Annotated in this window: 44 protein-coding genes (1 of these 44 running past the window's edge); 40 read left to right on the top strand and 4 right to left on the bottom strand. The window is 52.0% G+C overall.

What is annotated here, in order from left to right; translation table 11 throughout:
• The 9 genes from aldA to J0A68_RS20625 form a co-directional block, all read left to right on the top strand.
• Window positions 1-1,050: the 3' portion of an aldehyde dehydrogenase gene (aldA, locus tag J0A68_RS20665; RefSeq protein ID WP_206580152.1), read on the top strand. Its footprint begins 408 nt before the window's first position; 1,050 of the gene's 1,458 nt are visible here — the last part of the coding sequence; the start codon falls outside the window, past its left edge; it ends in the stop codon at window positions 1,048-1,050.
• A complete protein-coding gene (locus tag J0A68_RS20660; RefSeq protein ID WP_206580151.1) occupies window positions 1,047-2,144 on the top strand; it encodes a mandelate racemase/muconate lactonizing enzyme family protein in 1,098 nt (365 codons plus the stop codon). The genes aldA and J0A68_RS20660 overlap by 4 nt, the downstream gene beginning before the upstream one ends.
• 3 nt (window positions 2,145-2,147) lie before the next feature.
• The gene (locus J0A68_RS20655; protein WP_206580150.1) at window positions 2,148-3,191 is read left to right on the top strand and encodes an aldose epimerase family protein; all 1,044 of its coding nucleotides are present in this window, start codon (window positions 2,148-2,150) and stop codon (window positions 3,189-3,191) included.
• Between the two features lie 33 nt (window positions 3,192-3,224).
• Complete coding sequence (locus tag J0A68_RS20650; protein ID WP_206580149.1) at window positions 3,225-4,235, top strand: L-rhamnose/proton symporter RhaT; 1,011 nt, start codon at window positions 3,225-3,227, stop codon at window positions 4,233-4,235.
• Complete coding sequence (locus J0A68_RS20645; RefSeq protein ID WP_236025696.1) at window positions 4,232-5,647, top strand: sulfatase; 1,416 nt, start codon at window positions 4,232-4,234, stop codon at window positions 5,645-5,647. The genes J0A68_RS20650 and J0A68_RS20645 overlap by 4 nt, the downstream gene beginning before the upstream one ends.
• 10 nt (window positions 5,648-5,657) lie before the next feature.
• The gene (locus tag J0A68_RS20640; RefSeq protein WP_206580148.1) at window positions 5,658-6,695 is read left to right on the top strand and encodes a family 16 glycosylhydrolase; all 1,038 of its coding nucleotides are present in this window, start codon (window positions 5,658-5,660) and stop codon (window positions 6,693-6,695) included.
• A 38-nt stretch (window positions 6,696-6,733) separates the two neighbouring features.
• Entirely contained in the window at window positions 6,734-8,683 is a 1,950-nt protein-coding gene (locus J0A68_RS20635; protein WP_206580147.1) for an FAD-dependent oxidoreductase, read from the top strand.
• Window positions 8,684-8,696: 13 nt separating this feature from the next.
• A complete protein-coding gene (locus J0A68_RS20630) occupies window positions 8,697-9,758 on the top strand; it encodes a hypothetical protein (RefSeq protein ID WP_206580146.1) in 1,062 nt (353 codons plus the stop codon).
• 258 nt (window positions 9,759-10,016) lie between these two features.
• Window positions 10,017-11,597 (top strand): sulfatase family protein, encoded by a 1,581-nt coding sequence (locus J0A68_RS20625; RefSeq protein ID WP_236025695.1) that lies wholly within the window; start codon window positions 10,017-10,019, stop codon window positions 11,595-11,597.
• Window positions 11,598-11,620: 23 nt separating this feature from the next.
• Here the strand turns inward: J0A68_RS20625 and J0A68_RS20620 are convergent, their stop codons facing one another.
• Window positions 11,621-13,249 carry a tetratricopeptide repeat protein gene (locus J0A68_RS20620; RefSeq protein ID WP_206580144.1) on the bottom strand — a complete coding sequence of 543 codons (1,629 nt, stop codon included), beginning with the start codon at window positions 13,247-13,249 and terminating at the stop codon, window positions 11,621-11,623.
• A gap of 193 nt (window positions 13,250-13,442) precedes the next feature.
• On the opposite strand from J0A68_RS20620, the gene J0A68_RS20615 reads away from it, so the two are divergent.
• The 5 genes from J0A68_RS20615 to J0A68_RS20595 all read left to right on the top strand — a co-directional run bounded on the left by J0A68_RS20615 (window position 13,443) and on the right by J0A68_RS20595 (window position 21,576).
• Complete coding sequence (locus J0A68_RS20615; protein ID WP_206580143.1) at window positions 13,443-16,682, top strand: DUF1553 domain-containing protein; 3,240 nt, start codon at window positions 13,443-13,445, stop codon at window positions 16,680-16,682.
• Between the two features lie 4 nt (window positions 16,683-16,686).
• Window positions 16,687-18,168 carry a DUF1501 domain-containing protein gene (locus J0A68_RS20610; protein WP_206580142.1) on the top strand — a complete coding sequence of 494 codons (1,482 nt, stop codon included), beginning with the start codon at window positions 16,687-16,689 and terminating at the stop codon, window positions 18,166-18,168.
• 10 nt (window positions 18,169-18,178) lie between these two features.
• Complete coding sequence (locus tag J0A68_RS20605; protein WP_206580141.1) at window positions 18,179-19,288, top strand: twin-arginine translocation signal domain-containing protein; 1,110 nt, start codon at window positions 18,179-18,181, stop codon at window positions 19,286-19,288.
• A 1-nt stretch (window position 19,289) separates the two neighbouring features.
• Window positions 19,290-20,618, top strand: a complete 1,329-nt coding sequence (locus J0A68_RS20600; protein ID WP_206580140.1) for a c-type cytochrome domain-containing protein — start codon at window positions 19,290-19,292, stop codon at window positions 20,616-20,618.
• A 115-nt stretch (window positions 20,619-20,733) separates the two neighbouring features.
• Window positions 20,734-21,576, top strand: a complete 843-nt coding sequence (locus J0A68_RS20595; RefSeq protein WP_206580139.1) for a hypothetical protein — start codon at window positions 20,734-20,736, stop codon at window positions 21,574-21,576.
• A 5-nt stretch (window positions 21,577-21,581) separates the two neighbouring features.
• Here the strand turns inward: J0A68_RS20595 and J0A68_RS20590 are convergent, their stop codons facing one another.
• A complete protein-coding gene (locus tag J0A68_RS20590; protein ID WP_206580138.1) occupies window positions 21,582-22,424 on the bottom strand; it encodes an AraC family transcriptional regulator in 843 nt (280 codons plus the stop codon).
• A gap of 166 nt (window positions 22,425-22,590) precedes the next feature.
• On the opposite strand from J0A68_RS20590, the gene J0A68_RS20585 reads away from it, so the two are divergent.
• The 8 genes from J0A68_RS20585 (at window position 22,591) to J0A68_RS20550 (ending at window position 29,253) form a co-directional block, all read left to right on the top strand.
• Window positions 22,591-23,751 (top strand): cytochrome P450, encoded by a 1,161-nt coding sequence (locus J0A68_RS20585; protein WP_206580137.1) that lies wholly within the window; start codon window positions 22,591-22,593, stop codon window positions 23,749-23,751.
• A gap of 6 nt (window positions 23,752-23,757) precedes the next feature.
• Complete coding sequence (locus tag J0A68_RS20580; RefSeq protein WP_206580136.1) at window positions 23,758-24,066, top strand: 2Fe-2S iron-sulfur cluster-binding protein; 309 nt, start codon at window positions 23,758-23,760, stop codon at window positions 24,064-24,066.
• 11 nt (window positions 24,067-24,077) lie between these two features.
• Entirely contained in the window at window positions 24,078-25,346 is a 1,269-nt protein-coding gene (locus J0A68_RS20575; protein WP_206580135.1) for an NAD(P)/FAD-dependent oxidoreductase, read from the top strand.
• Window positions 25,347-25,350: 4 nt separating this feature from the next.
• On the top strand, window positions 25,351-26,469 hold the full coding sequence (locus J0A68_RS20570; protein ID WP_206580134.1) for a Zn-dependent alcohol dehydrogenase: 1,119 nt from the start codon (window positions 25,351-25,353) through the stop codon (window positions 26,467-26,469).
• Between the two features lie 7 nt (window positions 26,470-26,476).
• Window positions 26,477-27,277 carry an alpha/beta hydrolase gene (locus tag J0A68_RS20565; RefSeq protein WP_206580133.1) on the top strand — a complete coding sequence of 267 codons (801 nt, stop codon included), beginning with the start codon at window positions 26,477-26,479 and terminating at the stop codon, window positions 27,275-27,277.
• A 75-nt stretch (window positions 27,278-27,352) separates the two neighbouring features.
• A complete protein-coding gene (locus J0A68_RS20560; protein WP_206580132.1) occupies window positions 27,353-28,177 on the top strand; it encodes a helix-turn-helix domain-containing protein in 825 nt (274 codons plus the stop codon).
• 65 nt (window positions 28,178-28,242) lie between these two features.
• Window positions 28,243-28,821 carry a carboxymuconolactone decarboxylase family protein gene (locus J0A68_RS20555; protein ID WP_317195137.1) on the top strand — a complete coding sequence of 193 codons (579 nt, stop codon included), beginning with the start codon at window positions 28,243-28,245 and terminating at the stop codon, window positions 28,819-28,821.
• Window positions 28,822-28,824: 3 nt separating this feature from the next.
• A complete protein-coding gene (locus tag J0A68_RS20550) occupies window positions 28,825-29,253 on the top strand; it encodes a DoxX family protein (protein ID WP_206580131.1) in 429 nt (142 codons plus the stop codon).
• Window positions 29,254-29,386: 133 nt separating this feature from the next.
• On the opposite strand, the gene J0A68_RS20545 is transcribed toward J0A68_RS20550, so the two are convergent.
• Complete coding sequence (locus tag J0A68_RS20545) at window positions 29,387-29,734, bottom strand: winged helix-turn-helix transcriptional regulator (protein WP_206580130.1); 348 nt, start codon at window positions 29,732-29,734, stop codon at window positions 29,387-29,389.
• Between the two features lie 79 nt (window positions 29,735-29,813).
• Here J0A68_RS20545 and nfsB point away from each other — a divergent pair, with 79 nt between their 5' ends.
• The 18 genes from nfsB to J0A68_RS20455 all read left to right on the top strand — a co-directional run bounded on the left by nfsB (window position 29,814) and on the right by J0A68_RS20455 (window position 55,892).
• A complete protein-coding gene (gene nfsB, locus J0A68_RS20540) occupies window positions 29,814-30,479 on the top strand; it encodes an oxygen-insensitive NAD(P)H nitroreductase (RefSeq protein ID WP_206580129.1) in 666 nt (221 codons plus the stop codon).
• Window positions 30,480-30,524: 45 nt separating this feature from the next.
• Entirely contained in the window at window positions 30,525-31,385 is an 861-nt protein-coding gene (locus J0A68_RS20535) for a DUF4437 domain-containing protein (protein WP_206580128.1), read from the top strand.
• Between the two features lie 282 nt (window positions 31,386-31,667).
• Entirely contained in the window at window positions 31,668-32,528 is an 861-nt protein-coding gene (locus J0A68_RS20530) for an AraC family transcriptional regulator (RefSeq protein ID WP_206580127.1), read from the top strand.
• Between the two features lie 109 nt (window positions 32,529-32,637).
• The gene (locus J0A68_RS20525) at window positions 32,638-33,972 is read left to right on the top strand and encodes a GntP family permease (protein ID WP_206580126.1); all 1,335 of its coding nucleotides are present in this window, start codon (window positions 32,638-32,640) and stop codon (window positions 33,970-33,972) included.
• Window positions 33,973-34,269: 297 nt separating this feature from the next.
• Window positions 34,270-35,280, top strand: coding sequence for an L-rhamnose/proton symporter RhaT (locus J0A68_RS20520; RefSeq protein ID WP_206580125.1), 1,011 nt, complete (start codon window positions 34,270-34,272; stop codon window positions 35,278-35,280).
• A 59-nt stretch (window positions 35,281-35,339) separates the two neighbouring features.
• The gene (locus J0A68_RS20515; RefSeq protein ID WP_206580124.1) at window positions 35,340-36,509 is read left to right on the top strand and encodes a mandelate racemase/muconate lactonizing enzyme family protein; all 1,170 of its coding nucleotides are present in this window, start codon (window positions 35,340-35,342) and stop codon (window positions 36,507-36,509) included.
• Complete coding sequence (locus J0A68_RS20510) at window positions 36,484-37,929, top strand: aldehyde dehydrogenase family protein (protein WP_206580123.1); 1,446 nt, start codon at window positions 36,484-36,486, stop codon at window positions 37,927-37,929. Before J0A68_RS20515 ends, J0A68_RS20510 begins: the two co-directional genes overlap by 26 nt.
• A gap of 5 nt (window positions 37,930-37,934) precedes the next feature.
• On the top strand, window positions 37,935-38,906 hold the full coding sequence (locus J0A68_RS20505; protein WP_206580122.1) for a 2-dehydro-3-deoxygalactonokinase: 972 nt from the start codon (window positions 37,935-37,937) through the stop codon (window positions 38,904-38,906).
• Window positions 38,875-39,525 carry a bifunctional 4-hydroxy-2-oxoglutarate aldolase/2-dehydro-3-deoxy-phosphogluconate aldolase gene (locus J0A68_RS20500; RefSeq protein WP_206580121.1) on the top strand — a complete coding sequence of 217 codons (651 nt, stop codon included), beginning with the start codon at window positions 38,875-38,877 and terminating at the stop codon, window positions 39,523-39,525. The genes J0A68_RS20505 and J0A68_RS20500 overlap by 32 nt, the downstream gene beginning before the upstream one ends.
• A 207-nt stretch (window positions 39,526-39,732) precedes the next feature.
• Window positions 39,733-41,427 carry a sulfatase gene (locus tag J0A68_RS20495; RefSeq protein WP_206580120.1) on the top strand — a complete coding sequence of 565 codons (1,695 nt, stop codon included), beginning with the start codon at window positions 39,733-39,735 and terminating at the stop codon, window positions 41,425-41,427.
• Between the two features lie 40 nt (window positions 41,428-41,467).
• Window positions 41,468-43,033, top strand: a complete 1,566-nt coding sequence (locus J0A68_RS20490) for an MFS transporter (protein WP_206580119.1) — start codon at window positions 41,468-41,470, stop codon at window positions 43,031-43,033.
• Between the two features lie 6 nt (window positions 43,034-43,039).
• On the top strand, window positions 43,040-45,034 hold the full coding sequence (locus J0A68_RS20485) for a glycoside hydrolase family 127 protein (RefSeq protein ID WP_206580118.1): 1,995 nt from the start codon (window positions 43,040-43,042) through the stop codon (window positions 45,032-45,034).
• Window positions 45,035-45,046: 12 nt separating this feature from the next.
• Entirely contained in the window at window positions 45,047-46,486 is a 1,440-nt protein-coding gene (locus J0A68_RS20480) for a sulfatase family protein (RefSeq protein ID WP_206580117.1), read from the top strand.
• A gap of 78 nt (window positions 46,487-46,564) precedes the next feature.
• Window positions 46,565-48,667, top strand: a complete 2,103-nt coding sequence (locus J0A68_RS20475; RefSeq protein ID WP_236025694.1) for a glycoside hydrolase — start codon at window positions 46,565-46,567, stop codon at window positions 48,665-48,667.
• 569 nt (window positions 48,668-49,236) lie between these two features.
• On the top strand, window positions 49,237-52,392 hold the full coding sequence (locus J0A68_RS20470) for a SusC/RagA family TonB-linked outer membrane protein (RefSeq protein WP_236025693.1): 3,156 nt from the start codon (window positions 49,237-49,239) through the stop codon (window positions 52,390-52,392).
• Window positions 52,393-52,405: 13 nt separating this feature from the next.
• Entirely contained in the window at window positions 52,406-54,115 is a 1,710-nt protein-coding gene (locus tag J0A68_RS20465; protein WP_206580116.1) for a RagB/SusD family nutrient uptake outer membrane protein, read from the top strand.
• Window positions 54,116-54,339: 224 nt separating this feature from the next.
• A complete protein-coding gene (locus J0A68_RS20460; RefSeq protein ID WP_206580115.1) occupies window positions 54,340-54,936 on the top strand; it encodes a Crp/Fnr family transcriptional regulator in 597 nt (198 codons plus the stop codon).
• Window positions 54,937-55,031: 95 nt separating this feature from the next.
• Complete coding sequence (locus tag J0A68_RS20455) at window positions 55,032-55,892, top strand: SDR family oxidoreductase (protein WP_236025692.1); 861 nt, start codon at window positions 55,032-55,034, stop codon at window positions 55,890-55,892.
• Window positions 55,893-56,377: 485 nt separating this feature from the next.
• Here J0A68_RS20455 and J0A68_RS23190 read toward each other — a convergent pair whose 3' ends face one another.
• Window positions 56,378-56,572, bottom strand: a complete 195-nt coding sequence (locus J0A68_RS23190) for a type II toxin-antitoxin system RelE/ParE family toxin (RefSeq protein ID WP_369075006.1) — start codon at window positions 56,570-56,572, stop codon at window positions 56,378-56,380.
• Between the last annotated feature and the right edge of the window lie 1,099 nt (window positions 56,573-57,671).

Below are 57,671 nucleotides of genomic sequence, written 5' to 3'. Positions count from 1 at the left end.
TGGATCCAAAAAATCCCCCGGGGAGTGGTGGTGGCCATCACGGCCTGGAATTTCCCCCTTGCTTTGGCAGGGAGGAAGCTCGGGCCGGCACTGGTCGCCGGTAACACGCTCGTGCTCAAGCCTACCTCCGAGACGCCTTTGGCTACCCTAGAGCTGGGAAATCTGGCCAACAAGGTCGGAATTCCCAAGGGTGTGATCAACATCCTGACTGGGCCCGGCAGGGCCATGGGTACTGCCCTGGTGGAGAATCCCATCACCAAAATGGTCACCATGACAGGCTCGACGCCGGTGGGTCAGGACATCGCCAGAAATGCCTCCAAAAACCTCACCCATGTGCAGTTGGAGCTCGGAGGCAAGGCGCCTTTTATCGTCTTTGCCGACGCAGATCTTGAAGCCGCAGTAGACGCGGCCCTTCATTCCCGCTTTGACAACTGTGGCCAGGTATGTACCTGCAACGAACGCATGTATGTGCAGGAGGAGGTTTACGAGGTCTTTATGGAAAAATTTCTCGCCAAGACCCGGGCACTCAAGGTCGGCGATCCCATGCTGGACGACACCGATATGGGGCCAAAGGTCAACAGGGCTGAACTGGAGCACATGGAGAAACTCGTGGAAACCAGCATCGCCGAAGGCGCTACGGTGGCTACGGGAGGCAAACGCCTCGCTGGTGCAGCTTTTGAAAAAGGGTTTTGGTTTGAGCCGACCGTGCTGACCGATGTTACCCAAACTATGACCATCATGCACGAGGAGTCTTTCGGACCGATCTTGCCGGTGATGAAGTTCAGGACTTTTGAGGAAGTGATCACTTATGCCAATGACAGCGAGTACGGTCTGGCCGCGATGGTCTTTACCAACGACATGAACCTGATCATGCGCTGCAACGAGGAACTCGAATACGGGGAAATCTACGTCAACCGCGGCCATGGGGAGCAGCATCAAGGCTTTCACAACGGCTACAAGCTATCCGGAAGTGGAGGAGAGGATGGAAAGTACGGCTTTGAGCAGTACTTGGAGAAAAAAACCTTTTACGTCAAATACCAGGGGGCATGAGCACATTGATCAAAGACGTCCGCTGCCAACTCTTCCAGGTGCCACTGCCTGAAGTGCTCAACGATGCTAAGCACGGAGACCACACCCATTTCGAACTGGTCACGACGACCATTACCCTGCAGGATGGTACCAGTGGCACCGGCTATACTTATACGGGTGGAAAAGGTGGGTTTGCCATACAGGCCATGGTCGCCCGTGACTTTGCCGGAGTGCTGGTGGGCAAAGATGCAAGCGATATAGACGGGATCTACGATTTTATGGAATGGCACATCCACTACGTGGGCCGGGGAGGGATTGCTTCCTTTGCAATATCCACGATAGATATCGCGCTCTGGGACATCAAATGCAAAAGGGCCGGAATGCCCCTTTGGAGGATGGCCGGAGGAGTGGATCACACCTGCAAAGCCTATTGTGGGGGGATTGACCTACAGTTTCCTTTGGAAAAGCTGCTCCACAGCATGGAGAGCTATTTGGCCAGGGGATACAATGCCGTGAAGATCAAAATCGGAAGGCCCAAGCTCCAGGAAGATCTGGACCGTATCGGCGCAGTTAGAAAATTTATCGGGCCGGATGTGACCTTCATGGTGGATGCCAACTACTCCATGACCGTCGAAAAGGCCATACGTGCCATTGAAGGGTTTAGGGAATATGACATCACCTGGTTTGAGGAACCGATCATTCCGGATGACTACAAGGGTTACGGGGAGATCGTGGACAGGACTGGCTTTCCGCTGGCGATGGGCGAAAACCTCCATACCATCCATGAATTTGAGTATGCGATGGATCAGGCCAAGCTTTCCTTTGTCCAACCCGACGCTTCCAATTGCGGAGGGGTGACCGGCTGGCTGCGGGCTGCAAGGCTGGCCGCTAAGTACGGCCTGCCCGCCTGTTCGCACGGCATGCAAGAGCTCCACGTGAGCCTGGTAGCTGCACAGCCCAATGCCGGCTGGCTGGAGGTGCACAGTTTTCCCATCGATGAATACACGATGCGTCCTCTGGTGGTCGAAAAACACCGGGCGGTAGCGCCGGACAGTCCTGGGATCGGTGTCGAGTTCAACTGGGAAAAACTCGCTCCCTACCAAACCCGCTCCTGAGCCATGAAGACGACAAGATCCGACTTTGGCCAGGTGGAGGGGAGCCCGATAGGACTCTTTACGCTCTGCAATTCCAACGGCATGGAGGTGAAGGTGATGGACTATGGAGCCACCATCACATCCATACAGGTGCCCGACCGGAGCGGTCGGCTTCTGGAGGTAGCCTGTGGCTTCGATTCTTTGGAGGGATATTTCTCCAAAAACTACCGAGCCAATGCCCCCTATTTTGGCTGTACGGTGGGAAGATATTGCTCCCACATCAAGGATGGGCACTTTACCCTCAACGGTCGGCGGTACGACTTGGCAAAAAATGCCGGGGGTAACAATCTGCACGGCGGAGAGGTAGGATTTGACAAGAGAGTCTGGATAGGCAGCATCCCAAATCCAGAAGCTGCTGAGGTGCTGATGACTCTGGAAAGTAGAGACATGGAAGAGGGGTTTCCCGGAAACGTCTCCGTTAACGTCACTTTTTCGCTGAGTGTTGACAATACGCTATCCATCCGCTATGAGGCGAAGAGCGATGCCGAGACCCCTTTGGCACTGACTAACCATACCTACTTCAATCTTTCCGGGTTTTCCTCCAATATCCTTGGACACAGTGCCAGGATAGCAGCGAGCCGCAGGCTGGTGATGGACAAGACCGGAGCGGTGACTGGGGCGGTGATCGACCTGGAATGCCAGCCCGACAACCTGTGGGATTGCAAGGTGATCGGAGAGGCGCAGCAGGCCATAGGCGATGGCTTTGAGCACTACTATGTCTTTGATAAGCCAGCTTTCCAAATGGCCGAAGTGGCGGAGTTTGGCTGCGCGGAGACCGGGATCGGCCTCAAGGTAGCAACCGATGAACTGGGCATGCTCTTTTACACCGGCAAGTACACCAGTGACTCGCTCATGCGTGAAAATGGACTCCAGTATGGGAAATTCAGGGGTTTTTGCTGTGAGACCCACCGCTTTCCCAATGGTCCCAACCTGCCCAACTCACCCGGGACGATCTTGAAGCCCGGGCACGTCTTTCGCAGCGCGACGACCTTCTCTTTTACCCGATAGAAATCCTTTCCTTCCACCCAAAACACAACCAAAATGACCGAAGGAGTACTATTGGCAGTCGCGGCCGGCATCATGCTCGGACTCTATGCGCTGCCCGAAAAATTCACCAAAGGCTTCCGGTACGAAAATACCTGGAGTGTGTTCTTTCTCTTGACCATGTTTGTGGTTCCCATCGTCGCTTCCATGCTTTTGATACAAGGTTTTGGAGAGATCTTCGGCACGATGCCCGCAGAGCTTTGGATCAAAATGGGCCTGGCCAGCTTCCTCTGGGGGATAGGCGTGATGATGTGGAGCCGCGCGATCAACTACATAGGTCTGTCGCTGGGCTTTTCCATTTTTATCGGCACGGTCATCCTCATCGGGTCGCTGCTGCCGTTTTTGGTGGATGGTCTTCCGGATACCGACTCGCTGGTATTGATCGTGAGCGGGATTCTGGTAGTGTTGCTGGGGATAATCCTGAAAGGAAGAGCGGGTTTGCTCCGCGAAAAAGACGAACGATCCAGCAAGGCGGATCAGTCCCAAAAAGGCAAGGCAAACATGTCCACGGGCATCCTGATCGCTGTGGTGGGCGGGCTTTTGGCTACAGGCTTCAGCTACGCCAATGCCGTGGGCAGGCCCTACCTGCATGAGGCCAGCCAGGCCCAGGGCAACGCCGATTGGGTGACGGCTGTCGCGGTCATGTTTCCCATCTTCATCAGTGGAGGTGTGGTGATGACCGCGTATTTCGCTTACCAACTTACCCAAAAAAAGGCCTGGGAGGGTTTTAAAACTTCGGCTTTTGCCAGCAACTTCCTGTGGATCCTGCTCATGGCGGTGTTTCACTATGCCGCATCGGCCTTGTTTGCATTTGCCGCCTTTAAGCTTGGCGACTCGGGCAATACCGTGGGCTATGCGATCTACAACACCGCCTGCGTAGTCACGGCCATCGTCAGCGGGATTATCACCAAGGAGTGGATCTCCGCTTCACCCAAGGCCAAGCGCTTGCTCTACGCAGGAGTGGCTTGCATGGTGCTCGGGATACTCGTAATCGCCGCCGGAAATTGAAAAGCTACAGAGACACCATGCGGCATATCCTGGTTTTTCTTGTTTTGTTTCTCCTGGCTTTGTACCAGACTGTCTTTGCGCAGCAAAGGCGACCCAATATCATCCTAATTCTCGCCGACGACGCGGGTTATGCGGATTTTGGCTTTCAGGGAAGCAGTGAATTCTTGACACCTAATCTGGACAGGCTGTCGGAGCAAGGTCTGAGGTTTACGCAGGCCTATGTGTCTGCGGCTGTCTGTGGCCCCTCGCGTGCCGGCCTGTTGACGGGCAAGTACCAGCAGCGCTTTGGTTTTGAGGAAAACAACGTGCCCGGCTACATGGCACCTTCCAGCCTCCCCGATGACGAGATGGGGCTGCCCCTGACGGAGAGGACGATGGCCGATCACTTGCGTGGCTTGGGATATACCACGGCGCTCTTTGGAAAGTGGCATCAAGGGAACGCAGACCGTTTTCATCCGCTTCGCAGAGGCTTCGATGAATTTGTTGGGTTTCGCGGTGGGGCGAGAAGCTATTTCCCATTTGGAGAAGGCAATCCCAACAATCGACCAGAAGACCGCTTGGAGGAGGGATTTGGCCGGTATCGTGAAGCCCCAGGGTACCTCACGGACTACCTGGCTGAGCGGGCGGTGGATTTCATAGACAGACACCAGTCCAGCCCCTTCTTTCTGTTTCTTTCCTTCACGGCGGTCCACGCTCCTATGGATGCGTTGCCTGAGGATATAGCAGAGTTTGAATCCCTGCCTGAAGGTCGGCGGCAGCTGGCCGCAATGACCCTCGCCATGGACAGGGCCTGTGGTCTGTTGCTGGACAAGCTGGAGCGGGAGGGATTGCTGGAAAGTACTCTGATCGTATTTACCAATGACAACGGCGGACCCAGCGATGCCAATTACTCGGACAATTCCCCGCTGTCGGGTACCAAAGCCAATCACCTGGAAGGCGGGATTCGTGTTCCTTTTCTGATGAGCATGCCGGGACATATTTCGCCAGGCTTATATCCCCACCCAGTCAGTACCCTAGACCTGCTTCCCACATTCTACCGACTTGCCGGTGGCCAGTTCACGGATTTGCCGGAAGTCGATGGGGTGGATCTCTGGCCCTTCCTGGTTGGGAACGAGGAGGGACGTCCCCATCAGACTCTTTTTTGGAAAAAGGAAAACCGTGGAGCTGTCAGGGAAGGAGACTGGAAACTGCTGAGATTCCCGGATCGCCCCGCCGAGCTCTATGACCTGAGCACGGATGAGGGCGAGCAAAACGACCTTGCCAGCGGCTATCCCGACCTGGTGAGACAGCTCTACAAGAAGCTGTTTGAGTGGGAATTAACCCTCGAAAGGCCTGCCTGGCAGCTGCAACGCAAATACGAGGGCGATGCCATGCAGCGCATGGACCGCTATCGAAAACCCAAGACCAATTAGACCAAAACTTATGAAAATCAACTGGATGAATTACCTGGCCTGCATATTGGCTGTTATGCTTTCGGCTGCAGCCTGCACCGAGACCCCTACCATCGATACGGACGATGATGACGTGGCAGAAGTACCTCAAGATCCTCCTGCCACCAGTGACCAGGAGAAAAACTGGAAGGACCTTCCCGTCCCTGCAAATCCGGGAGAGAACAAGAAGTGGGAGTTTCAGGGCCTGTCCGACGACTTTGAGTACCAAGCCGCTGCGGAGAGCAAAGGGGAATCCTTTTCTGCAAAGTGGGAGGACTTTTACCACAATGCTTGGACTGGTCCGGGCCTGACCGAGTGGAGAAGAGACCACTCCCGGGTGAAGGACGGACAGCTTCAGCTTTTTGCTGACCGTAAACCCGACTCCGACAAGATCTACCTAGGCTGTATCACCTCCAAAAAGCGCATCATCTATCCGGTGTATATCGAAGCCAAGGCCAAAGTGATGAACTCCACCCTAGCCTCCGATGTCTGGCTGCTTAGTCCCGACGACACGCAGGAGATAGACATACTCGAAGCCTATGGAGCCACGTATTCGGAAAGTGCCCAGCAAGGGCATACTTGGTATGCCGAACGCATCCATCTCAGCCACCACGTATTTATCCGCAGCCCTTTTCAGGACTATCAGCCTACAGATGCCGGCTCTTGGTACAGGGATGGGACGACTTGGAACAAAGAGTTTCACCGCTTTGGGGTGTACTGGAGAGATCCCTGGCACCTGGAGTACTACATCGACGGGAAGTTGGTCAGGACGGTGTCGGGCAAGGACATGATAGACCCCAAGTTTTTTACCAATGCTGAGCAGCCGGGAAATACGGCCAAAGACACCCGAACCGGCCTCAGCAAGGAAATGGACATCATCATCAACGTGGAAGATCAGACTTGGAGATCAAGCCCTGCCTCCGGCAAGCAGTCGGACCGCTATACGCCTACTGACAGCGAGCTCGCCAAGAAGGAGGACCACACCTTCAAGGTAGAGTGGATTCGAGTGTACAAGCCGGTCGGCAATTGATCTTGGGAGTTTATGGATAGCATCAATAATCGGATCGGATGAAAAGAAGAAAGTTTTTTGAAAAGTCTGCCTTGGGCACGTTGGGCGCGGGGCTGCTTCCACTCACGGCCTTTTCAATGGACGTGGAGTGCGACGTGGACGTCAACTCTGGAAGCCATCGAGGTCAGTCATCCGATCCCGAACAGTGGTATCAGTTGGGGACTGGGAAAAGGGCACGCCCAGACCGAAAGGTCGAAAAAGCCTACGATGTGGTCGTGATAGGCGGTGGAGCCGCCGGTATCTGTGCCGCCGTAGCTGCGGCCCGAAACGGAGCCAAAGTGGTGATCGTCCAAGACCGTCCTGTGTTTGGGGGAAATTCTTCCAGCGAAATCCGCGTTCACCTCAACGGGGTCAATCAACTCAAAAACGGTCTTCCAGAGCGGGAAACGGGGATTATCGAAGAGATCTTGCTGCATAACCGCTTTTACAATCCCCAGGATTCCTATCCGGTGTGGGACCACGTGCTCTATGATTTCGTGTCAAGGGAGCCCAACATCGATATCAAGCTCAACACCTCCGCCTTGAGGGCGATCATGAAGGGCGGCAGGATAGCTGCAGCCCATTGCTGGCAGTTGACCACGGAGACCGAATACACCTTCAATGCCCAGATTTTCATTGATTGCTCAGGTGACGGCTTGCTAGCTGCTACCGCAGGGGCCAAGTATAGGACGGGCAGGGAAGCTTCCGCGGAGTTTGGGGAAAAATACGCGCCCAAGGAGGCCGACGGCTGGCAAATGGGTTCTACTGTGTTGCTGGGCTCAAAGGATATGGGGAAGCCAATGCCCTTTGTACCTCCCCTCTTTACGATCCCCTACGAGGCCCATAAAGCGCACAGGGAGCGGGCCCTCACACCATTTGAACTCGGTTTTTGGTGGGTGGAGCTGGGAAGCGAGGACGACATCGTGGGGGAATACGAAGACAGCAAACACAAACTTTTGGGCTATGCCTATGGGGTGTGGGATTATTTGAAGAACTCCGGAAAATTTCCTGAAACCGAAAATTACGCCTTGGACTGGGTGTCTTCGCTGCCTGGAAAAAGGGAATCCAGGAGATTCATCGGGGATTACATCCTTTCCGAACCTGACATGTTGGGCTATAGGCATTTTGACGACGCGGTTGCCTTTGGCGGTTGGTCGCTGGATGAGCACAATCCCGGTGGCATGTTGAATCTGGAGGAGCCTCCGAGCTACTTTCATGAGGATTTTGAGGAACCCTATCAGATCCCCTTTCGATCCCTGTATTCGGCAAACGTACCGAATCTTCTTTTTGCCGGTCGGAATATCAGCCAGACCCATATAGCACTTTCTTCTTCCCGAATCATGGCTACCTGTGCCCTCGAAGGTCAGGCGGTGGGGACAGCTGCGGCGCTGTGCTCTAAGTTTGGTGTGATGCCGCGGGAGTTGGGAGCAAAGTATATGCATGAGCTTCAGGAGCAGTTGCTTCGCGATGATGCCTTTATTCCTTACCGGGTTGCCTCCCGGCCCGGGGACTTAGCAAAGGATGCCGCAGTGATATTTGCCTCGAGTACCAGCTCTGGCAGTGCCGAATCGCTCACAGACGGCATTTCCCGCGACTATGCCGGCAAAGCACACCATTGGCAATCCGAGACGCTACCGGCCCACATCCAAGTTGAATGGGTGGAAGAAGTGGCGCTCTCCACGGTGGAAATCAAGTGCGATACCAACGTCAAGAAGAACATCATGCTGAGGAGGGATTCCCTGGAGGACAAGATCTATACTACGCAGGTGCCCAAGGAAATGCTTAAATCCTGTCATTTGGAGGGGAGGATCAATGGAAGCTGGGTCAAAGTCGCCGAGATCCAAGACAACAAGGTGAGGCGGCTGCGCCTCTCTTTCCCTACCGCAAAAGTGACTGCCATCCGCGTGGCACTTTTGGAGACCTACGGGAAGCCCCAAGTGAAGTTATTTGAGATTCGCTGTTATGCCTAAAGCCTGATCTTCTATGCGTATTCTTGGCGGTGTTCTTTTATGGCTATGGCTATTGCTTTTGCAGGATAGCCCCCAGCGCATAAAGCACCTCATTCGGGTCGTTCATCCTGGCATCGAGTCGCGGTTTCCCCTGGACTATGAGCTGGTGGAGATGCGGGACAAGGCGGGCAAGCCCTTGCGGTACTCCATGGAAGTGGAGTCGGTTGTTTGTGGGGACGAGCAATGCCGGGTGGATCGGATAGGGATAATTTGGGACAAGTTCGGCTCTTTTGAAAACCTGTCCCTTCCCGTTGGAACTTACCTGGAAAAGGCGGAAGGGATTCCTTTTGCCCCCGAAGACTATCAGAGGCTTGAGCAGTTACTGCAAGATCCATACTCCCCGCTCCGCACCCTTTCCAAGTATGAACTGGTCGGGACGCTGGGAAGTGAGGGGGTAGATGCACTCAGCGGCGCGACGATCCTTTTGGAAAAGAGCGCTTATGTCTCGGGTGCTGTTTGGACCTGCTATAGCCTCTGGCACTGGGTATATGGAGCCGCCCGGGATAGCATTAGGCAGATCACTGCAAAATCCATGGACGGGGCGACCCTAAGCGGGCTCCTGTTTTCTCCAGAGATTCGAATCCGCGAATTTGCCCTAGAGCAGGTGACGGCACGTCGCGACTATGCCTCCGAGACTTTAGATGCGGTGTCGAAAGCTGTCGTGCAACAGCCTGGTTTGCTGGTGGATTACTACGCCTATTGGGAGGGGATGCCGGATGATGGATATTGGCAGACTGGTATTTTTTTGCTCGAAAACCTGCCGCCTTTATCAAGGATTGACCTATGGAGGTATATCGCAAGATCGGAGCGATATCTGCCTGAAGGGACGTTGGACGATTTAGTCCTGCCTTTCTCCTCGATGGAGTACGTAGAAATCGATGCTTTTTTGGACGTCTTGGAAAGAAAAAATGCCGCAAGTTCCCTGATAATCCATAGACTGATTCCCCTGCTTGGCCATCAGAATGTATTAATTGCCCGTCGGGTAAACTGGTTTTTGAAGACTCGTACTTTGAATCCCGACGACGGACCGAGGTAAAAATGCATGGATAAGTGACAGAGCAGTCCAAATCAGTAAATCTTCTTGGATAATTTTATTTGGATATATGCTATTTGGCCAGTAGCCTATCTGAAACTAGAAATAATGCTTACTGGCAGAATTCCGTGTATGCAGATAATTTTAAGTATGATATCAAGCCTCGGATAAGAGGCATTGGAAGTGAAATTCCCCACATTGAAAGGGAGATAATACCCAATCTTTTAAACTGTTTTTTAATAAACACCAACTAAAATGAATATGTTAAAGCTCGCCTCCTGTTTGTTCTTTGTGCTGATTTTTTTTGGGCCTGACAATTTTGCCCAAACGTCCAAGCAGCCCAATATCATTTTTATTATGTCTGATGATCATACGACCCAGGCGGTAGGTGCATATGGCGGACGGTTGGCTGCTTTGAACCCCACCCCAAATCTGGATTATCTCGCTTCGGAGGGGATGCGGTTTGACCAGGTGTTCTCTACCAATTCGATCTGTACTCCCAGTAGAGCGACTATCATGACGGGGCAGTACCCGCAGACCAACGGCGTGCTGGATTTGGATGGGGAGCTGCCTCCCGAAAAACAATACTTACCGATGGAACTTAGCAAACTTGGCTATACGACTGCTATCATTGGAAAATGGCATCTCAAGCAGGAACCGGCTGCCTTTGATTACTATGAAGTATTACACGTACAGGGAGAATATTTCAATCCGGATCTAAAGACCAAAACCGCGGGAAAATGGCCTGACAACAAGATCAACTATCCAGGCCATTCTTCTGACGTTATCACTGACAGGACAATCGAATACTTGAAGAAGAGGGATAAGTCCAAGCCGTTTTTCTTGATGCATCACTACAAGGCACCCCATGATATGTTTGAATATGCGCCCCGATATGAGGAATATTTGAAGGACGTGGAGATTCCAGAGCCTGCTAGTTTGTACAGTCAACCCAATTTTGGCTCGGCGGCGACGGTGGGCCCGTTGGATAAGCTCAAGCCTGTGATTGGAACCTCCGTCTCCAGTCGGCATATCGCCAGAAACTATGTAGAGACTTTCATTGAAGACAGTGTCCAAGGTGATGAGGCAACGCACCTGGCCTACCAGGAATACCTGAAAAGATACCTGCGCTGTGTCAAAGGAGTGGATGATAACCTCGGCCGTTTGTTTGATTTTCTGAAAGCGGAGGGCCTATGGGAAAATACGGTGATTGTCTACACCGGAGATCAGGGAATGATGCTGGGTGAGCATGACTTAATAGACAAGCGTTGGATGTTAGAAGAGTCCATGCGTATGCCTTTTATTGTGCACTATCCGGGAGTGATCAAACCAAATTCAGAGAGTAAACTGCTGATCAACAACAGCGATTTTGCGCCCACTCTTATCAATCTGGCTGGTGGTCAAGTGCCGTCTTACATGCAAGGCAAATCATTTACCAACACACTAAAAGGCCAACCTGAGTCTGAATGGAGGGAAGCGACCTATTACAGGTATTGGATGCACATGGTACACCACTGGGTGCCAGCTCACTTTGGCATTCGGACTGACCGGTACAAGCTTATTTTTTACTATGCCAAACACCACCTTCCTGAGTCGGAATGGAAAAATTTCTACTGGAATGATCAGCTCCGTAGTTTGGGATATAGTACCCCGGTAGCCTGGGAACTGTATGATTTGAAGAATGATCCGTTTGAGTTGCACAATCGATATGAGGATCCTGCCTATCAGGAGATTATAGCTGGGCTGAAAAAGCAATTGGCTGCACAAAGAGAGGAATTGAACGAGACGGATAAAAGCTACCCCGAGATCCAAAAGATAATCGAAAAGCACTGGGATGATTGATTGAAATCCCGGCGCCCTGGCATCTAAGAGCTGGTTATTTTCACTATATACTCTCCAAGATTATCCTCTTTCTTCAGTCCCAGTTTCTTGCGAAGACGATATCGAGAAGTGTTGGCACTCTCGGGAGATATTCCCAGTAGCCTGGCCATTTCTTTCCCGGAAAAATCCAGCTTGATCAGTGCACATACCTTGAGGTCATAGGGTTTCAGCTCAGGATGAAGCTGCTGGATGCGTTCGTAGAAACCCTCATTGAGGGCAAGAAACCTGTTTTCGAAATCCAGCCAGCTCTGGTCTTTGTTGATGTCAATGGTCTTGATCAGCTTAACCAGTTCTTTGCCATGAGGCTCCGCCTGCATGGACTTGAGCTGCCCCTTGATCTGGTCTATCAGCTCATCCTTGGCGACCATCTTTAGGGTAGTGCCCGTGAGCTCCTGGTTTTTGATCTGGACAATCTCTTGAGCTTTTTCATTTTCGAGTTTGCGCTGATGCTCCAGCCGTGACCGCTCCGCGAGGTGTTTGGCTTTCCAGTATTTGAACAGGAAAAATCCGAGGGAAATCAAAAAGATGACACCCCCGAGGAGCATGGAATTTTGCAGTCGGGTTATTTCTTCCCGTTGCTGGAGGTTTTGCAACTCCTGTTCCCGGGCTAGTTCCCGGGCTTTTTGCTGCTCCAGTCGGAACTCGTCCTTGATTTCCAACAATTGGCGGTTTTTGGGACTTCGGCTACTATAGAGGAAACGGTTGATGTCATTGGCCAGCTTCAGATAGTCGTTGGCTTGGGCAGGCTTCCCGTTTTGCTCCAGTACCCAGGCAAGTTTTTCATAGATGTCCGGTACATAGTTGAGGTGCCTTTGATGGGTGAAAGCCGCCTTGGCCGCCTTGAGGTAGCTCGCCTCGCTTTCGTTCCACTCTTGGTTCAAAAAGTACATGTCTCCCAAGTAGTTGAAGTACACGGGCAAATATTCCGGATGGGCCTCAGAAATGCTTCTTTCCAGCTTGGACAAGGCCTTCTTCCCATCTTCCGGCCGGCCTGCTAGGCCTAAGACATGGCTGCGCTCTGATTGGGTAAACAAGGAGTTGTTCTGGGGAGAGCGAATATTTTCGCAGCTATCCAAATAAGCATTGGCCCGCTCAAAATCCCCTTCATATTTGAAGTGGACCGCGAGGGGAAAGTAGCTTTCCCGCAGCGCGATGCTGTCCAATTGTCCCGATTCGACCAAGGCTTTGTTGATAGACAGGGACAGCTGATAGTGCTGCAGGGCCTCCTCCCGTCTGTCAAACAGGCTGTAAAGGATCGCCAGGCCATTGTAGCTAAGGGCTTTGGCTCGATCATCCCCGATTCGGTCTGCCAAGAGCAGCGCCTGCCAATATCCATCATAGGATTTGGCATAGTCTACGCGATTGGTATATATACTGGAGAGGCTGTTGAGGTCGCGGATGGCTCCCAGAGTATCGCCCTTTGCCATTTTCTGCCGGAGGCTTTCTCTGAGCGGCTGGAGTTCCCGATCCGATTGCCGTGCCAAAAGCGAGTCTTCAAAGTAGCTGGCCTCCGGATCGATATCATGTAGTTTGAGCAAGTCCTGCCGTGCATGGCTTTCCGCGAGGATCAAAAACAGGGAGAGCACGAGGCCCAGTCTATGGAGTTTTTGCATGGAGGCACATTTGGGTTTACCCAAATATGCCATTTTAAGCCAGCAGACAGAATTTTTTGAGGCACGACAAGCCCGTTTTTTTTGCCCAGTCTATATCAAGTCTATACCTGAAATTATGTTTTGGGGCTTGGGAAGGAAATCTTGGGCATCTGTTTCCGAGGAAGTGTCTGACCATTTCCCGCAAAGAAAGCCTATGAAAAGATTTGCCGAAATAACTGCTGCACTGGCCCTCGCATGCGTTGCGATGGCTTCCTGCAAACCAAGCTTGCCGGAGCCGATCGAGACCGCCTATCAGGAGTTGCCAGAGGTCTTGGACTTCAACATCCACGTGAAGCCCATTCTCTCCGACAAGTGCTTTGCCTGCCATGGTCCCGACGAGGGGAAAATAGAGGCAGGCCTACAGCTCCACAGCGCCGAAGCTGCCTATCAGGAGCTGCCGGAGTTTCCAGGGCACTATGCCATCACGCCCAAGAGCCTGAAAAATTCCCAAGTCTTTCACCGTATTCTATCCCAAAATGAAGCGGAGGTCATGCCTCCTCCCGAGTCTAACCTAGTGCTGAGTGATCGCGAGAAAGCTATTCTGATCCGCTGGATAGAAGAAGGAGCGGAATACAAACCCCATTGGGCCTTCGTGAAGCCCAAGCCTCAAAAGGTTCCCAAGGTCAAGGATAGCTCTTGGCCCCGGAATGAGCTGGACTTTTTTACCCTTAGTGCGATGGAGAAGCAGGGCTTGGCACCGGAGCAGGAGGCGGATGCCGAGACGCTGCTGCGGAGGCTGTACTTGGATGTCACCGGTCTGCCTCCCAGTCCCGAGGAGGTTGGGGCTTTTGTAAAAGACAGCTCCCCCAATGCCTATGAAAAGCAGGTGGACAAGCTGCTGGCTTCGCCGCACTACGGTGAAAAGATGGCCACGGCCTGGATGGACTTGGCCAGATTTGCCGATACCCATGGCTATCAGGTGGATGACTACAGGGACATGAGCCCCTGGCGGGATTGGGTGATCCGGTCCTACAATGACAACATGCCCTACGACCAGTTCGTGACATGGCAGCTGGCAGGGGATCTGATGCCCAACCCCAGCCGCGACCAGATCCTCGCCACGGGCTTCAGCCGGCTCAACTCGCAGAACTCCGAGGATGGCATTGTCGCCGAAGAGTATCGGGTCGAAGGCGTCATAGACCGGACGGCTGTAGTGGGGCAGGGGCTCATGGCGCTGACCACAGGCTGCGCCCGTTGTCACGACCACAAGTATGACCCGATCTCCCATCAGGAGTTTTACGAGATGTACAGCTTTTTCAACCAAGTCAACGAGTCCGGGCAGATCTCTCGCGACCCGATGGATATTCCCGTTCCTACACTTTTGCTCCCGGACGAGCGCCAAAAAAAGATCCTGGACTACCTGGATGCCTCACAGGGCGAAGCGGAAAAAAAGGCCGAAAATCTGACTGTAGCACTAGAGGGTAAAGCGAAGCGCTGGATCGAGGAGGAAGGCTATCGTTCACTTGGGATGAAGTCCCTGGATAAGAGCCTGGAAGCGCACTATTCCTTTGAAGGTTCACTGGACAACAGGCTCACGGGCGAAGAGGGGAAGATGGATCTGATGTATGCGAAGGCTGATCCTGCGAGGTTTGCCGCAGGAAAGCAGGGCAGAGCCTTGGAGTTTGACGGGGATTCCTGGCTGGATCTGAAACCCGTGGGGATCTACAAGCGGAACGAGCCCTTCAGTATCTCCCTATGGCTCCATGTGCCCGATTCCCTAGAGGAGGGGGTAGTGTTCCACAAAAATATGGGCACGGCGCTGCATGCCTTCAAGGGATATCATCTGTACTATCGCAACAAAAAACTCGAAGTCATGCTGGCCCACACTTGGCCGGGAAATGCCATTGAAAAACTGAGCGAGACTGCACTTCCCACCGATACTTGGAACCATCTGCTGATGACCTATGACGGATCCAGCAGGGCAGTTGGCGTGAAGCTTTACCTGAACGGGAAAGAGTTGGCGATGCAGGTCAAGCATGACAACCTTTACAAAGACATCGTTTTCAACGACTACAAAGACGTCATCTACCCGGAGCCTATAGAGCCCGGCCTAAGTCTCGGCGGAAGGTGGAGGGGATTTGGGCTGAAAGGGGGGCTGGTGGACGAATTGCGGGTGTATGGACGTGAACTCACCGGGCTTGAGGCGATGGCCTTGGCCAGTCCTGTCCGGTTTTCGCAGCTTGTGGGCAAGCCATCCAAGGGGCTTTCGTCAGAGGAAAAAAAGCTGCTCGCCTGCTACTTTGTTTCCCAAAACCAAGAATACACCCAGGCCGTCCAAAGCCTGACCCAGGCGCGGAGGGCCTTTGTGGACAGCATAGAGTCCGTGCAGGAGGTGATGGTGATGAAGGACATGGAGACGCCAAGGCCTACCTATATTTTGCTCCGCGGGCTGTATGACAATTACGGAGAGGAGGTATTTCCCAACACCCCAAAAGCTATCCTTCCCATGGACGGGAGCCTGCCCCGAAATCGTCTGGGCTTTGCGCGTTGGTTGTTTGATCCCGATCATCCGCTGACGGCCCGGGTAGCGGTAAACCGCTATTGGCAAAGCTACTTTGGAAGGGGAATCGTCAAAACCAGTGAGGATTTTGGCAACCAAGGGGATCTGCCCAGTCACCCGGAGCTGCTGGATTGGCTCGCGCTGCAATTCATAAACAGCGGATGGGATGTGAAAAAGATGCAAAAGCTTATCCTCTTGTCCGCAACCTATCGTCAGCGTTCCCAGGCTGCTCCGGCCAAGGTGGAGCAGGATCTGGAAAATATCTACCTCGCCCGTGGTCCCAAAATCCGACTGAGCAGTGAGATGATCCGGGACAATGCCCTGGCAGCGAGTGGCCTGATGGTAGGTAAAGTGGGTGGGCCAAGTGTCAAACCCTACCAGCCGGCAGGGCTTTGGTCAATGAACTCCACCGAGTATGTACCTGATACCGGCGACAAGCTCTATCGAAGGAGCATGTATACTTTTTGGAAGAAAACCATCCCCAATCCTACCCAAGCGACCTTTGACCAGCCGGAACGCAACGAATGCACTATCCGTCGGCAAAAGACCAATACCCCGCTGCAGGCCTTGGTGCTGCTCAACGACCCTACCTACGTGGAGGCTTGCCGGAAGCTGGGCGAAGATATGGCCCGATCCATCACTCCAACGCGGGCCATTGCGGCAGCTTTTGTCCGGCTTTCTGGACGCTCTCCCTTACCAGGTGAGCTGGATGTCCTCACACGCCTATACCATGAAGAGTTAGTCCTCTTTCGCTCCCATCCGGAAAAAGCCAAGGGCTGGCTCGAGAGCGGCCAGTACCGAGTCGATTCCTCGATAGATCCCCTGCTGGTCGCAGCCAATGCAGTGGTTGCCAGTGCTATTCTCAATTCAGACGCAGTCATCACCAAAAGATAAACCCATGTGCCACTACGATAAAACAACCCACACGCATCCGGATTTTCAGCATATCCAAAAGAAAATAGGCCGCAGGGATTTCCTGACCAAGACCTCCCTGGGAATTGGTGCCCTGGCATTGGGCTCCCTATTTAAAGCCGACAAGCTGCTGGCAGAAACCTCCTCGGGCGGGATCGCAGGCTTGCCGGGCCTGCCGCACTTGGTGCCCAAGGCCAAGCGGGTAGTCTATTTGTTCCAAAGCGGCGGCCCCTCGCAGTTCGAAACTTTCGACTACAAACCCGAACTGGCCAAGATGTTTGGCAAAGATCTGCCGGAATCGGTGCGGGGAGGTCAGCGGCTCACCGGTATGAGCGCCAACCAGTCTTCCTTGCCCATTGCCCCGTCTATTTTTAAGTTTCAGCAATATGGCCAAAGTCGTGCCTGGGTCAGCGAGCTCATGCCCTACACCGCAGAGGTGGTGGACGAGCTTTGTTTCGTCAAGTCCATGCATACGCCGCAGATCAACCACGACCCGGCGATCACGTTTTTCCAGACGGGACATCAGCTCCCCGGACGTCCCTCGATTGGGTCATGGGTGAGCTATGGGCTCGGCTCGGACAACAATAACCTCCCTTCCTTCATCGTACTCAACTCCAAAAACGCCGGTGGTCAGCCTCTCTATGCCCGGCTCTGGGGCAACGGTTTTCTCCCAACTGAGCATCAGGGGGTACAGTTTAGGTCGGGGACAGACCCGGTGCTTTTCCTCAACAATCCGGAAAACTACGACGGCGCGGACAGGGGCAAAATGCTGGAGTATCTCAAGGAGCTGAATACCTTACAGTATGAAGCTTTCGGAGATCCTGAAATAAACGCCCGGATTGCACAATATGAGATGGCGTACAGGATGCAAAGCTCGGTGCCGGAATTGACTGATATGTCAAATGAGCCAGATTATATTTTTGATATGTATGGTTCGGATAGTCGGGATTCGGGTACCTATGCAGCCAACTGTCTGATGGCAAGGAGGCTGCTGGAGAAGGACGTGAAGTTTGTCCAGCTCTACCACCGGGGCTGGGACCAGCACGCCTATTTGCCCGGCGCCATCCGCACCCAATGCAAGAATACCGACCAAGCCACCGCCGCCCTGATCAAGGATCTCAAGCAGCGGGGCTTGCTAGAGGACACGCTGGTCATCTGGGGAGGTGAATTTGGGCGTACCGTTTACTCCCAGGGAAAACTTACCCCCAATGACTATGGCAGAGACCATCATCCTCGATGCTTCACGATGTGGATGGCGGGAGCTGGCGTAAAGCCGGGCTTCACCTATGGAGAGACGGACGATTTTAGCTACAACATCACCAAAAACCCCGTCTCTGTTCATGACTTCCATGCCACCCTGCTATACATGATGGGAGTTGATCATGAGAAGTTGACATTCAAGCATCAGGGGCGAAGGTTTCGCCTTACCGATGTAGAGGGCCATATCGTGAAAGACCTGATCGCCTAAGCCGCTCGACATGACTACAAGAAGAGATTTTATCAAAAAGTCCGGATTGGCAGCAGGACTGCTTACCGTCGATCCGGTCAAGAGTTTTTCCATCCACAGCAAAAGCCGAAATGAAGAGGAGATCCTCGGCCACGGCGAGTACCGGTACCGCATGGTGCGGGATTGGGCAGTGCTGGACCGCATACGCTACCCTTTGATCAACTGTCACGAGATGGTCATGGATAGCCGGGGCCGCTTGGTCATGATCGGTGACCATCCCCATCACAATGTCCTGATCTTTGACCGCTCTGGAAAGCTTCTGGACGCCTGGGGAACTGCCTATCCTGGAGGTCATGGCATCGCCTTGGCTTCAGAAGGGGGGGAGGATTTTCTGTATCTGGCTGACTCGGGTTGGTTTATGGGAAAAGAAGGAAAGATGGTGCCCCAAAGCGGGCGGGTAAGTAAAAGCACTTTGGATGGCAGGACGATTTTTGACATAGGACATCCCCAGACCCAAGGAGCTTATGAGCCGGGAGCCCCCTTCCGACCTACCGAAGTCGCTGTCAATCCCCAAAACGGAGATGTTTATGTGGCGGACGGCTACGGAAGTGACTACATCCTGCAGTACGATTCCAAGGGTGTTTTTATCAGAAAATGGGGAGGCCATGACAACCCCGATCCCAACTACAATCTGCACAATGCCCATGGCATCGCCCTCGACTTTAGGGTGGTTGGAAATCCTCTTCTAATATGTACTTCAAGAAGCGAAAATGCCTTTAAGTTCTTCACGCTTGATGGACGCTATGTCAAGACTATACACTTGCCCAATCTCTACGTTTGCCGGGCAGTGATCGACGATACAAATCTCTATGCCGGAGTCTGCTGGTCAACACCTCGTGAGGGGACTTTCGATTGGTTGGAACACACCGGATTTGTGACAGTGCTGGAGGGGGATAGGGTAGTGTCCAATCCCGGTGGGACGAGACCAGACTACCTGGATGGAAAACTTCAGCCTTCCTATCAGCTGCCCAGCAAGCCTCTGCTTCACGGCCATGATGTATGCGTGGACGGCGACAAAAACCTATACATCTGCCAGTGGAATGCCCACGGCAGTGCCCCGGTCAAACTGGAACGCATCTGAAATGGAAAACCTGGACTTGTTTATCGGGAGGTTTCATCCCTTGTTGGTACATCTGCCCATCGGCTTTTTGATGCTGGCTTTTCTGATGTGGGCTTACCAGGTATGGGCAAAAAACCAAGACTATCGCCAAGCCATAGTCTTCGCGCTTCTGCTGGGGGCACTGAGTGCGACTGCCGCTTGTGTGGCTGGATTTCTATTGGCCAGCTCGGGAGAATACGATACGGAGATGGTAGCCCAGCACCAGTGGGCAGGGATTTTGACCACGACGATGGCAGGATGTGGCTACGCGGCCTTTGCGATGAGAAACCGTATGGCCGTGCACTCCCGCTTAGCGGGAGGGATGCTTTGTGCAATGATATTGGGGCTGGGGATGACGGGACACTTGGGAGGAAACCTGACCCATGGCAGCGATTACCTTACCGCCTATGCCCCCTTTGGGAAGAAGGAAAGCCTGCCTCCAGCGCCTGAAAGTATACAGGAAACGCAGCTTTTTCCGCATGTGATCCGGCCGATCTTGGAGCAAAAATGCGTTTCCTGTCACCGACAGGGTAAGCTCAAGGGGGGCTTGTCTCTGGAATCCCCCGAAAGCATCCTCCGGGGAGGGGAGAGTGGGCCGGTAGTTTCTTCACCTGGAAAAGAAAACGAACTGATCCGAAGAATCCACCTGAAAGAGTCTGACGAAGAGGTGATGCCACCCAAAGGGAAAAAGCAGTTGACCAAAGAAGAGATGGCACTTTTGGAAGCATGGATCAGCTCTGGAGGGGATTTTTCCAAACCGATGACCGCTTATGCCGACTCTGTGAGCGGCTTGGCTACAGGCTATTTGGGCTTAGTCCCCTCCGGGGAAACTGAAGATTTGAAAGTTGTTTTGGCACCTGTTCGCCCGGGTGTTTTGGAAGAGCTGAGAGGCAAAGGTGTCCTGATCCGGGAGCTATTGGATGGCTCCTATAGCTATGATGTACATATCCCGGCAGCGGCGCTACGAGTCGAGCGGCTGGAAGACTTGCTGCTGAGCTTGGAGCCGATTCGGCAAAATGTCCTTTGGCTGGATCTTTCCGGTCTGGGAATGCGGGATACAGATCTGGCAGGGCTGCCCGCAATGCCAAACTTGCTCAAGCTCCGATTGGAAAGAAATCACTTGACGGATAGGGGTTTGTCTTTCTCTGGGAAGTTTCCGGGCCTCCAGGTTCTCAATCTCTATGGAAACGAGGTCACTGACCATTGTCTGGAGGAGCTTGGCAAATTGGGGAAGCTGAGGAGAGTCTACGTCTGGCAGACCAGGATCACGCAGACCCAAGTAGGAGAGATCCGATTGATCGGAGAGGGCTGATGCCTGGCGAAGCCAATCTTTGCACGATGCGGATTTTTTCGAACCAAACTTCTATTTTGGTCCTTCCAATATTCTGCGGGTAATTCTTTTCAACTCATCATAACCCAATCTACCTATGAAACTGTGTTCAATTTCTGTTTTTTTCGGTTTGTTGCTTTCAGGCCTGTTGCCCCAAGCAAGTGAAGCCCAAGCACTTTCCAAGCCGGCTTTTGACCGGGATACCGACCTGTTGCTTGTACAGATGGACTGCAAGACGGACGTGGACGACATTCACACCGCCGCGGCGCTGTACATGCTGATGTCCCATCCCGAGTTCAAAAACCTGAGCTATCTACCTGTGGCCGGTACCTATGGGGTACAGGAGGGACTGTATGTTCCGCCTGGTGAAGTGTTGGATTTGGCTTTTGGGAAAAAGTGGGCCGATGCGGATGCTAACCGGGCCAAAGCCTTGGCGCAGGTTTACAAACGGGTGAAAAAGACCCTGAAATCCGGTGGGGAGGTATGGATTGCAGAGGCTGGACAGTCTGATTTTTCAGCTTTGTTGATCCGAGAGATCCAGTCGAGTATGCCTGAAGTGGCACTTGCGGAACGTATTCACGTGGTCCAGCATAGCAACTGGAATGAGGAGGTGACCTCGAAGGAAAGCCTGGCTTTCGTCAAGTCAACCATAGACTACCACAAGATACCCGACGGCAACGCGGTGGGCAATGGCACTCCCGGATTTAGAACCCCCGGCTACAGTCAGTGGGAAGCGCAGCTCAGCGATCCCAAGCTGAAGGCCGTGTGGCAGCTTGCCGTAGCGGTCGGCCTGCGATACAACGGCATCGATGGCCGATACGACAACAAGGCTGTTGCGGAAAACGGCCTGGATTTCTCCGACCTGAGTGAGGTTTGCTACATTTTGGGCCTTTCGGAGATCAAGGATACCGACGAGTTTTTTAATCGGTTTGCCCAGTAGGCTCGCTAGGGTTTCGACTGGTGTATTTTGCGGTGGCGCGCAGGGCTTGTACCATAGGCTTCGTTGAATTTCCTGTGGAAAAAAGGCAGGGACTCATAGCCGCAGTCTTGAGCGATCTGTGCGATCGGATCGTCTTTTTCCAACAGCATGCGGGCGGCTGTATGGATTCGATAGTCGTTTAGAAAGACAAAAAAGGGCCTCCCCGCCATCTTTGAGAAAAATCGCGAAAAGGCCTGCTCGGACATGTTTGCCAGCTCGGATACCTCTTTGAGGTAGATTTTTCGACCGTATTGATTGGCCACAAACTCGTGAACCTTTTCCAGCCGTGAGCTGTATTCCAGCGGAATGGCCTTGGTAAAGCCCGATTCGGAAAGCAAGCTGTAGCTGCATGCTGTCAGTGCCGATAGGATGGTCAAGAGCTGTAGGTAAAGGCTCGCTCCACTGAGATCCACTGATTTTTGGATCAGGGGAAAAATAGCCGCCGCCTGGACTTGGTCAAAAAGTATCCCCCGGGAGGAGGCTTGGAGCAGTTCATGAATCGCTTCCATCTCAGGCGCGTGCGGCATCGCATCCCCGTTCCACTGGATGACATAGGATGTTGCGGGGTCAGCTTGGTTCTGACCGTTTTTCCAGTAGTGGGGTAGGTTGGAGTGCAGCAGAACCAGCTCCCCGGGTTCATAGTTTCCGATGAAGTCGCCGATAAACTTTGTTCCCGTACTTGAGGCAATCCACGTAAGCTCAAATTGGGGATGAAAGTGCCAGGGGGTTTCAAAATTTTTTTTGTTGAAGCAAAAGGCCAAAATCGACTGGTTCTTTTCCAAAGGGATGGGCTCCAAGACGGGTTTCATGGGGATGAAGCTAAACAATTGTTTTGTATTATGACTCTTTTTGGGATATTTTCCTCCTTAAGCGTCAAAATAAGGTATGTATTGGCGAAAATAGGCAATCCCCTGTAGCGGTCGATTTGCAAGTTTTGTAAAGCGATAATCGAAAGACCAAAAAAAGCCTACAGCCATGAAAGAAAGTGAATTGCCCGATCCCTTTGCCCAGATCCGTGCTGACAAGGGGTACGCGGAAATCGATGACCAGGGTGATCCCGTGACCATGCTCCTTCGCCTGAAGGATGTGCGAAAGACCGCTCACAATTACCAGGCCTTTACTTCCGAAACAGTGCCTGGAAGGATCGTGGTGCCCTCAGAGGTCAGCATCCGAAACACACGGCAGATCCCTTTTGAGGTGGATCCGCCCATGCACGGTGCCTACCGGGCGATGGTGGAGCCTTGGTTTAAGCGTCCTTTGGAGGAGCAGTACCAGGAGCAGCTCGCCGCCATCGTGTCGGGCCTGTTCACCGAAGTCGCTGGCGGAGAAAAAATCGAAGTGGTGCATGACTTTGCGCTTCCGCTGCAGTCCCGTGCCTTGACGCTGCTGCTCAATACTCCCATGGAGGAGGCAGCAAGGTGGATTTCTTGGGGTACGCATGTGTTTAGAAGTGAAGGGGAAGCCTTGGATGGCTCAAAGGCTGACGTCCTGTACGACTACATAGACGCCAAGCTGAAGGAGGCGGAGTCGCATCGCGGAGAGGATCTTTTTTCCCTGCTGATGCATGGCGAAGTGCACGGGAGAAAGCTGAGCAGGGAGGAAGCCAAGGGTGTCATGGTGCTCACCTTTGCCGGAGGCAGGGACACGGTGATCAATGCCGTTACCAATAGCTTGGCGCACTTTGCCGGCTATCCCGAAGATCTGGAGCGACTGCGAAGGGAGCCAGAGCTGGTCAATACGGCCGTGGAGGAAATGATACGCTATTTCTCTCCGCTTACCCACATGGGCAGAGTAGTCACACAAGATACGCAGGTGTGTGAGCATGCGGTGAAGGCGGACAGCAGGGTGTCGCTTTGCTGGGCCTCAGCCAATCGGGATGAGACGGTGTTTGAGGAGCCGGATCGGCTCAAGATCGACCGCAAGGTAAATCCCCACGTGGGATTTGGCTTCAGCCATCACAATTGCCTCGGGGCGACACATGCTCGTCAGGTGATGAGGATTTTGCTCAAAGAAATGATTCAAAACATAGAAAAAGTGGAGCTCGTAGAGGCCCGGGACAACATCGAGGTTTGGGGCGACTTTCACCGAAAAGTCGGATTCCATTCGCTCCAAGTCAGACTACACCCAAAAAACTAAACGGATATGGCAAAAATTACATTTATCGCTTCGAATGGAAGCAGCAAGATCGCAGAGGGATTTGGTGGATCGCTTATGGAGCTGGCGGTGTCCCATGGCATTCAGGGAATAGACGGGGACTGTGGGGGCGTATGCTCCTGTGCGACCTGCCACGTTCATGTGGCTCCTGGGGATATGGAGAAAACAGGCCCTGCCTCTGACATCGAGAAAGATATGCTTGAGCTGGCTGATGGTGCGGATGAGTTCAGCAGACTTTGCTGCCAAATCCAGGTTTCTGATGCGCTGGACGGTATCCAGCTCCGTGTGGCGAAATGACCTCTCCCGAAATGAAAAGCTTATCCAGCCCCAATCAGACCTGTGTGGTGATCGGTGCGAGCCACGCCGGAGTCAGTTTTGCTTTTGCCCTTCGGAAAGAGGGCTGGCAAGGGGGGATCGTCCTAATCGACCAAGACCCTGACTTGCCTTATCACCGGCCACCTTTGTCAAAATCCTACCTGGCAAATCCAGGAAATGGCCTGAGCCTACTGAAGGCTCAAGAAAGCTATGAAAAGGAACAGATCCAGCTGAAGCTGGGTATCAAAGTCACCACCTTGGACAGGGAATCCAAGGCCCTTCGCCTTTCCGATGGCAATGTGCTGAGCTATGACAAATTGGTCTTTGCCACCGGGGCAAGGGCATGGATGCCTCAGTTAAATGGCATGGAGCCTGGCATGCCCCTGTTTACCCTGAGAAATGCCGGCGACATGCGGCGCATTCAGCAGCGGGTAGGGCAGAGCACAAGCAAACGAGCCCTGATCGTGGGAGGCGGGTTTATCGGGCTGGAGCTGGCGGCCTCGTTCAGGAAGATGGGCTTGGCCGTAGCAGTCATGGAAAGGGAGGAACGGGTGCTTTCCCGCGTCACGGCGCCGGAACTTTCCAGTTACTTTGAAAAGCTCCATCGCTCACAGGGTGTCGAGGTTTTGTTGGGGCAGGAGGTCAAAGCGATACGTCCTTCGAAAAACGGATTGCAGGTCTCCATTATGGACAATTTAAGCATCGAAGCCGATCTATTGGTGTTTGGCGTGGGGATCCGGGTGAACTCCGAGCTTGCGGAGCAGACGGGGTTGGATGCTACTGGCGGTATCGCCGTGGACGGACAATGCCGTACAGCGGACAAACATATCTACGCTATTGGAGACTGTACGCTTCACTATAACCCATACTACGAGCGGCATTTGCGCCTGGAGTCGGTTCAGAATGCTGTTGATCAAGCCAAAACCGCTGCCGCTGCCCTGATGGGAAAACCCGAGGTGTACGACGCCTTGCCCTGGTTTTGGTCTGACCAATACGACCTCAAACTGCAGATGGTGGGACTGTCCCAAGGCTACGACCACTCCGTGTTGCGGAGAGAAGGGGAGCACAGTTTTTCCCTCTGGTATTTCAAGGAAGGGCGGCTGCTTGCCGTAGATGCGGTCAATGTTCCCAAAGCTTATGTTTGGGGTACCAAATACCTGAAAGAAAGGACTGCTTTAGATTCGGAAAAGGTAGGAGACCCCACTATCGACTACAGTTCCTTTGCATTTTCGCCAACACCCCACTTAAACCTCCCAAAATAGAACCATGAGTATTTTAGCAAAATCTGCGGTGGCCACCGGAGACGGAACTTTTGACCTATGCGAGGTGGAACTCTCCGAGCCCCAAGGGGACGAAATCCTGGTCCGAATCAAAGCCGCTGGGCTTTGCCACACTGACTACGACTCCCTAACCTGGGGCAAACCTATCATCATGGGCCATGAAGGGGCTGGAGTCGTGGAGCGAGTGGGCCCCGAGGTGCAAGGATTGCGCGTCGGGGATCAAGTGATCCTCAACTGGGCGACTCCCTGCATGCACTGCTTCCAATGCCAAGAAGGAAACCAGCATATCTGCGAAAACAACTCTCCCGTGGTGGCTGGAGGCAACGGCCATACCCCGGGACAGGCCCGATTGGGGAGTTCCCAATGGCGGGGAAAGGCCATCGAACGGTCTTTTAATTTGGGAACTCTGGCGGAACTTGCGCTGGTAAGGGAGTCGGCGGCCGTACGTTTTTCGCTGCCCAACCTCAGCTTCTCAGCCGCCAGCATCATCAGCTGTGGGGTCATGACTGGCTACGGCTCGGTGGTCAACGCGGCGAAGCTTAAGGTCGGGAGCTCAGCGGTGGTGTTGGGCTGTGGCGGGGTAGGCTTGAATGTAGTCAATGCCTGCGCCCTTGCCGGAGCCGGACGTATTGTCGCGGTGGATGTCAATCCCCGAAAGCTTGAGTTTGCCCGGCAGTTTGGCGCGACCGATTTGGTCTTGGCACGTCCAGATGACAGGGGACTCAAAGAGGCGGCGGCGCAAGTAGCCCGGCTCCTCGGCGGGCGGGCGGCAGACTATGCCTTTGAGTGTACGGCCATTCCCGCACTGGGAGCGGCACCACTGGCGATGGTCCGAAACGGGGGCACCGCCGTGCAGGTGAGCGGAATAGAGGAAGAGATCAGCATTGACATGCGCCTTTTTGAATGGGACAAAACCTACATTAATCCCCTCTATGGCATGTGCAAGCCCCAGATTGATTTTCCCAAGATCATAGATCTCTATGGCAAGGGGGCGCTCAAGCTCGATGACATGGTCACCAAGGAATATGCCCTGGACCAGCTGCAGGAGGCATTTGACGACATGCTTGCCGGAGTCAACGCAAAGGGTGTAATCGTTTTTTCCTAGTTGTTGTATGAAAGACTTTAGATCTGTCGAGATCTCCGACACTGCCTACGAGCGGGATGGGCTTCGCTTTTTGACCCTAAAATCCCCCAATCTGCAAGGCAGGGGAGATGTCTGTCTCTTTGTTCCCCAAGTAGTTGAGGGCTTGACCGGCTTGCCTATTTACATTTTGCTGCATGGGGTGTATGGAAGCGCCTGGGTTTGGGCAATGAAAGGCGGCGCCCATACCACTGCCAAAAGGCTGATGGAGAGTGGCGAGATACGGCCGGCCATTATAGCCATGCCCTCTGACGGGCTTTGGGGAGATGGATCAGGGTATCTGGTCCATCATGGTAGGGATTTCTCTAAATGGATTACGCAGGACGTACCCCAGGCGATCCGGCAGTACATCCCCTGTGCGGGTCCCAATTCGAAGATTTGTTTGGGTGGGCTATCTATGGGTGGATATGGAGCCCTGCGCTTGGGACTGGGGCAGCCGGAATCCTACTCGGCGATTTCCGTGCACAGTGCGATCACCCGCTTTGAAGAAATGTCTCTTTTTGTGGAGGAAAGGCTGGATTCTTACGGACGATCAGGCCAGTCCAATGACGTCGTGGATCTGATAAAGGATAGAAAGGTTCAATGGCCACCTATACGCTTTGACTGCGGGGTGGACGACGAACTGGTCGCCGGAAACCGCCTGCTTCACCGCCAGTTGTGCGACTTGGGTATAGCCCATGAATACGAGGAATATGCAGGGGGGCATGAATGGAGCTACTGGCGGGAGCATGTGGAGAAAAGCTTTCGTTTTTTTGACATCCAATTAAAATGACAAACGACAAGGGTTGAGAAACTCAGTAATCCGTTCAGTAGATCCCGTTAAAATAGGAGTAACTTTGACGTTGATATGATTTACAGAGGTCTACTGAATGAATATTTGCAGCTGCAGCAGGTCCATAGTAAAGACTGTCTGACTCAGACCGAGGCGTTGGAAAGCCCGCTCACCTTTTTATGGTTTGAAGGCGATGACAATCAGCTAATAATAGACGGGGTGAACCGCAGCTTTCAAAACAATGAGATTGTATGCCTGACTGAGTTTCATCAAGCCGACGTCACCCGGGTATGTAAGGCCAGAATGATACGTTTCAACCGCTCTTTTTACTGCATTATCGACCATGACAGCGAGGTGGGCTGTAAGGGGGTGTTGTTCTTTGGAGCCTCGCAATTACCCTCTTTTGTGATTCCAGCAGATGAATTGGAGAAGTTCCAAACCGTCTGGAAGATGTTTGAACTGGAAATGCGATCTGAGGACGAGCTCCAGCTGGAAATGCTCCAGTCCATGCTGAAGCGCTTTATCATCCTTTGCACCCGCATATACAAGCAGCAGGAGGATTTTGGGAAAATAGACAAGCTTCAGATGGATTTGGTGCGGGAGTACAATTTTTTGGTTGAGAAAAACTTCAGAACTGTCCACACCGTCGCAGAATACGCGGCTATGCTCAACAAGTCTCCAAAGACGCTTTCCAATCTCTTTTCGAAGATTTCTTCAAAGTCCCCCCTGCAGTACATCAAGGAAAGAAGGCTCCTTGAGGCAAGGCGCTTGCTCCGGCATACCGACAAGAGTGTCAAGGAAATCGCCTACGAGATAGGCTTTGAAGATCCCCAGACTTTTGGGCGCTTTTTCCGGAACTCCTTGGGCGTTTCTCCCTCAGAATTCAAAGAATCTCACTGATTGGGAAGAATTGCCCACTCGTAGGGAAATGTTGCCTAACAGCAGCCTGTCTCTAGAAGACATCTTTGCATTGTCAATTTGAAAATTCAACATTTAACAATCACAAGACAATGAAAGATTTCGCTATTCCCACCAGAGAAGAAGTTTCGGAAAACAACCAAGCCATCTTTGATAACCTGAAAAAAGGACTTGGTTTTGTGCCTAATTTGTATGCGTACTATGCCAAAAACGAAACTGCACTTGGAGATTACCTCGCTCTTCAAAACCGCAAATCAACCCTGAAAGCCAAAGAACGCGAAGTGGTGAATCTAGTCACCAGCGAGGTCAATGGCTGCCGCTATTGCCAGTCGGCACACACGGTACTCGGCAAAATGAACGGCTTTACAGATGAGCAGGTACTCGAAATCCGCAAAGGAGGCGCTTCTTTTGAAACAAAGCTCGACGCGCTGGCCAAACTGACCAAAGCTATCGTAGAAGGTCGTGGAAAGGTAAGTGATCAGGTAAAGGAAGAATTCTTTGCTGCTGGATATACCGAAGCCAACTTGATCGATGTGGTAATCGTCGTTGGGGACAAGGTAATCAGCAACTACATCCACAACCTTACTGGTTTTGAGATCGATTTTCCACTGGCTCCAGAACTGTAAGCAATGGAAAATACAGAAACAAAAGAATTGGAATTTGGAAACCTATTGATTCGTGTAGGCTTTGGGCTGTTGTTTGTCTGGGGAGGGCTGGAAAAGTTCTTTGAAGGTTTTCTCGGCGGAGTTGGCCTGGAGAAGATGGCCCTAGGCTTGTATAAGACGGGTTGGTCCTTTTTAGGGGATACGGGGACTCTGGTGCTCGCGACTGTGCTTGCCCTTGTCGAATTGCTTGCCGGAGTGTCGCTTATCATAAATAGAAAGCTAGTCCTGTCCTTTGCAACACTGGCATCGATCATGATGGTGGCACTGCTCACCGTGTATTTACCTCAGGGCAATTGGATGCAGGGAATGATCCATCTTGCTTTGATCACCTCACTGACAGGCATGGCTTTTAACTACTATGAAAAGGGCAAATCACTTTTGCAGCAGGCATGAGATGTCCATGGATTAGCTGTATTTCAACGACTAAAGACTGGGCTGCAAGTCCTTTCGCCAAACAAAGCTACCGCAGACATACCTTACTGCGGTAGCTTTTTACATGGCGCCGATCAATTTTTAGCTTGAAAAATTAATTCTCAGCAACGCTATCTCCCCAGTTCGCTATAGCTTGAATGAGGGGGACTAACGTGCTCCCTAGATCTGTCAAGGAGTATTCTACCTTTAAGGGAGGCTTTTTGTGAAATACTTCTCTCAGTATTATTCCATCTTCTTCCAAAGCCTGCAGCTGCAATGCCAACGTACGTTCAGTGACAGTTGGCATACATTTACGCAATTCATTGTAGCGGAGCTTCCCATTTATCAAATGGTATAAAATCACCGTTTTCCATTTTCCTCCGATGATGCCCATTGTCAGACTCGCACAGCAAGGGTATTCTCTGCCGTTGTATTTTAAAATCCTTGGTTCTGCCAGTTCCATGATAATACTATCCTTTTTGACCGTTATTGCATGGCAAATATACTATAAATAGGTTTGTGACTATAAAAATTATAGTAAAATGACAAGCCTAGAAAAAGTAGTAAACTGGCGATACTCTACTAAGAGTTTTGACCCCAACAAAAAGATTTCACAGGAAGATTTTGCGCAGCTGAAATCACTGTTGCAGATGAGCCCATCGAGCACCAATCTGCAACCCTGGCATTTTGTGATTGCCCATACCGACGAAGGCAAAAAGCGTATTGCGAAAGAGGCTCAAGGGTTTTTCCAATTCAATGAAGCTAAGATTCTGAATGCATCTCATGTGGTGGTATTTGCCGCCCGCACCAATGCCGACGAGGAGTATATGCAGCTGCTCTTGGATCAGGAAGAAAAAGACGGGCGCTTTCCCAGTGCCGATATCAAACAACAAGTTCATGGCGCCCGAAACATCTTTGCTGACATTCATCGCTATGATGTAAAGGATCTGCCGCATTGGCTCGAAAAACAAGTCTATCTAAACATGGGAAATTTCTTGTTGGGAGCGGCTACGCTAGGCATTGACTCCCTTCCTATGGAAGGTGTGGACTTGAAAGCGCTGGACGAAGAGTTTGCCTTACGCCAAAAAGGATACACGGCTGTAGGTGTGGTGGCGCTGGGCTACCGCGATCAAGCAGATTTTAACAGCACCGAAAAAACGCCAAAGTCGCGCCTGCCACAAGAGTACATTATTACCGAACTAAATTAAAACAAGAAGCCTGCTACTATGCGGGCTTTATCAATTCTCTCGAACATGAAATTTAGAATTATCACCGCCTTGGTTGTGGCGACTAGCCTAATGGCTTGTGCTCAAACCAATTCCTCAACCATTGCTGACGAAACGAAAGAAGCTACAAGTTTGACCATCGAAAACCTCACCAATGCGGTGGTACTGAGTTCGGAGGTCAAATGGGAAAAGCTAAACCCAGCCCGGGGCGATGCCAGTCCGCAGGCAGGTACTCTTTGGGGAGATCGAAAAGGAAAAGTTGCGACTGGGTTTCTGGGCAAGTTTGCAGATGGGTTCTCATCTCCACCCCATATCCACAATGTTACTTACAGAGCGGTAGTCATCAGCGGAAGCATCCACAACGATGATCCTTCAGCTGAAAAAATGTGGATGAAGCCGGGAAGCTTTTGGACACAGCCCGTTGGCGAAGCGCACATTACTGCCGCGAAAGGAGATGAAAACATAGCATACGTAGAAATTGACCATGGTCCGTATTTGGTAAAGCCTACCGAAGAAGCTTTTGACAATGGCGAGCGCCCAGTAACTATTGACGCATCAAATGTGGTATGGTTAAGCAGCGATAAAGCCGAGTGGATTGCTCCAAACAGTGGCGCAGCCCTAAGCTTTTTATGGGAAAATGAAAACCTAAAAGGGCTATTCATCAAGCTGCCCCAAGGGTTTAAAGGCCGCATCAACAGCGAAGGCGATATTTTTCATGCCGTAGTTATTCAGGGAAACCTGGCCTACAAACTACCCCAAAGCGGAGAAACCAAAGCAGTGGATGCCGGAAGCTATTTTACCTCATCAACCAAAGCCAAACATGATTTGATCACCAGCGAGGAAGTGGTGATTTATGGGAGGACAAATGGGGAATTGGAAGTGATGTAGATCAAAACTTCATCGCTTACCCCAAAAAGTATACGCCTTACGAAAATGTGTGTGTCAGAACGCTCAATTTTGTGGGAGAAGGGATTTCATGAAACGAATTGGCAGATTGTATCAGTCAAGTGTAGAGAGCATCTCTTCCCTACAAATCTATTCGGTAGTAGACTGCACGAAGGAACGCCAGGCCGTGCTTGGAGATTTTTTAACTTTCGGGCTCCAAGCTGATTATTCATGTCCCAATGTTGGATTGGACTGTTTCCTTAATTTCACTTATTTTTGGTTCCTATGAAGCTGGTTTTGAAAAATCCCGAGGACGTTGGGAATCAACGAGTGAACATCTGTAAAAAGGAAATCCCCTGCTTGGACTCCTCTTGGCACTACCATGCCCAGTACGAGCTGCTCTACATTTCCCAGAGCAACGGAATCCGGTTTGTGGGGGATAGCGTGTGCCAGTTTTTTCCCGGCGACCTGGTCTTGGTCGGGCCCTATCTACCGCATCTGTGGCGAAACGACGTTTCTTTTTACAAGGAAAACCACGGGGAAAACCAGGTCAAAACCATCATCATGAAGTTTACCGATGACTTCATGGGAAACGGCACCTTCAAAAACCCCGAGTTTTCGGAGATAGAAAAGCTCCTGGACCTTTCCAAGTACGGTGTCTGCTTTGGTCAGCAAATCAGCGGTGAGCTCCACGACGAATTGGTGCGGATCACGGATTTGTCCCCTGCTATGCAGTCCATCAAGCTGCTGGAGATCTTGCATAGGCTGTCCGTCACCAAGGAGAAAAAAGTGCTTTCATCCTCCGACATGCGACAGTACACCACAGAGAATGCACAGCGCCTGGATACCGTACTGAAGTACATATCCGACAACTACGCCAGCTATATCACACTGGAGGACATAGCCGATGTGGCCTGCATGACGACCAATTCCTTCTGTAGGTTTTTCAAAAAAATGACCAACAAGTCTTTCACGCAGTTTTTGAACGAGGTCAGGATCAGAAATGCCTCCAGGCTGCTGGTAGAGGACGAGATGTTTGTGTCAGAGGTCTGCTACACCGTGGGCTACAAGTCCATCACCAACTTCAACAACCAGTTTAAGCAGATCATGGGCTGTACCCCCAAACAGTTTCGCAGCTCTGTGTAGACTGCTTCGGGATTTGGGATAAAATAGGGGCATAGTAGGGTAAAATTCCTTTCATGGCGTACCTGCGTTTTTTCTAATTTGACGCCTCAATTACCCAAATAACCTGTCGATGCTCGCCCATATCGCTATTCTTGCCGTCTTTCTGCTCCTTTTGATCTTTTCGATTTCCAAGTGGAATATCCATCCTTTCGTGGCTTTGATACTGACTGGAATGGGGCTGGGCCTTGCGATGGGAATGGGTGGGGAAAAGACCGTTGAGGTGCTTTTGCAGGGCTTTGGCGATACCCTGCGCTGGATCGCGATCATCGTGATCCTTGGCGCATTCATCGGAGAGGTGTTGCAGGAGACGGGTGGGGCACTCAGGGTGTCTGACCGAGTGGTCGCTTGGGTGGGAAAAAAGAACCTTCCCTGGGCAATGGGTGCGACGGGTTACATTGTATCCATCCCGGTCTTTGTGGACGTGGCCTATATCCTTTTGCAGCCTGTCATCGAATCGCTTTCTGTCAAAAGCAAAAAGCCGGTGCTTTACCTGGGCTTGGCCCTGACCGCTGGCCTCACGGTCTCCCATACCCTTATTCCGCCTACTCCTGGGCCTATGGCCGTGGCCTCCATGATGAATGTCGCACTTGCAGATATGTTGTTTGTCAATGGTTTTGTGGCCATTTTGGCGATGGCCGGGGGCGTGCTTTGGGTCGTTCTGTACTGCAAAAATGCCTGGATAGTTTATGACGAAAAGCTGCGGAAAGAGCATGGGGCAGCCGAAATCGAGGCATCCGAGTCCGATATGGCTGGCGCTGGGGTTTTTGCCGATTTGCTGCCCATCCTAGTTCCCATTGCCCTGATCGGTTTGGGATCATTTGTCCCAAAGGAATCTGAGACGCTGGTATCGGGACTGTTTCGCTTTACCGGGATCCCGTTGGTGGCAGTGCTGATAGGGGCAGGTATCGCAGCGTTTTCCTATTCCCGTACCGTCAAACAATCCAGCCTGAACCGGCTGACCGAGCAGGCTATTGTGAAGTCTGCGCTGGTCATCATGATCACGGGAGCGGGCGGAGCGCTTGGACAGGTGATCCGAGCCACGGGAGTTCAGAATGAGCTCATCACCGTCTTTTCGGAATTCCCCTTTATCGGGATGATGTTGCCGTTTTTGATCGCAGCCATCCTGACTACCTCTACGGGTTCTATCACCGTTTCGCTGGTCGCCACAGCCTCGATGATCGGTCCTATCGTGGACACGCTGCCGGTAAGCCCACAGATTGCAGCTGCGCTGATCGGCTGCGGCTCTTTCTGCGTATTTCACGCCAACTCCAGTTTCTTCTGGCTGCTCAACCGCCTTCACGAGGTTCCACCCCAGACGCTTTATCGTACTTACACCGTCCAGTCGTTGATCATGGGCTTTTCTGGATTGTTGGGGGTTTTGCTCCTGATGCTGCTAGGCTTCTAAAGACTTCTTTCCTTTTGGTACCCCTTTTCTACCTCCGGGATTTTTCAAAACAGGGTAAAATACGCTAGGTACAGGCTAAAATCTGCCAATCTGCTCGGCGTCCTTTCCATTTTCTTTGTGAAGGTCAAGACAGAAGATCACTCCCGCCCATTCCAATTGTGGAGTGCTTTCTGCTTTTTCCTCAGTGCTTTAGCCATGGGGGATCACCTGTTTTGCCAACCACAAACCAAACCCAAATGACCAAAGGAATAGGGAATCGCAAGCTCTGTATTCTACTTGGTTTTACAGATCACATGTATGGATAGCTTCGTTCTCGCTTTTGCCCTCGTGCTTTTTGCCAGCTTTTTCCAGGGGACTTTCGGTCTCGGAATGAAATACATCACCCCCTTGAAATGGGAAGCCTGGTGGCTGGTTTACTCCGTCATTGCCATGGTTTTGTTTCCGGTAGGGTGGGCCCTGTTGGTTGTTCCCGACCTTTGGGAAGTAATCCTCTCCAGCCCGGAAGAGGTCATTTTTATGGCCATGTTGTTTGGCTTTCTTTGGGGAATAGGCGGGATTCTCTTTGGGGTGAGCGTGGAGTACACGGGGATTTCAATCACCTATGGAATCGTGATGGGACTGGCGGCATCGGTCGGATCGATCATCCCCTTTTTCCAAATCCAAGACGCATTCAGCCAGCCATCCTTTCCCGTGATTATGATCGGCGTGGGGCTTCTGCTGGTCGGTGTTTTCATCACCGCCTTGGCGGGGATCAATCGGGACAAAGTCCGCGCTTCCGCTTCCGTTTCCAATCCTAAGTCTATCGGCAAAGGTGTTGCCATCGCCGTGACTTCCGGAGTGCTTTCAGCCTTGCTCAACGTAGGCTTTTCCAATGCCTCAGCCGTGGCAGAAGCGGCCGCCGATACCGGCGTTTCGCCCCAAAACGCCAGCCTGGCGGCCTGGGTGGTGGTGTTGGTAGGCGCATTCATCATGAACGCGGGCTACTCCATCTCCCTGCTTTTCAGAAACAATTCCTGGTCTTCCTTTGGCACTGCCTACGCTGGCAAGTCCTACCTGTGGGCTATTCTTTCGGGCTTGTTTTGGTTTGCGGCGCTGGGGGTGTATGGGCAGGGTGCCGCCCTGCTGGGCGACTTGGGACCTGTGGTCGGCTGGCCCATCCTGCTGGGTTTGGCACTGATCATCAGCAATGTCTGGGCCTACAGGTCCGGGGAGTGGGACAATGCCAAAAAGCCTTTCAGGCAACTGCTGAAGGGCTTGGCGGTATTGATTTTGGCAGTGTGCCTTCTAGGCTACGCCAACTATCTATAAGCGAAAGTCGTGTGCCGGCACATGCAAGGAAAACCATGAAATCAGTTAAACCTATTACTATGAAAATCGCAGCTATAGAACCCTTTGTAATCAGCCAAAGGTTGGATACGCCATTTTACTTTTCCCAATGGCAATACGACATGCGAAAAATCTGCATCGTCAGAATCACCCTGGAGGATGGAACCTACGGATGGGGGGAAGGGTATGGCCCAGCGCATATACTGAAGGCAGGTATCAAATTTTTCGAGCCCTTTCTTCTGGGCAAGTCCGCCCTGGAGCATGAAGTGCTTTGGGAGGAGATGTACCGCAGGTCAATGGACTATGCCCGAAGCGGAATCCTGCAGGCGGCCATCAGTGCCGTGGACGTGGCGCTGTGGGATATCAAGGGCAAGCTGCTCGATCAGCCGGTTTCTGTCTTGCTGGGTGGGGTGAAAAATCCCGTCATCGAGCCTTACGCCACCGGGCTGTATTTCACCCAAGTCGAAAACCTGGAGAAGGCGCTCGCCGAGGAAGCCGCGATGTACAAAGGGCAGGGCTTCCGGGCCACGAAAATGAAGGTCGGACTGGGCATAGAGGAAGACGTGAAAAATGTCGCATCCGTCAGAAATGCAATCGGGCCGGATATGAAGCTCATGGTCGACGCCAACCACGCCTACAGCTATAAAGAAGCAATCGAGCTTGCCAAGAAAATCGAGCAATACGACATAGGCTGGTTTGAGGAGCCTGTATCTCCGGAGGATTACGAAGGCTATAGACGACTGCGCGACCATACCAGCATCCCCATCGCAGGGGGGGAGTGCGAGTACCTGAAATATGGGTTCAGAAGGCTCTTGGAAAACGAAAGCGTGGACATCGTCCAGCCTGATATCTGCGCCGCCGGAGGAATCACCGAAGCAAAGAAGATCGCGACACTGGCCCAAACATTTAGCAAAGATCTGGTACCGCATACTTGGGGTACCTGGATTGCGATCAGTGCAGCCATTCATGTGGTGGCAAATCTTGACAAAAATCCTGGAAGGATGTACAACAGCCTGCCCATGCTGGAACTGGATCGTACCGAAAACAGCCTGAGGGATCAGGTGACCAAGCATCAGGTGAGACTGGAAGATGGTCTCATTCAAGTGCCCAAAGGGCCTGGTCTGGGAGTGGATGTGTGCCCTGAGATGTTGGAAAAGTATATGGACAGCGAAACAGCAGAGGAAAATGAAAGATTTGAAATTCGGTCATAAGCAATTGTACCTGGGAGGCAGCCTACGGGAGTCCTCGGGCGGGGAGGTGTTTTCGGTGGTTTGTCCAGGGACGGAGGAGCCTATAGCTACGATTTCCTGGGCCAATCGACAGGATACCGAGACGGCGCTTCAGCTCGCCCAGGAAGGCTTTGAGTATTGGAGTTTGCTCCCGCTGGAGGAGCGGTTGGAGTGGATTGCCAGGCTCAGAAATGCCATTTTGGCCAAGGCAGAGCTGCTCAGGGAGAGCATCATGTTTGAGATGGGAAAAGTCTGGGAAGGGACTTCCGAAGACTTGGAGAGTATCACGGACTCCCTGGCTTTTTACTCCGAAGAGATCAAAAACCGTACAGACATTCCCATTGCGGACAGGGAAGGAACCCACGAACATTACATGGTTTCGCAGCCCTTGGGCGTGGTGGTGGCATTTTTGGCCTACAACTTTCCCCTTCTCAATCTGGGATTCAAACTCGGGCCGGCTTTGGCCTCGGGCTGCAGTATTATTATCAAACCCTCGGAGTTTTCACCGCTTTCAGCCTATCTGATCGGTGAGATTTGTGCCGAAATCGGCTTTCCGAATGGAGTCGTCAATATTCTTTGTGGAGATGTGGCGCAAGTGGGCATTCCCCTCTGCGAAAGTACGATCCCCAAGCTCGTGACCATGATCGGCTCTACCGAGACCGCCCAAAAGCTCATTGCACAAAGCAGTAGATCCTCCATCAAAAGGTATAGCATGGAGTGTGGTGGCAACGCGCCCTTTATCGTGTTTGAAGATGCGGATCTGGAGCTGGCGATGAATATCGGCGCGGCTTTGAAGACCGGCAATTCCGGACAGATCTGTGTAGCGCCCAATAGATTTTTTGTCCATCAAAGCGTCTTCGACCGGTTTGCAGAGGGACTGGTGGAGAGGTTCGAAGCTACGGCTGTAGGATTTGGGAGGGAAAATTCCCCTCAGATGGGCCCATTGGCCAACCGTGCTTCTTTGGAAAAGGTAGCCGGAATCGTCGAAGAGGCAGTCGCCCAGGGTGGAAAGTTGCGCTGTGGAGGAGAGAAGATCGGTCGGAAGGGCTATTTTTTCCAACCTACCGTCATTGTGTTGGATGATCCCGGAGCGGAGGTTTTGCAGAAGGAGATCTTTGGGCCGGTGGCTATTCTTGTTCCTTTCGAAAATCAAGAGGAAGTATTGAAGCTTGCCAACAATACCCATGCGGGACTGGCGTCCTACGTTTTTTCCAAGGACGAAGCCCGTCTTGGCTATTTTGCCGAGAAGCTGGAATTCGGAGAAGTCCACCTCAACGGGGTGAAATTTGGCATTTACCTTCCGCATGGAGGGATCAAAAACAGTGGGATAGGAGTGGACTGCTCCTCGTTCGCGCTGGATGATTATTTGGTCAGAAAGCGGGTCACTCGGGCCTTGGTTTGAAGGAGATGGCTACTACAGAAAGATTCGTCAGCTGCGACTGGGGCACCACCAATTTCAGGCTGAGATTGGTGGATGGGAGCTCGTTGGAAGTGCTTGCCCAGCACCAGACCCCGATGGGGATCAAGGACTTGAACGACGCGTTTATGTCCCAAAATCGGCTTGAGAGACAGGATTTTTTTCTGGACTATCTCCTGAGACAGCTGGGGCTCATGGGGATCAAGCCAGCCGACTATCGTGTGGTAGCTGCGGGGATGGCTTCTTCTTCCTTGGGCTTGAAAGAGCTTCCCTATGCGGCACTTCCTTTTTCCCTTTCAGGTGGAAATATCGTGGCGGACTTTTTAGCCACGGATTCCGGATTAGACCTATTGCTGATTTCGGGGGTGAAAAGCCCGCAAGGAGTGATGAGGGGAGAGGAAATCCAGGCGATTGGGCTGGAGGACGAGCTGGCGGGCCTGCGCAGTGCCCAGGTGATTCTCCCAGGGACGCATAGCAAGCACATCCACTTCGAAGCGGGAAGTTTCACCGGTTTCAAAACGTACATGACTGGGGAGCTGTTCAGCCTACTGAGCCATCACAGTATCTTGAAGCTGTCCGTGGAGAAGGGCCCTTTGACCGGGCAAGCGCTTGCGGCGTTTCGGCAAGGAGTGCAAGTCGGCTTCGGACAAGGGCTGGCGAGTTCACTTTTCACCGTGAGGGCCAAAGACGTACTGGGCCATACCTCCAAAGATTTGAACTACCACTATCTTAGCGGGATTCTGATCGGGGATGAGCTGATGCATCTCAGGGATTGGGACGGGAAAATCCTGATGGCGGCGGCAGATCCGCTGTTCCAGTTTTATTCCGAAGCCTTGGGATTGCTGGTCGGCAGAGCGCGCACGATCTTGTTGGATGGAAAGGCCCTCGAACTGGCCATGCTCAAGGGACAAAGAAAACTAATGCAGCTATATGAAAGAGGCGAATCGATTTTCATGGGATAAATTCCACGAAACCCCGGTGGTAGGGATCATCAGGGGAATGGGTTTTCAGGACGTGAGGAGGATCGCCAAAGCCTATTTGGAGGCCGGATTCACGACTTTGGAAGTCACGATGAATACGGACGCGGCCTGCGAGCTCATCCGGGACTTGGGGCAGGAGTTTTCCCAACTGAATATAGGGGCCGGAACCGTCTGCTCAGAGCGGGATCTCGATCAGGCTTTAGCCGCGGGGGCACAGTTTATCGTCACGCCCATCGTCGATGTGGCCGTCATCCGCAAGTGTGTGGATTTGGAGATCCCGATTTTTCCCGGCGCCTACACTCCCACGGAAATATACCAAGCCTGGTCGGCTGGTGCTCCGGCCGTGAAGGTTTTCCCCGCCACCCAGCTTGGGCCTTCTTTCATCAAGGACGTATTGGCACCGCTTGACCAAGTTAGGCTGCTTCCGACCGGAGGAGTCGATATCCACACGATCCGAGCATTTTTCGAGGCAGGTGCTGTGGGAGTAGGAATGGGCGGCTCTTTGTTTGACAGCCAGTTGATCCAGAAGGGGGAGTTTGAAAAGCTCAAGGAGCATTTTGTGGCAATCAAGGCAGCAATAAAGGATTTTTGTAAAAAGTAGGCTTGAAAATAGGTTTTATAAGGATCAAGGGCCCGGGAATATCCTGGGCCTTTTTTGTGCCGGGCAATAAGGTAAAATAGTGTAATTCGGAGGTAAAATCCACAAACAGGAAAATCGATTTTTGGGGCTTTTTTGTAAAAGTAACTGGAGGAATCGGGAGTGCTGTTTCCGCTTTTCTCTGGATTTCAAACCCAAAATAATTTCCTGATGAAGATCACGGAGCGTTTTACCGGCCCTTTCGCCGGAAGCAGTTTTTCGGAAGAAATCAACGGCACAAAGCCTGCTGGAAGCGCTTTCGCGAGGCTGGTGATTTTCTTGTTTTTTTTGACGCTTTGCCTGGGGCAGGCTTCTGCCCAAAACCAACCCAATATATTGTTCATCGCCATCGACGACCTCAGACCGGAGCTGGGGGCTTACGGTTCGGAGATAGCCATCACACCAAACCTGGATTCTCTGGCGGCAGGAGGGCTGCTTTTCACCCGCGCCTATTGCCAGCAGGCGATCTGTAGTCCCTCACGGGCCAGTGTGATGACCGGTGCCAGGCCGGAATCCATAGGCGTGATCGAAAATTACACCTATTTCAGGGATCTCAACCCGGATATCGTCACGCTTCCCCAGCATTTCAAAAACAACGGCTACGAAACCGTCAACATCGGCAAGATCTACCATGGCGAGTACAATGATCCCGAACTGTCCTGGAGCAGGCGAGCCGCTAGCGACTTGGTCCCTATGAAAGAGGCCCGTTTGGTAGGTGGCTATGCTTTGCGAGAGAATCAGGAAACTTTCCGAAAATACAAGTCAGAAATGGAGGCCAAGTATGGCGATGCGGCTAAGAAAGGCCTTGGAAATGGGCCCGCCTTCGAAAGTGCCGATGTCCCTGACCACACTTATGAAGACGGCTTCAATACCGAGTTGGCCCTTGCAACCCTGAAGGATCTAAAGGAAAACAGCGACAAGCCTTTCTTTTTGGGTTTGGGGTATTACCGTCCCCATCTCAACTGGGCTGTACCGAAGAAATACTGGGATCTGTATGAGCGTGAGAAGATCCGTTTGACTTCCCAGACCCAGGCTCCGCAGGACGGCGCCGAAATGGGAATTCACCCATCTTTTGAGCTGAGGGTGCGCTATGGCATTCCCAAGGAAGGCCCCATTCCCGATTCTTTGGCCATCACCCTGAAGCATGCCTACCTCGCCAGTGTTAGCTATGTGGACGCGCAGATCGGCAAAGTCATCTCTTCGCTCAGGGAAAATGGCCAACTGGACAACACGATCATTGTGGTATGGAGTGACCATGGCTGGCATTTGGGCGAAATGGGAATCTGGGGGAAAGCCACCAACTACGAGATAGCCACGCGTGTACCTCTTATTCTTTGGACTCCTGATATGCCAGCCCAAAGCCGTGGAAAGCAGTCCGATGCTTTGGTGGAGCTGATAGACCTGTATCCTACGCTAGCGGACTTGGCTGGCTTGAGCCAGCCTGGACATTTGGAGGGGAAAAGCCTGGTTTCTCTGATCAAAAAGCCGGCGAAACACCTTGGAAAAGCGGCCTATAGCCAGTTTCCGACCCCTGCTTTGCGGGAGTGGGCGGCCAATCCCCTTTCGCAGGGAATGCGGGAAACCTATTTCGGCCCGCTGATCGAGGAAGTGGAGGAACGGATCATCGCCCAACAAAAGGAGAAATGGGATCGGGATCTATTCGAAAACCATCTCATGGGATATGCGATGCGGGATGGGCGATATCGGCTGGTGGTTTGGAAAGACCGAAGGTATCCCGACAAGGAGCCTCTCTATGTGGAGCTGTACGATCACCTCAACGACGGCTCTGAGACCAAAAACGTGGCAAAACAGCATCCCAAGGTCGTCAAAAAAATGCTCTCCCAACTGAATCGAACCCTGAACTGACCAAGCCTCGGATCACGAGAATCCTGGAAATAAACCCATCATGAACCCATACAAGCGAAACGCCTACTTCTATTCGACCATAGTCGCGATCGGAGGATTTATCTTCGGTCTGGACGCAGCCGTCATTTCGGGTACCGTCAAGTTTATCCTGGTGGAGTTCGCCTTGACAGATCTTCAACTGGGAGCTGCGGTCAGTGCGCCTGTTTTGGGGGTGTTGTTCGCCTTGCCATTGGCCGGGATCAGCTGTACCCGGTATGGGAGAAAGACCACCCTCCAAATCGTCGCCGTCCTTTATTTGGTTTCGGCCATCGCATCTGCCTTTGCACCCTCTTTCCTTATGTTGGTCATCGCCAGGTTTGTCGGTGGACTGGCTTTCAGTTCTATTTCGCTGGCTTCCATGTATATCGGCGAGATCTCTCCGCCACAGTGGAGGGGAAAGCTCGTTGCCATGATCCAGATCAACATCGTCTTGGGACTCTCAGCGGCCTATTTTCTGAATTATCTCATCGTCTTCTGGGCCGAGACTGGAGGCTCATGGGTGACGCTGCTGCATTTGGACGAGTATCCCTGGAGATGGATGCTGGGCGTGGAGGTGCTACCTGCCTTGGCCTGGCTTGTCCTCTTGTTTTTCATTCCCAGAAGTCCCGCTTGGCTTTTAAACCGGGGGATGGAGGCGCAGGCTAGGCAGTCCCTGCAAAACATCTACCCTGAGGCAGAAGTGGATGCCCAGCTAGCGGAAATGAAGAGCAGCCTGGCCCGGAGCGGAAGCAGTCCCTCTGTCTCGCTGCAAGTCGGTCAGATTTTCGGCAAGCCCATGCGTCTGGTGCTGACTATCGCACTCACCATGGCTATCGTGCAGCAGGCTACCGGGATCAATGCAATCATGTTTTACGCGCCCACCATCATCGAGCAGTTGGGTTTTGGTGCCGATGCGGCCTTTTCCCAAGCGATTTGGTTTGGGGTAGTCAGCGTGGTGTTTACGATGGTCGCCTTGGTGCTCATCGATAGATTTGGAAGGAGGCTGATGGTGCTGGGAGGTCTTTTTTGGATTTTTCTCAGCCTCTGTGTGTGCGCCTACGGCTTCCACTCAGCTCGATATCTGCTCACTTCCGAGGCCTTGGCCGAGATGGCTGACATTCCCAATGCCACTGCTTTGGGCGGATTGGCCGGAGTCGAGTTTCAGGATGACCTTTCTTTTAAGGAAGCGGTGGGTGAAATCCTAGGCAGGGAATCTGCCAAGACCCATGAGGCACTTTTGCTGCAAAAGGCAGCCGTATTGGACGGAGCACTGATTTTTGCGGGAATATTGAGCTTCATCGCCGCGTTCCATTTTTCCGTGGGGCCGATCATGTGGGTGTTGTTTTCGGAGATTTTCCCGATTGCCATCCGGGGGGTGGCTATTCCGCTTTTCACCCTTATTTCCAGTTTTACCAGCTATTTGGTTCAGCAGTTTTTCCCCTGGCAACTGGCCGAGACCGGCGCCACGGCCACTTTCCTTTGCTATGGAGCCATCGTGCTGGTGGGCTTTTGGATCCTCAGATCCACCCTGAGGGAAACCAAAAACCTGAGCCTGGAAGACATCGAACGCAAACTGGTAACCATCTGACCAAACATGCAAACAGTAGCAACAAACCACTTAAAAACTTCTCAAACGCCTGACCAGGGCCGATTCCTTCGATGGAAAAACATCCCGCTGGGGCATAGTCGATGGACGGATGGATTCTGGTCGGACCAGTTTGAAAAAGCCTGCCAAGTGATGGTGCCCTATATGGGGGAGGTGCTCTGCGGTGAGATTGGCCATGCGCTGAACAATTTCAAGATCGCCGCGGGGGAAAAAGCCGGAGATCACCAAGGGATGTACTGGCATGACGGGGACTTCTATAAATTTATGGAGGCGATATGCCATGTCTATGCGGTGACGCAAGATCCGCAACTGCTGGAGGAGCTGGACGAATACATACGGATCATCGGAAAGGCCCAAGAACCTGATGGGTACATCCAGACACAGATCCAACTGAGACCTGAGGTGGATCGCTACGAAAACCGCAAGTACCATGAAATGTACAACACCGGCCACCTCTTGATCAGTGCCTGTGTCCACTATCGGGTGACAGGGAAGCGTAATTTTCTCGAGTTGGCGATCAAACAGGCGGAGTTGCTGTGTGTGCTTTTCCTGCCGGAGTCCAAACATTTTGGAAGGTTCGGATTTAACCAAACCCAGATCATGGGATTGGTGGAGCTGTACCGGGTGACCTTGGAGAAGAAGTATCTCAAGCTCGCCGAGAAGTTCATCAACAACAGGGGCAAATATGCCGTAGTGCACCATTCCACCACGGAAGGGTATCCCATCGGTGACATGGTGCAGGAGCGGGTTCCCCTGCGGGAATCCACGGAGGCTGTCGGCCATGCGGTGCTGGCTTTGTATTACTACGCCGGGGCGGCCGATGTATTTGCCGAGACGGGGGAAAAGGCGCTGTTGGATGCCCTAGACAGGCTATGGGACAATATCACCCAGCAAAAGATGTATGTGACCGGAGCAGTCGGTCAGGCCCACTACGGCGCATCCACCAATCGTGACATGATCGAGGAGGGGTTTATCGACGCCTATATGTTGCCAAACCTAACTGCCTACAACGAGACCTGTGCGAATCTCTGCAATGCCATGTTCAGCTACCGGATGATGGGCATACACGGCAAATCCAAATATGCCGACATCATCGAATTGGTGATGTTCAACAGCGGCTTGTCAGGAATCGGGCACTCGGGCAAGGATTATTTCTACTCCAATCCCCTTCGCATGGTCAATCACACCCGGGACTACCATAGCCATGAAAACGCCACGGAAACACCCCATCGCGAGCCGTATCTTTCCTGTTTTTGCTGTCCGCCCAACCTGGTAAGGATGATTTCCAATCTTTCCAACTGGGCCTATAGCTTGACGGAAAATGGCTTGGCAGTCAATCTGTATGGAGGGAGCAGGCTGGAATCCACGCTGACGGACGGTTCGGTGATCATACTGGAGCAAGAGACCCAATACCCATGGGAAGGAGCCGTGCAGGTGACCCTGGAAAAATGTCGGGAGGAAGTGTTTGACATCCACTTCCGGATTCCCGATTGGGCAGAGGAAGCTACGCTGACCATCAACGGTGAACCTTGGCATGAATCCCCCCTGCCCGGAAACTACCTTGTGATCAATAGAAGGTGGAAACCCGGGGATAGGGTTTTTCTCAATTTTCCCATGGAAGTCAGCCTGGTCGAAGGGCATCCAAGAGTCGAGGAGGTGAGAAACCACCTGGCTCTCAAACGGGGTCCGATCGTCTATTGCGTGGAATCCCCTGATCTGCCGGAGGGCACGTCTATTTTGGATGTGTATCTGGACGGGAACAGTCCCTGGAGGGCGGAGTTTGAGCCCGGACTATTGGGAGGGATAGGCACGCTGAAGGGCACGCTTTTACTGCGAAAAAACAACCAAACCAAGCTCTATGGGAAAGTAAGCCGGCCCGAGTTTGAGTCCATCGAGTCCCGGCTGGTGCCTTACTATGCGTGGAGCAACAGAGGGCAGGCAGAAATGTCAGTCTTCCTACCGGTGGTTTGGAGCAATCGATAACAACAAAAAACCATGAAACACTTCAGAATCAAATTTCAAATGCTTAGCCTCTGCCTGCTGCTGTTTGCGGCGTCTGCCTTCGGACAGGACAAGCGGCCTAACATCGTGGTCATCCTCTGCGATGACCTTGGCTATTCGGACGTCGGCTTCAATGGCTCGAAGGATATCCTGACTCCGGCTTTGGACCAGCTGGCGCGAAATGGCACCATTGTCACTTCCGGATATGTGGCCCATCCATTTTGTGGGCCAAGTAGGGCAGCCATGATGACTGGCCGGTATCCCCATGAATACGGAGCCCAGTTTAACCTTCCTCCAAACAGTGAAACCATCGGTAAGGGGATTCCGCTTGAGGAGACCTTCATCAGCAAAGTCTTGCAAGAATCCGGCTACTATACCGGGATCGTCGGCAAGTGGCACTTGGGCGCCAATTCTGAATTCCATCCCAATCAGCGTGGTTTCAACGATTTCTATGGCTTTTTGGGCGGGGGACATAACTACCATCCGGAGCAATACGAAGCCAGATATGCGGCCGAAAAGCAAAAAGGAACCAAAGTCATCTGGGACTATCTGACTCCTCTGGAGCACAACGGGGTTGACGTACATCCCAAAGAATACCTCACCGACGCACTTTCCAACTATGCTTCCCGATTTGTAAAGGAAGCGGCGAAAAAGGACAAACCCTTCTTTCTCTATTTGGCCTATAATGCTCCGCATGTGCCCTTGGAGGCCAAGGAAGAAGATTTGAAGCTGTTTTCTTCCATTGCTGACAAGAATAGGAGAACGTACGCCGCGATGGTCTACGCAGTGGACCGAGGAGTGAAGGACTTGGTCGCGACGCTGAAGGAGACTGGGGAATTTGAAAACACCTTGATCGTCTTCCTGAGTGACAACGGTGGCAATTTGGAGCATGGAGCGACCAATTTTCCCCTGCAGGAGGGGAAGGGAAGCACCCATGAGGGAGGCTATCGCGTGCCGATGTTTTTTCACTGGCCGGGGAAAGTGCCCCAAGGCCAGCTCTTTGACTACCCGGTTTCGGCGATTGACTTCTACCCGACCTTTGCCAAGCTGGCCGGAGCAAGCATGCCATCTGGCAAAAAGATCGATGGGAAAGATGTCTGGGAGGGCCTCTTGGCCAATCAAAACCCGCATGCGAACGACATGATTTATGTTTTGCGGCACTGGGAAGGCTATACTGACGTGGGTGCGAGAAAGGACGACTGGAAGGTGCTGAAGTCCGGCGACAAGTGGCAGCTTTTCAACATCACCCTGGACAGGAGCGAGGTGTACGACGTCGGGCACTTGTATCCCGAAAAGCTGAGGGAGATGGTGAAGGAAGCCGAAAACTGGAGTCAAGGCCATGCCGAGCCTCAGTGGTTTATGCCCTTGGAGCTTGGGGAAATTTGGAAATCAAAAAACATGGGAAGCTTCAACGGTACTTTTCAAATCAAGTAGGCAAGGCCTGAATTGGGATTTTTTTCCGAAGGAGAAGCTCCCGTAAATCATTAATCAAATCTGAAAAATCATAGAAAAATGAAGAATGTTTCGCGAATGGCCCTTTTGTGGGCGGGGATTGCGCTGGGGTCATGGGGGATCTATGCCTGTACCACACAGGCCCATCCTTCCCCTTGGACGGTGGAAGCCAAGATGGAAAAATCACTTTCCCTAGAAAATGAAGTGATCAAAGTGGATATCGATCCCAAATCGGGTAATTTCACTGTTTTGGAGAAAAAATCAGGTCAGTCCTGGACCCCAGACCCTTGGCAGAATGCTGCTGGCATCCTGACTTTTGAGGACTTGGAGGGCAAGAAACAAACGGCCAACCTTTCCCAAAGCAAAACCATTCAGGTGCTGGAGGAATCTGAGGGCGTGGTCAAGATCGAGTTTATCGATCCGCTGATGGAAGACCAGTCGGTAGCCGAAGGGATCAAAATCGGGGTAAAACTTAGCCTCAATCCCGAAAACAAAGGTTTGGATATTTCCATTGAGGACTTGGTTTCAGGAGACTACGCTTTGGCAGACCTTCGGTATCCAGCGCGGCATTTTAGCTTGGAGACCGACGTGGATCGCGGCGCGGCGGTCATTCCCCAAAAGCAGGGGGTGATCAGTCCTTCCTATATCTTCCCGATGAACGGGGGGCGCTTCTGCAAGTGGGACGACGCCACCTACAACAACAAATCCATCGGCACACTGCAGCTTTTCAACAATGGCACCGGACTGAGCATGCCTTGGTGGGGGACCTACAATGAAAAGTCCGCCGTGATGGTGATCCTAGACGAGGCTTCCCGCCCGGACATGTTTTACAATATCAACAACAACGGCCAGTACCTCTTCACCCCCGAGGGTAAGATGTCCACTTACCAGCGGAGAGTATTTCTTGATCCCGTATGGAATCTGAAGAAAGAAAATGCCGTGATGAAAATGTCCTACCGCTTCATCCCCGGTGGAGACTATGTGGACATGGCCAAAACCTATCGGGAAGAAGCCAAGAGAAAAGGATTTTTTGTGTCCCTGAAAGATAAGGCTGCGGCTAATCCCAACGTAAACAAACTTCCCGGTGCCATCTACATGGGTATCTACGGGGGCTATCCCCACTACGTAAACATGCCCGGCATGCAGTTTACTTTCGAGGAACTCAAGCAGATCATCCAGACCACCCATGACGAGCTGGGCGTGCAAAATGCCTTTGTACATGCTTGGGGGGTGTTTTCCAATTTTCCTCCAGTCTGCTGGCCCATCAATGAGGATCTCGGAGGCACAAAAGTCCTCCGTGAAGCAGTCGATCTCACCAAAAAATACAACTGGCTCTACTCTTCCTACCATGCCTATTCACCAGTCTTGGAAAACGACCCGAACATCAATATCGGCCTGATGCAGAAAGACGAAAAGGGCAAGCTCCAGGCTACCAACGGCCGTTGGGCGAGGGTGGATACGGACAAGCTCCGTTCCCTGGCCAGTGCCAATTTGGAAAAGGAAATAGCCGCACTCGACCTGGAGGCGGATATCACGGATATTTCCTTTGCGGTCTATCCGGAAAAAGGCAGCGAGGGAATTCGCCGACTGGCAGAGTACCTTCGCTCGCTTAACCTGGTGATGGGTACCGAGCATGGGCAGGAGCAGTGGATTCCCTACTTCGACATGTTTGAAGGTTTGGTGTATCTGGAAGATGCTCCTCTGGCAGAGATCTCGCACCCTGCTCCGCTATTTAGCTTGGTGTACCATGATGCCATCGCCAACTTTGGGAAAATCCAAGATCCTAACAACGAGGTCACCGCAAATGGCGACTACCGCATCAAGTCTCTCCAGAGTATGCTTTTCGGGATTGGGTCGGCCATTTTCTTTTCCCCTTACGAATTTGACGGGATGAAGGAAATGCTGAAGATGTCCAACAGCCTGGTGAGCCCGGTTCACCGGGAGACCTTCTATGCGGAGCTGGAGTCCCACGAGTACCTGAGTGCCGACTTCAAACTCCAGAGGAGCCGTTTCTCCACCGGCACGGAAGTGACGGTCAATCTGGGGCCAGTAGCCCAAAAAACAAACGATGGAACGTCCATTCCAGGCTACGGCTATCTGGTCAAGCTGGCTGACGGATCGGTGAAAAAAGGAGGCTTTCAGCTGTCTCTGACGATGAACTGAATACTGTAAAAGTTCGCTTGACTCCACAGGCGGCTTGGGCGAACTCCCAAGCCGCTTTTTTGTTGTTTTAGGCTGGCTTGGACTAGATAGATTTTACCCGCTGGTTTCATCGTGATGTCGGTGGCTGAATGGGCCTATTTTTGGATATGGAGAAGCGAAAGTTTTTCATTTGTCTGAAAAACAGCTGTTTGAATATTCGTGTTGGCCTTAGTCGCCTCGGTTGTGCCAAAAGGCTCCTGGACGGAGGAAGATAAAAGAGGGGTAAAATTGTGTAAGTCGGGGGTAAATGAGACGAATGATTGCAGAGGGAAATTGGGGTAATTTATACCATAGAATGACACTGGAAAGTATGCTGTTTTTCCCGGGGAATTCGATCAAAAAGAAGTCAATAAGCTAAAACAAACCCAAAATCAAGTCACCTATGAAACAACTCCAACTCTAGAGGATTTGCGCTGACGCAAGCCGGGCGAGCGGTTTTCGCCTTGCCTTCCAAGACCATCAGACCGATGGCGACTAGCTCTTTCCCGCAATGGGAAACATAAAAATTCTATCCACTTAAACGTACTAATATGAATTGGTTTTACCTCGGAAAGCCTCAGGGGCTTTTCGGTGGACGGCTCCTCTATGCAAAAATCGGAATGGTTTTTCTCCTGGGGGCGGCACTCCACCCAATAGCACAAGCCCAGCCGCTCGACACTGAGTCAGGTGTCACGCCTGCTGGAACGTACCAACAGAAACAAGTCAAAGGAGTAGTCTCCGACGAGACGGGCCAGGGAATGCCCGGGGCGACGGTTCTCGAAAAAGGCACTACCAACGGAACCGTCACCGGTGCGGATGGGGAGTATCAGCTGACCGTGGCGGACGATGCGGTGTTGGTGTTCTCTTTCATCGGGTACAAGACGCTAGAGATCCCAGTGGGGGAGAGTGCGGTGGTCAATGCCCTGCTGGCATTGGACGATTCCGAACTGGACGAGGTGGTCGTGGTAGGCTACGGTACCCGTACCCGCGGAGAGCTCACGGGCTCGGTGAGCACGGTCAATTCCGACGACATCGCGCGCTCTTCCACCAGCAACCTCAGTAAGTCCCTGGCGGGCAAGGTCCCTGGCCTCATCGTGGCCGACCGTGGGGGCTATCCAGGCACAGACCAGACCACCTTTCTGATTCGGGGTACATCTACGCTCAACAACAATGCGCCATTGATTATCCTGGATGGGGTGCCGACTGCCAATTTCTCCTTTTTGGCGCCAGGCGATATTGAGAGCATCACCGTGCTGAAAGATGCCGCGGCTGCGATCTATGGTGCTAGGGCTGCCAACGGGGTCATCCTGGTGACCACCAAGCGTGGCAAGGAAGGCAAAGCGGTGGTAAACTTCACCACCTCTAACCAATGGGGCGCCTTCACCAGAGTGCCACAGATGATGAACTCGGAGCAATACGCCATCTACAAAAACGAGGTCAATGAGCGAAATGGCAACCCGGCGGAATTCAGCCAGGAAGAGATCGCCAAGTACGCCGCCAACAACGATCCCATCAACTATCCCAACACGGACTGGTATGACCTGACGATGCGGGACTACTCCTTTGAAACCAGAAACAGTCTGTCGATATCCGGCGCGGCAAAGAATGTCCGCTACTTCGTCAGCGGCAACCAGTTTAACCAGGGAGGCTTGTTTGAATCAGGCGACCTGAACTTCAAGCAATACCAAATCCGCTCCAACCTGGACATCACCATCAGCGACATGCTGTCCTTTGGAGCGGATCTATACGGCACCAACGACAAAAGAACCCAGCCCGGAGTGGATGCAGGCTTCATCCACAAGCAGCTACAAGTCAACTTGCCTACGCGCGTGGGGCAGTATCCTAACGGTCTCTATGGCCTAGGCGCGGAAAATGGCGCCAATCCCGCCGTGATGGCCAGCGCTGCCTCTGGATTCAACGAGTCGGTCTACAACGAGCTACGGGGAAGGTTCTTCATGGCTCTCAACCTGGACAAGGTGACCAAGGGTCTTTCCGCAAAAGCCATTGCCAGATACATCCTGAGCAACAACAAGGGCAAGGAGTTCAACGACACCTGGACGGTGTATGACTACGACCAGGCGACGGGGCAATATATTCCTTTCCGCGGCTTTAATTTCAACACGGGGGATTTCCTGAGCTTGACCGACTCCCACGACAAGACGGACGACCAATATTACAGCGTGCAGATCAACTACGACCGCACGTTTGACCGGCACTCGATCAAAGGCTTCGTAGCCTTCGAGCAGATGTCGGGCCACAGCTCCTCCTTTTCGGCTTACAAAAGGGACTTGATCTCAGCTGAGCACCCGTCCTTGTTTGCCGGGGGACAGGAAGGACAGAGCAGTACGGGCGTGGAGTCAGAGTATGGCCGTCTCAACTATTTCGGCTCAGTGTCCTACGACTATCGAAAGAAATACCTGCTGGATTTTACCCTGAGGTATGACGGATCCAGTGTATTCGCGCCGGACAAGCAGTTTGGCTTGTTCCCGGGGGTATCGGCAGGCTGGGTGCTTTCCGAGGAAGACTTCATGGCCGGGTCACAGGAGTGGATGTCGTTTTTGAAACTGCGGGCCTCGTGGGCCAAGATGGGAAATGACCGTGTGCCGGGCTTCCAATACCTGAGACAGTACCGCTACGGGGGCTACAACGGGCAGATTCAGAATTTTTACTTCTTTGGGGAGATTCCGACGCAATACAACGCCTTCTACAACAGCAACGTGCCCAATCCCGACATCACTTGGGAGACCGCCGATTCGAAAAACATCGGGGTGAGCTTCGCCATGTTTGGGGACAAGCTGTCGGGGGATTTCAATTACTTTTTCCAGAAGCGCTCCAACATCCTCATCCAGCGAAACGCGTCCATTCCTGACTACGCAGCCTTGCAGCTTCCGCAGGAAAACCTGGGCATCGTCAACAGCTTTGGGTACGAGGCTGAGCTGAACTACACCAACACCAAAGGAGAATTGACTTACCGAGTGGGGGGCAACTTCACCATGGCTGAAAACAAGATCGTGTACATGGACGAGGCGGCAAACGTACCGGAATACAGAAAACAGGAAGGCCATCCGATGAACTCTTTTGTGATCTATCCTTCAGATGGGCTTTTCAAAACCCAAGAAGAAGTAGATCAGACCGTGGCAAAGATCCCGGGTACAGTGCCCGGGGACGTCAAGTATGTGGATACCGATGGCGATGGCAAGATCACCGGCGCTGACCAAATCCGGAAATATACCTCTCCGGTTCCGAGACTCCAGTACGGCTTGTCGGGGGCGTTGATGTACAAGAACTTTGAGCTAAACGTGCTGCTCCAAGGTCAGGGTGAAGCCGAGATCGAGGTAAGGTATGACAATGAGGGCAACAGGCCAGCATTCCTCTTCGAGCAGCGCTGGACTCCCGAAAACACCGACGCGGCTTACCCGCGCGCCTTCGGGCTGAATGATACCTACAATTCCCGACTGTCCAATGTTTGGATACGCAATGCCTCCTTTGTCCGGCTCAAGGACATGGAGATTGCCTACAATGTGCCGGAAAACCTGATGAAGTTTGCCAGGGTGAGGGTGTATGTGAGAGGGTCAAACCTGCTGACTTTTGACCACATGAAAGACCTAAAAGGCTTTGATCCGGAGATGAGCCGCTACTACAATTTTGAAGCTGGACTGTATGGGCCGCTCAAGACCTATACGATCGGGGCGAATATTCAACTTTAAGACACCATTCAAGATGAAAAAAATAAAACTTGCGATCCTGTTTGTCCTGACCTCCCTGGTCAGCAACGGATGTATGGACGTCCTGGACACCAAGCCCGGAAACGCCTATTCCGACGTGGATATCTACAGCAACATCGAGCTGACCGAGCGATACGTGTTCTACGCCTACAACAGTACCGAAAACTGGGGGATGAACTTTGCCGACTGGTGGACCCGTCGGATCAACATCGAGAATGCTTCCGACGAAGCCTGGTTTCACTTTGTACCCCAGAATTTCCTCATCACCAGAGCTCTCATCGCTCCAAACAACCTCGGCTTTTTCCGGAACAAATGGGCGAGCTACTACAGCTTTGTAGGCGTGGTCAACCAGTTTTTGGTGGACATCGAAGATGCTCCAGTAGCGAAGAGCAATCCTGAGGAGGTGGCAATCCTCAAGGCTGAGATGCTGTACCTGCGTGCCAACGCTTATGCCAAGCTCATCAATTTCCATGGGGGCGTGCCGCTCATTGACAAGCCTTTTCAGCTTGGGGATGATTTTGTGGTGCCGCGTAGCTCCTACGAGGACTGTGTGGACTTCATCGTGAAGGATCTCAATGATGCCATTGCTCTTTTGCCTGATTCAAAAATGACCAGAACCGGGCCGGAATTTGGTCGTGTATCCAAAGGAGCCTGCATGGCACTGAAGTCCCGCGTGCTGCTGTATGCGGCCAGTGAGCTCCATGACCCGGCGACTGTCCCCAATGGCCCGCTGTATGACTACACCAAACCGACCAAATGGCAGGATGCTGCGGATGCTGCGAAAGAGCTGATTGATGCCAATGCCTATTCCCTGGTGCCGGTATCCTCTCCAAAAGACTATCAGGACATGTTCCTGAAGCCCAACAGCGAGCTGATCCTCGGCAGGCCGTACAGCCCGGAGTTTCCTAACACGCCAAACGACTTCAACACACTGCCGGATAAGGCCCAATCCCCGCACAGCTCGGGGGGATGGGGACTCAGCAATCCCACGCACAATTTCGTGATGGACTTCAAGATGGCCAATGGCAAGCGGGTAAACGAGCCTGGTAGCGGCTATGACGAAAATGCCATCTATGCAAACCGGGAGCTGAGGATGTACGCCAACATCAACTTCCAAGGGGCTGATTTCCGGGGTGGACTTCTGGACTATTCTTCCCCCGGCGGAGCAGATGCCAAAGAGGCGCCAGGACAGATACACTATGCCGCCACCGGCTACAATCTCAGGAAATTTCTGGACGAGTCCATCACCATCGACGTGGAACAGTCTCCGAGAAGGCCCTATCCACTGGCCCGACTTCCGGAAATCTACCTGAACTACGCAGAGGCGCAGTTTCACCTGGGCAACGAGGAGGAAGCCCGCAAATACGTGAGTATGGTAGCCCAACGGGTAGGCTTGCCAGCCATCCAAAGCAGCGGACAGGCTTTGTTGGAAGACATCAAATACGAGCGACAGATGGAGCTGGCTTATGAAGGCCACCGTTTCTTTGACCTGCGCCGCTGGATGGATGCGGACAAGATCGCAGAAGATATCCAGGGCGTGCAGTGGAAGCGAGTGGATGCCAACGGGAACCTCGACAAGACCGGGAGGCTGGTCATGACCAAGGTGCAAATCGAAAACAGGTCTTTTGTCGTGGCAAACTACTATCTGCCCATACCGCTCAGCGAAGTGGAAAAGACCGGAATACTACAGAACTATGGCTACTAGATTTAAACAGATGCTACGATTGGGTTAATTAATTGGAAAGCCGGGGCGAAAGTCCCGGTTTTTTTGTATCGCCATGGCTCGGCTATGGGCTGCGGTCTTGGCCAAAGTCAGGCGAGACAATCAGCGGGCCAAGAGCTTGGAAAGGCAAAGGTGCGGCTTTTACTTTTGGCTGGGATTGGTAACCTTTGTACTAGCCAACAACTAGAAAACCGAATTCGACCCTGATGTCAACGAAAGAAACAACCAAGGAGAAGCTGACTGGGTTCTTGAAAAAACGTCATGATTTTTCTCCCGGGGATATTAGCCTGATCCACAGGTATGTAGAGGTCAGGAGGTATGGATCCAAGGAGTTTTTTGTCAATAGCGGGCAACGGTGCACCGAGGTTGGATTTACCATATCGGGGGTTTTTCGCTATTTTTTCTACGATGCACAAGGAAACGAGGTCACGGCGCATTTCATGGCGGAAAACGAGTTTGTCGGCAATGTGACTAGTTTCTTCGAGTTTTCTCCCAGCGCCGGAAGCATACAGGCGGAGGTTGACTGCGAGGTCATTGTGATTTCCAGAGGCGCATGGGATATTTTTTGCAAGGAAATCCCCCAATGGGAATCGACGATCCAGAAGGTCGTCAATGATGTACTGCTTCGTAAGACCACGTTCCAGCGAAACCTAATCAATGTCGACGCGCAGAGCGCTTATTTGAATTTTTTAAATGTCTACCCGACGATCGCCCAGCGAGTGGCATTGAATCACATCGCCTCCTATCTGGGGATGACTCCCTTTTCCCTGAGTAGGATCAGGAAAGCCCTTGCCACAAAATAGAAGTCCAAGCTTCGTGTTGTTCTTGTCATTTGGCAAGTGTGTGACGCCGCTCTTGGGAGACCTTTGTCCCAAAACGGATAAACCATACCATGAATATGAAAAAGAACGTCATCATCACTGGAACATCCACGGGAGTCGGCTTTGAAGCGGCTATCCTGTTTGCCAAAAACAACTTCAAGGTCTATGCATCGATGCGAAACCTGGACAAGTCAGAGGCCCTTAGGGAGAAAATCCAGAAAGAGGCTTTGGATATTGAGATCCTCGAACTGGACGTGACGAGCCTCCAGTCGATCAAAAATGCCGTGGAAACAGTGATCGAAAAAGACGGTAGAATCGACCTGCTGATCAACAATGCGGGGGCGGGATTCGCCAAAACAACGGAGCAGGCGAGCGAAGACGAAATCCGTTGGGTGACCGAGGTGAACTATCTCGGCGTCGTATTCTGCACCCAAACCGTCTTGCCCTACATGAGGGCCCAGCGATCTGGACAGATTATCAACGTGACCTCCGTGGGTGGCCTGGTAGGCCAGCCCTTCAATGAGCTCTATTGCGGAGCAAAGTTTGCCGTCGAAGGATTTGCAGAAGGCCTGGCGGCCTACGTTTCGAAGGCATTCAACATCAAGATATCCAATATCGAACCAGGCGGGATTTCTACTGAATTTATGACTTCGGCGATAGGAAAGACCGTGGTGGATGGGCAGTTAGCGTCTGGCGAATATTTGCCGATTTTTGAGAAATACCTCGCGGCAAATCAGCAGAGGGCCTCAGAGGATGCGGCCCAAGTTTACCAGACTGGACTGCAGGTGGCCGAGGTGATCTTGGACGTTGCGCAATCCGAAAACCCTCCCATGCGAGTGCGAACGTCATCTTGGGCCGAGGATTTTTGCCATTTGAAGACCCAAGCAGATCCTGACGGAACCAAATTGGTACAAACGATCACCGAATCTTTCCTGTAGTAAATAGATTCTCGCCCAAGCTGGGGCTACCGGGTTTTGAATTCGATAGCCCTTTGCTTTTTTGGTCAGGCCACTTGCCGATTAGGCGGAAGGTAGGCCGGCGGTGTAATCCAGTTATTTAGATTTAAAGGAAGATATCAAAGTAGCTAACGAAGCCTTGAAGTCGCGGATTTTCAGGCGGCTTGACCTTTTTTGTGTGGAAAGGCGGAGAGCCCTGAAACGAATCCAAAGCCCAATGGCGGTGGTGATTTTGGGTGGTTTGATTTCGCCAACCCTGCCCGGTCTGATCGTAATTCCTTGTGTCTACGAGCTCTTGGCTTTATTCCAGGACAAGAAGTCATCAGGTATCTAAAAAATGAAATAGGGAAGAGGTCGATTGGCCTCTTCTTTTTTTGAAGAGATTTTTGATTTTAGAGTCAATCAAGGAGTTCGATCCTCTAGAACCGTAGGCGTGTGAAATGGGATTCAAATCCATTTGCGGTTTTCTAAGGGAATTTCTGTTTCCCAACTATCCGGATGATGTTAACCTGCTCGTCTGGGGCAAAGTAGATGGTGTGTGAGCTAGGAACACAGAAGCGGTAGCCAGTTCTGATATCGTTTGCTAGAGGGTACATCTCAGGATTTTGAGCAATCCTCTCAAAGGTTTTTTCCAGAGAGCTGAAGTATTGCTCGGCTTGCAATGCGCCGAACGTTTCCAAACCATACTAGAATATTCGAATTAGGTATTCTTCTGCTCGGAGACTAAGTGCGAATCTCATTGGTCTTATTTTGCCCGCCTTTTGGCTTCCTCTAATATTTCAGCCATTGTCTTGGTAGAAAGACCACTTTCCTCTCCTTTGATCAGTTCATTTCTTAACCAGATCCGACCTGATTCCTGTTCTCGCTGGCGGCGAATCAAATCATTGATCAACTCACTTTTACTGGCCTATTCATTTTCTTCGATTTTCTGTTTTAACCAGCGATCATTCGGTTCTGTTACGGTTATAGTTTGACATGCCATGGCTGTGTAATTTCGGTGTAAATATACACCGTTTTGTAAGAGGCGTTGATTCAGGCATTCAGGATTTCAAGAATCGTACGCTTCGTACGTCTCGTACCCCTCGTATCGTACGAATTGTACGAGGCTGAAACATTCAAAGGAATCCAAATCTGGAAAATTCTACAACCTTCGAATTTGCAGGAAATTCAAAGGTCCATTTTTGAATTTTCACCTTTCAGAATATAGGTTGGTTTACAGGTCTAACATCAAAAAGAAAAAAGGTCATTCAAAATCCAAGTCCAAAAAATATGTGTTCAGAACGTTTTAAGTCATATTTGACGAGGTTTAAAATGATTTGATTCAAAAAGATTTTGAATTGTGGATGCAAAATGAACCTGCCCCCCTATTTGACCTCCCTTAGATATAAGTTGCTGTAAACCAGTTTTTTTTAAGGGCCTGTCCCATATGCTAATCAATTAGTTTATTGTTTTACGGTCAACTTTATGTGTTTTATAGGGCCTTTAATGCAGGTGGTTAATTCAAATCGATTCAAACCAGTCCCGAATGACTCAAATTTGTCCCCCTTTCAAGACTGATTTGTCGTATAATTTTTGAAGGGCATGGATTGGAAATTTGTACTTTTTAGATGTTGACAGATGTGAAAACAAATTCGAAATGAGCATTCCCCAATCTTTAGGACAGGAATGGTTTGAGGTCAAGTATACAGGAAGGGCGTGAGTTTTCCATATTTCCACACCTGAAAATCCCTATTTAGATTTTCAAGAAGTGTGGGAATGTGG

Source organism: Algoriphagus oliviformis (assembly GCF_017254915.1).
Lineage (GTDB): Bacteria > Bacteroidota > Bacteroidia > Cytophagales > Cyclobacteriaceae > Algoriphagus > Algoriphagus oliviformis.
This window is presented reverse-complemented; position numbering and strand designations above follow the sequence as displayed.

Coding starts and splice junctions, on each gene's coding strand:
- J0A68_RS20660 (WP_206580151.1), top strand. CDS start 1,047: ATGAGCACATTGATCAAAGACGTCCGCTGCCAACTCTTCCAGGTGCCA.
- J0A68_RS20655 (WP_206580150.1), top strand. CDS start 2,148: ATGAAGACGACAAGATCCGACTTTGGCCAGGTGGAGGGGAGCCCGATA.
- J0A68_RS20650 (WP_206580149.1), top strand. CDS start 3,225: ATGACCGAAGGAGTACTATTGGCAGTCGCGGCCGGCATCATGCTCGGA.
- J0A68_RS20640 (WP_206580148.1), top strand. CDS start 5,658: ATGAAAATCAACTGGATGAATTACCTGGCCTGCATATTGGCTGTTATG.
- J0A68_RS20635 (WP_206580147.1), top strand. CDS start 6,734: ATGAAAAGAAGAAAGTTTTTTGAAAAGTCTGCCTTGGGCACGTTGGGC.
- J0A68_RS20630 (WP_206580146.1), top strand. CDS start 8,697: ATGCGTATTCTTGGCGGTGTTCTTTTATGGCTATGGCTATTGCTTTTG.
- J0A68_RS20625 (WP_236025695.1), top strand. CDS start 10,017: ATGTTAAAGCTCGCCTCCTGTTTGTTCTTTGTGCTGATTTTTTTTGGG.
- J0A68_RS20620 (WP_206580144.1), bottom strand. CDS start 13,249: ATGCAAAAACTCCATAGACTGGGCCTCGTGCTCTCCCTGTTTTTGATC.
- J0A68_RS20615 (WP_206580143.1), top strand. CDS start 13,443: ATGAAAAGATTTGCCGAAATAACTGCTGCACTGGCCCTCGCATGCGTT.
- J0A68_RS20610 (WP_206580142.1), top strand. CDS start 16,687: ATGTGCCACTACGATAAAACAACCCACACGCATCCGGATTTTCAGCAT.
- J0A68_RS20605 (WP_206580141.1), top strand. CDS start 18,179: ATGACTACAAGAAGAGATTTTATCAAAAAGTCCGGATTGGCAGCAGGA.
- J0A68_RS20600 (WP_206580140.1), top strand. CDS start 19,290: ATGGAAAACCTGGACTTGTTTATCGGGAGGTTTCATCCCTTGTTGGTA.
- J0A68_RS20595 (WP_206580139.1), top strand. CDS start 20,734: ATGAAACTGTGTTCAATTTCTGTTTTTTTCGGTTTGTTGCTTTCAGGC.
- J0A68_RS20590 (WP_206580138.1), bottom strand. CDS start 22,424: ATGAAACCCGTCTTGGAGCCCATCCCTTTGGAAAAGAACCAGTCGATT.
- J0A68_RS20585 (WP_206580137.1), top strand. CDS start 22,591: ATGAAAGAAAGTGAATTGCCCGATCCCTTTGCCCAGATCCGTGCTGAC.
- J0A68_RS20580 (WP_206580136.1), top strand. CDS start 23,758: ATGGCAAAAATTACATTTATCGCTTCGAATGGAAGCAGCAAGATCGCA.
- J0A68_RS20575 (WP_206580135.1), top strand. CDS start 24,078: ATGAAAAGCTTATCCAGCCCCAATCAGACCTGTGTGGTGATCGGTGCG.
- J0A68_RS20570 (WP_206580134.1), top strand. CDS start 25,351: ATGAGTATTTTAGCAAAATCTGCGGTGGCCACCGGAGACGGAACTTTT.
- J0A68_RS20565 (WP_206580133.1), top strand. CDS start 26,477: ATGAAAGACTTTAGATCTGTCGAGATCTCCGACACTGCCTACGAGCGG.
- J0A68_RS20560 (WP_206580132.1), top strand. CDS start 27,353: ATGATTTACAGAGGTCTACTGAATGAATATTTGCAGCTGCAGCAGGTC.
- J0A68_RS20550 (WP_206580131.1), top strand. CDS start 28,825: ATGGAAAATACAGAAACAAAAGAATTGGAATTTGGAAACCTATTGATT.
- J0A68_RS20545 (WP_206580130.1), bottom strand. CDS start 29,734: ATGGAACTGGCAGAACCAAGGATTTTAAAATACAACGGCAGAGAATAC.
- nfsB (WP_206580129.1), top strand. CDS start 29,814: ATGACAAGCCTAGAAAAAGTAGTAAACTGGCGATACTCTACTAAGAGT.
- J0A68_RS20535 (WP_206580128.1), top strand. CDS start 30,525: ATGAAATTTAGAATTATCACCGCCTTGGTTGTGGCGACTAGCCTAATG.
- J0A68_RS20530 (WP_206580127.1), top strand. CDS start 31,668: ATGAAGCTGGTTTTGAAAAATCCCGAGGACGTTGGGAATCAACGAGTG.
- J0A68_RS20525 (WP_206580126.1), top strand. CDS start 32,638: ATGCTCGCCCATATCGCTATTCTTGCCGTCTTTCTGCTCCTTTTGATC.
- J0A68_RS20520 (WP_206580125.1), top strand. CDS start 34,270: ATGGATAGCTTCGTTCTCGCTTTTGCCCTCGTGCTTTTTGCCAGCTTT.
- J0A68_RS20515 (WP_206580124.1), top strand. CDS start 35,340: ATGAAAATCGCAGCTATAGAACCCTTTGTAATCAGCCAAAGGTTGGAT.
- J0A68_RS20510 (WP_206580123.1), top strand. CDS start 36,484: ATGAAAGATTTGAAATTCGGTCATAAGCAATTGTACCTGGGAGGCAGC.
- J0A68_RS20505 (WP_206580122.1), top strand. CDS start 37,935: ATGGCTACTACAGAAAGATTCGTCAGCTGCGACTGGGGCACCACCAAT.
- J0A68_RS20500 (WP_206580121.1), top strand. CDS start 38,875: ATGAAAGAGGCGAATCGATTTTCATGGGATAAATTCCACGAAACCCCG.
- J0A68_RS20495 (WP_206580120.1), top strand. CDS start 39,733: ATGAAGATCACGGAGCGTTTTACCGGCCCTTTCGCCGGAAGCAGTTTT.
- J0A68_RS20490 (WP_206580119.1), top strand. CDS start 41,468: ATGAACCCATACAAGCGAAACGCCTACTTCTATTCGACCATAGTCGCG.
- J0A68_RS20485 (WP_206580118.1), top strand. CDS start 43,040: ATGCAAACAGTAGCAACAAACCACTTAAAAACTTCTCAAACGCCTGAC.
- J0A68_RS20480 (WP_206580117.1), top strand. CDS start 45,047: ATGAAACACTTCAGAATCAAATTTCAAATGCTTAGCCTCTGCCTGCTG.
- J0A68_RS20475 (WP_236025694.1), top strand. CDS start 46,565: ATGAAGAATGTTTCGCGAATGGCCCTTTTGTGGGCGGGGATTGCGCTG.
- J0A68_RS20470 (WP_236025693.1), top strand. CDS start 49,237: ATGAATTGGTTTTACCTCGGAAAGCCTCAGGGGCTTTTCGGTGGACGG.
- J0A68_RS20465 (WP_206580116.1), top strand. CDS start 52,406: ATGAAAAAAATAAAACTTGCGATCCTGTTTGTCCTGACCTCCCTGGTC.
- J0A68_RS20460 (WP_206580115.1), top strand. CDS start 54,340: ATGTCAACGAAAGAAACAACCAAGGAGAAGCTGACTGGGTTCTTGAAA.
- J0A68_RS20455 (WP_236025692.1), top strand. CDS start 55,032: ATGAAAAAGAACGTCATCATCACTGGAACATCCACGGGAGTCGGCTTT.